Origin of the sequence: Phyllobacterium sp. CL33Tsu (assembly GCF_900113985.1) — a bacterium.
Lineage (GTDB): Bacteria > Pseudomonadota > Alphaproteobacteria > Rhizobiales > Rhizobiaceae > Phyllobacterium > Phyllobacterium pellucidum.
This window is the reverse complement of record NZ_FORJ01000001.1, coordinates 1,654,137-1,710,506: the sequence shown is the minus strand read 5'-3', so window position 1 is coordinate 1,710,506 and position 56,370 is coordinate 1,654,137. Positions and strand designations below refer to the sequence as shown.

Genomic DNA, 56,370 nt, shown 5'->3' with positions numbered 1-56,370 from the left:
GCACCAACCAAAGCACCACCGGCACCGCCGATTGCAGCACCTGCAAGGGCGCCCTTGCCACCGTTGATTGCACCACCAGCCAATGCACCCAATGCCGCACCGCCTACGCCGTAGCCGGCGACGCGCTGATCAGACGTGGTGCACCCTGCGGCCGAAAACGCCAGGAGTCCGGCGACTGCAATCGTGGACAAACTTTTCAACATGGAAGACCTCTCCCGTTGTTAGAACCAAATTTCAACAGCTTGCGTCCCCAATGCTGTCCTGCAACAATTACATCTAGCGCTTTTTTTTACAAGCCGGATGCCGGTTGCAAGGCAGCAATCAGGATTGCCTTACCTGAATCGAGCGATACCCGGAGAGTTCCGCGTACCGAATTCGAGACAGTAAGCGATGAACCGAAAGAAAGTTCCATATTTTGCAGCGGCCAGCGCGCGCCTTCGATAAAAAGGCCGTGCAATGGCGAAAATGCAACAATGCTGAAGAGCGTATCTTCGGGGAAATCGAACCTATAGGAACCTGCGACCAGCGGATGCGCTTCTTCATCACCGCTGGAGAGGATTATCTTGCGGCCCTCGGCCGCATGGGCGGTCGCCATGGTGAGATGCAGGAGCGTGTGATCTGTGCGCGAACCGCCGAACGCCCCGCACAGAATGACCTCGGTTGCGCCGAGCCGATAGGCCTGGTTGAGCGCCAGCTCGCCGTCCGTCATATCCTTTGCAGCCGGGAAAACCGAACGGGGAACATGCGCATAACGCCGGTCGAGTTCGGGCGACGTCGAATCGAAATCGCCGAGCCAAAGCTCGGGTTCGAGGCCGAGGGCTTCGGCATGTGCTATGCCGCCATCGGCCGCAAGGACGCGGGCACCGGCGACGAGGTCCCTGAGGCGATCATTGGCGTGGACGGTTCCGCCGAGAAGAATGACAAACTTGCTCATGACGCGGCCATAGCATGCGGCACCCGCGCCGCATAGCGTCGTTCAGCGTGACATGAAGCTGCCGGGCAAAGGCATGCGTGCGAATGCTAAAACCCTGTAAGCTGCACCAGCGAGATACCGTAGAATATGTAAGCCCCGATTGCCGTGGCGATGGCGATGACCACCAGCATGGCCCCATCCGTGAGTTCGAACATTTCTGCCCCCTTAGTCTTCTTATTGTTCTGAAGGGAAATCTAGCAGATTCGCGGGCGCATGGCTTCACACAAATCCGGGTTAATTAGCGCGGACTAACTGGCCCCCAAAATTGCGATCGCAACCACACGCAAGACGGGCAATCGGCTTGCGCCGACCAATGTTTTTCTTTAATCTTTGCAACGCTCTAACGGGGTGCCTGCCAGAAATGACAGGCTGAGAGGCACAAGGTGAAACACCTGCCAACCCGCGGAACCTGATCCGGTTTGTACCGGCGGAGGGATTAGACGCGGCATCACAGCCGGCGCACCAATCCTTTTGAACACCAAGCTAAGGAGGCGCCGATGCGGCCGCTAACGACATTATTGAAATTTGCACTCATAATCGGTGCGCTGGCCCTCGCTTTCCCGGCGGGTGCCAACGCCGAAGGCAAGCTCACCGTCTATACCTATGAAAGCTTCACCGCAGAGTGGGGCCCCGGCCCCAAGGTAAAGGAGGCTTTCGAAACACACTGCGGTTGCACGGTCGACTTCGTTGCCGTGACCGACGGCGTTGCCCTTCTTAACCGGTTGAAGCTCGAAGGCACTGCAACGAAGGCGGACATTGTACTCGGTCTTGATACGAACCTCACCTATGAAGCGGCAGCGACCGGCCTCTTCGCGCCGCACGGCATCGATACGAAGGCAGTAGTAATTCCGGGTGGCTACAAGGACGATACTTTCGTACCCTTCGACTATGGCTACTTTGCCGTTATTTATGACACGGAAAAGCTGACGAACCCTCCGGCGAGCCTCAAGGACCTCGTCGAAGGCGATCCGAAACAGAAGATCGTCATAGAGGACCCGCGTACTTCGACGCCGGGCCTCGGACTGCTCCTGTGGGTAAAATCGGTCTATGGCGACAAGGCGGGCGAAGCTTGGGCCAAACTCAAGAACCGCGTCTTGACCGTTACGCCCGGCTGGTCGGAAGCATACGGCCTCTTCACCAAGGGTGAAGCGCCGCTTGTCCTCTCCTATACGACATCTCCTGCCTATCACGAGATCGCCGAAAAGACCGAGCGCTACAAGGCGGCCTCGTTCGCCGAAGGCCACTATCTGCAGGTTGAAGTCGCGGGCCAGACCACGACGGGCGCGAAGAACCCGCTGGCCAAGGAATTTCTTGCCTTCATGACCTCGCCTGCCTTCCAGGACGCCATCCCGGAAAACAACTGGATGTTCCCGGCGGCAAAAACCAGCGCGCCGCTGAACCCGGCCTTCGACAGGCTGGTAAAGCCCGTAACGACCCTGATGTTCTCGCCGGAGGAAGTCGCCAAGAACCGCAAGGCCTGGATCGACGAGTGGCTTGCGTCGATGAGCCTGTAACGCATTGACGCCCACCATCTCCCTCAAACCTTTGGCCGGGGCACTCGCCCTGGCCTTTCTCGCCCTGCTTGCGGGGGGAGCCTTGCTCGGTCTCCTGAGCGAGGCATTGCGTGGCAATACCGAAGGCTTTGCTGCATTCGACAGCTATTTGTGGAGAGTTGCACGCTTCACCCTGTTGCAGGCCGTTCTTTCAATGCTGCTCTCGATCGCCTTTGCCATCCCGCTGGCCCGGGCCCTCCATGCCAATCCTGATTTTCCGGGGCGGCCGATGATCTTGCGCCTTTTCGCCCTGCCCCTAGCCCTGCCCGCGCTTGTCGCTGTGCTCGGGATCACCAGCATTTACGGACGCAACGGCCTTCTCGCTGCACTGCTTGCGCAATCCGGCTTTGAAATCATACCGAACATCTACGGCCTCACTGGCATTCTGATCGCCCACGTGTTCTTCAACCTGCCGCTGGCAACGCGGTTCATTCTCGCCAGCCTCGATTCAATTCCGGAAGATTACTGGAAGCTCTCCGCTCAGCTCGGCATGCGCGCATTGGCGCAGTTTCGCCTGATCGAATGGCCGGTAATACGGCGCAATCTTGCCGGCATTGCCGGGCTGATCTTCATGCTGTGTATTACGTCTTTCACCATCGTGCTGACGCTTGGCGGCGGGCCGCGCGCGACAACGCTGGAAGTGGCGATCTACCAGGCGCTCCACTTCGACTTCGATATCGCGCGCGCCGTATCGCTCACCCTGTTGCAGCTGACCCTGACGGTCGCGGTACTTTTGCTCCTCAGCATGGCCGGCCGTCCTACGGAGGAGGGTTTCAGCCTGCGCACGACGGCCCGCCGCTTCGATAGGCCTTCTGCCCGTGCAAGGTCGTTGGATGCTATTCTCATTTTCGTCAGCGTGCTCTTCGTCGGATTGCCAATGGCAGGCACCGTGGTTTCCGGTCTTTCTGCCGATCTTTCGCGTCTGCTGGGCGAAACGCAGGTGTGGCGGGCAATCCTAACCAGCCTCGGCCTTGGCGCTGGCGCCGGCCTTCTCGCAACGCTGATTTCGCTCGTCCTCGTTACGGCACGCGAGGACATCGCAAACCGCCGCCGTTACGGAACGCCCGGCATTTTTGAACGCGCCCTTGACCTTGGCGCCAGCCTCATCATGGTTGTGCCACCGATCGTCATCGGAGCGGGGTGGTTCATCCTGTCGCGCCATTTCGTAGACCCGTTCAGGCTTGCGCCGTTCATGGTCGTCAGCGTCAATGCGGCGATGGCAATTCCATTTGCATACCGCATTCTGCGACCGGCCTGGGATACGGCGGCGAGCCGCCATAACCGGCTCTGCGCCGAACTGGGCATCAGGGGATGGAACAGGCTCCGCCTCATCGACTGGCCGGTATTGCGGCAGCCCTTGTGGATTGCCTTTGCATTCGCAATGGCGCTTTCGCTCGGCGATCTCGGAACGATCGCGCTTTTCGGAAATGACGCTGTCCAGACGCTGCCCTACCTCCTGTTGCAGCGCATGGGCAGCTATCGCACTCAGGATGCGGCCGGTCTCGCCCTGATACTCGGCTGCCTGTGCCTGCTCCTGATGATCCTTGCTGACAGGGGCGCCAACCGCCTGAAGACACGCGAGGTGCGTAGCGATGGTTGAACACACCAGTGAAGGATCGCGGCATGGCGCGGAAATCCGCCTTGAATCGGTGGATTTCGATTATGGCGAGATGGCGATGCATTTCGACCTTGTCATCGAGCCTTCCTCCATCGTCACCATCATCGGGCCGAGCGGATCGGGGAAATCGACGCTGCTTAACCTCATCGCCGGCTTCGAGCCGGCAAAGTCTGGACGCATTTTCATCGAGGGCAAGGACGTGACCCACGCCGCGCCTGCCGAGCGGCCCGTCTCGATGGTGTTTCAGGAAAATAATCTGTTTGCTCATCTCGATGTCGCGGCCAACGTCGGACTGGGCCGTCGGCCGGATTTGCGCCTTGACGACGCCGACCGTGCCACAATCATGGAAGCAATCCGCAAGGTCGGTCTCGCCGGCAAGGAGCAAAGGAAGCCTGAAGCCTTGTCCGGCGGCGAGCGCCAACGCGTCGCCATTGCGCGGGCTCTGGTGCGAAAGCGGCCGGTACTTCTGCTCGACGAAGCTTTTGCGTCGCTGGGCCCGGCGCTGCGCCATGAAATGCTTGACCTCGTCGAAACCCTGCAGCGCGAAACCGCAATGACCGTGGTCATGGTCACGCATCATCCTGACGATGCGCTGCGCATGGGGTCAATCCTGGTCTTTCTCGACAATGGCACGGTCGCGGCCAAAGGACCCGCACAGGAACTTTTATCCGAACAGGGACCATCGCTGTTGCGGAAATACCTCGGTGCGAAAGACTCTGACCTTTGACATATTTTCGACGCCTTGGCTTACTTAAGAAAAAACCATGAAATTCTTGCTCAGGACAGTTCATCGGGATAGCAAGAAGGATGGTACGCGAGTCTGCTGCTTCGCGATGACAACGAGGATATGATTCTGGGTCCGCACGATCTGCAATTGAGCCACGGATGGTTCCCTCCCGCCACCCGCCGCAGGAATCTTGCGTCGGCAACGCTGCTGCTCGCCTTTTTGTCAGGTTGCCAGGTGCTGAGCGTGACCAAGGAGGACGCCATTGGCCCCTCCTCCAACCCCGTGACCGTGGACAATGTCAGCAAGAACGACCGGCTGGCAAAGCTCAGCGCCGAACAGCATCCGCGCATCCTTGCAACCTATGGCGGCGAGTACAAGGATGCCAAGCTTGAGCGCATGGTTGCGAAGGTCGTCGGCAACCTGACCACCGTGTCCGACAATCCGACCCATACATACCGCATCACCATTCTGAACTCGCCTAACATCAATGCTTTCGCCTTGCCCGGCGGCTATCTCTACGTGACGCGCGGCCTGCTTGCGCTTGCAAATGACAGCGCCGAGCTTGCCGCCGTCATTGCCCACGAAATGGGTCACGTCATCGCCAACCATGGCATCGAGCGGCAGCAGCGCGAACAGGAAGCGCAGATTGCCGGACGTGTCGTCTCGGAAGTCCTCCAGGACGATAGCGCCGGTCGCGAGGCCCTCATTCGCGGCAAGCTGCGCATGGCGCAATTCTCACGCAACCAAGAATTGCAGGCCGATGCGATCGGCATCAAGATGATCGGCGAGGCAGGCTATGACCCGTTTGCCGCCGCTCGCTTCCTGCAATCCATGGCCTCCTATGCGGATTTCCGCAGCGTTTCCGGGGCGACGGACGCCAGTCTCGACTTTTTGGCGAGCCACCCGTCCGCGCCACAGCGCATCGAGCTTGCCCGCGGCCACGCCCGGCGGGTTGGGGCCCCCGGCGTCGGCACCACCGATCGCGATTCATTCCTGCAAGGCATCGACGGCATCCTCTATGGCGATACGCCCGAGGAGGGTTTTGTCCGCGGCCGCAGCTTCGTTCACCCGCTGCTTGGCGTGAGCTTCACAGTGCCGGAAGGCTTCGTCATCGACAACAGCGCCGATGCGGTTATGGCAACCGGCCCCGGCGAAGTGGCCATCAGGTTCGATGGAACGCAGGTCTCCGGTAACCCTTCGATGACGGACTATATGCGCAGTGGCTGGGTCACCGGGCTCGACAATGCGAGCGTCACCGCGACGACTTTCAATGGCATGCCCGCAGCGACGGCGAAGGCACGGGCGGACCGCTGGGAGTTCGACATCTTCGTCGTCAACGCCGGCAACCGCATTTACCGGTTCCTGACCGCCGCGCCGGCCGGAAGCGCCGCGCTCAACCCTGCGTCACAGACCGTTATCCAGAGCTTCCGCCTGCTCACCACGCAGGAAAAGGCGAGCATCAAGCCGCTGCGTATCCGGGTCGTCATCGTCAAGCCCGGTGACACGCTCGTAAGCCTTTCCAATCAGATCATGGGGACGGATCGCAAGCTCGATCTCTTCCGCCTGATCAATGCACTGCCGCCAGGCGGCACCGTCTCCGTCGGCGACAAGGTCAAGATCATCAGCGAATGACAATAAAAAAGCCCGGCATTGCCGGGCTTTTTACGATCGATGAAAAAACAGCTTATGCCGCTTCTTCCTGTTCGTCTTCGACGGCGATGTCAGCATCGGCATCGGCTTCTTCAGCCTTCGCACCGCGCTTCGGGCCCTTGGCGAGGTTAACCTCGATCAGCCGGACGGCTTCTGTTTCCGACATCTTGTTGACGGCGGAAATTTCACGCGCCATGCGGTCGAGCGCAGCTTCGTAAAGCTGGCGTTCCGAATAAGACTGTTCAGGCTGATTGTCTGCGCGGAAAAGGTCGCGCACGACTTCCGAAATCGAAATAAGGTCGCCGGAATTGATCTTTGCATCATATTCCTGCGCGCGGCGCGACCACATGGTGCGCTTGATACGGGCGCGGCCCTGGACAACCTTCAATGCGCGATCGACATAATCGGTCTCGGATAGCTTGCGCATGCCGATGGCAGTCGCCTTGGCAACCGGTACCTTCAAACGCATCTTGTCTTTCTGGAAATCGATGACGAAGAGTTCGAGCTTGTGGCCTGCAACTTCCTGTTCTTCAATATTTACGATCTGGCCTACACCGTGGGCAGGATATACAATAAATTCACCCGTTTTAAATCCAATACGCTGGGCGGCTTTCTTCTGCTGAACTGCTGTCATTCGCTTAATAACTCCTTGTTGCGCCCGGCAAAACGCACCGGCTAGAACCAACCACTGGACCCGGATTACCGGTCTGTCGGCCGTCAATATGTTCACGCAAAAGCAATCCGGACGAACCAGCGGGCTGAGGCACACAAACAACCACACCCTGAACTGTTAGGTCCGAAATAAATCTAGCCGATTGGTGATTTATGCTTTAGCGCCACGAAATTGACGTCCAATGATCAACATATCAAAGGACCATAACATGAAAAGTGATTAGAATCAACTTTTTGCTGCACTTGCTCAAAAATAGTCAGAATGCAAGTCTTGAAAATTGCAGCAAATCAAGTCTTGCAAACACAGGATTCGGGAACGATTCAATCGCCTTCGCCGGGCTCGGCTGAAAAGAATTTTTCAAACTTGCCTTCGACGCCGTCCATCTCCTTCGCATCGGCAGGTGCATCGCGCTTCTGCGAGATATTAGGCCACTTGTCGGCATATTCCGCGTTAATCTGCAGCCAGCTATCGAGACCCGGCTCGGTATCCGGCTTGATCGCTTCCGCCGGACATTCAGGTTCGCACACGCCGCAATCGATGCATTCGTCAGGATGAATGACGAGCATATTTTCGCCTTCATAGAAACAATCGACCGGACAGACCTCAACGCAATCCATATATTTGCAGCGGATGCAGTTATCGGTCACAACGTAAGTCATTTGCAGGCTCCTGAAGACACCACACTCAGTGTGTCAGCGGTTGAGGTAACGATTTGGCGCCGGGCTGACAAGAGGGGAAAATCGGCTGCGGCACCAGAACGCGCCCCGTCAAAGGTCTAAGTCGCGGAAACGAACTCCATCCAACCTGGCCAAGGGCAAATCCAAGTATGCGCGCCGCCTTTCTTCGCACCGGGCAGGCCCGTCAACAAGCAACCAGCATCCTTTGCTAGCGCAGATTGCGGAATAATATTTTAGCTGTGCGGCCTTTGGTGGAGATTATTTCGACGTGGCCGTCAATACTTGCAATTGAGCCGTCAATTGTCGCGGTCGTCGTCGATGCCATCCATCAGGCGATCCACCTGCCGGCGTTCGCGCTTTGTCGGGCGCCCGCTGCCGACGTCGCGTTTCGGCAGCAAGTCGAGTTTGCTCACATCGCCTTTAGGCACTGGCGGCGGCGACATATCCTCATAGAGCGTGCGCGCTTCTTCGGCCGGGCCGCGTCTTTGTCCGCCATCGAGCACTCGATAGATGAGTATGCGCCGATCAAGCGTAATCGTCAGCACATCGCCCGCTTTGACGCCATGCGACGGCTGGTCGACTTTGTCCTTGTTGACGCGAACGCCACCGCCCGAGACAAGCTTCGCTGCGAGGGAACGGGATTTGACGACCCGCGCGAAGAATAGCCACTTGTCGATGCGCTGGCGGTCCGACATCCTATTTTTTCAGTTGCTCCTTCAAGGCAAGGAGCTTGGCAAAGGGCGAATCCATGTCGATCTTGACTGGCCGCTCCTCACGCTCGGGACGCTTGCCATGCTGCGGCTTGCCGTTGTTGGGCTTGCCGCCTTCGTTCTTGAAGCGATCATTGCCTCCGGGCTTGCCCTTGCCACGGAAATGTTCCTTGCGCTCGCTCCGCTCGGGCCGCACATTCTCGTTGTTTGCCGGGCGAGGGCCGCGTTGCTCGGCCTGGTTGTTGCCCCGGGCTTCCGCACGGGCGTTGCCGCGCTTTTCCTGATTGCCGCGATTGCCGCGGCCATCGAAACGGGCCTGCCGCCACAAAAGAATTGGCTTTGGCGCCTCTTCGGGGGCGCTCGGTGCAGCCTCTACAGTTTCCGCCGCTTCTGCGGGAGCGCTGGCGACAACCGTGGTCTCTGCCGGTGCGGCAGCGGGTTCAGCTACTGTCGACGTGGCTTCGGATGCGGCGTGCTCTGCCTCGACAGCATCGGCTGCAACCGGTTCTGCCGTTGCTTCGGCTGCGCCACCTTCCGCAGCCGGAGCCGCTTCTTGCGCGGGCACGGGGGCCGCATCGAGCTCGACGAGCTTGGCGGCGACTGCTGCGGCGTCGGTCGCTTCCGCACGGTAGCCGAGATTCTTCAGAATCTCTTCCATGTCGTCGGCAGTCGCGCCAAGAATCGACATCATTGCCGGGGTTACGACGAAGCGCGTCCCATCGTAAGCGCCATCCGGACGCGTGCCGGTTCCAGGCTTCCAGCCGAGAGCCGGGCGAATAAGATCAGCAAGCCGTTCGAGAATATCGATGCGAACCGCGCGGCGGCCAAGCAGCCGGTAACCGGCAAGGCGGTAGAATGCAGGATCAAAGCTTGCATCGGTGACGACCGAGGTGCGGCCGGCTGCGAGCACCTGTACGACGTCGCCATAACCTGGACGATCCTTGGCGTCTTCCTTGAGCGCCCAGAGCAGCGTCAACAGGCCGGCCGGAGCGGGCTTCAAGAGCAGTGGCAGGAAGACGTGGTACGCGCCGAACCGCACCCCGAGCCTGCGAAGCGCAGCGCGCGAGTCCTGATCGAGGCCGCGAACGTCGTCAGCAACATCGCGGCGCTGCAGGACACCGAAATTTTCGACGAGCTGGAAGGCAAGTCCCTTGGTGATACCGACGAGCGCATCGGCATTGGCGAGATCAACCAGCGGCTTGAGGACCGTCTCGATATGATGCGCCAGGAAACGATCGACGCGCGCGGCAACCTTATCGCGCGCCGGACCCGTCAATTGCTCATCCGCCAGAAGGACGGCGCGCGGCTTGAGCGCCTGCTCGCCCGGCACCACCGACGCGATCGGGGCGCCTATCCAGCGCAGGGTTCCATCCGACCCGAGGGCGAAGTCGCCATTGGCAGACGCGGCAAAGCGCTCTGCCCGGCTTTCGAACTCCGCGGCCAGGGCTTTTTGCGCGGCTGCCCGGAGGGCTTTGGCATCCGTTCCCTCGACCTGTGCGTCCGTTGTGAAACGGAATCCGTCCAGGCGTCCAACATGGTGCCCTTCGACAACGACGTCCCCGGCAGGGCTGATTTCGGCTTCTAGCATTGTATTCTCTCTCAGGCGCCTCATAAGCACGCTTGTCCTGCGGTCTACGAAGCGTTTCGTCAACCGTTCATGCAGTGCATCGGATAGTCTGTCCTCAATTTCACGCGTCTTTTCTTGCCAATGTGTCGGATCTGCCAGCCATCCGGGCCTGTGCGACACAAAAGTCCACGTTCTGATCTGGGCGATCCTGCGTGAAAGAGCGTCAATGTCACCGTCCGTGGAATCGGCCCGGCGCACCTCTTCGGCCATGTAATTCTCGTTTACATGACCGAATTCGACGAGATCGGTATAGACCGACGCGATGATGTCGGCATGCTGCGCCGGCGCGATCTTGCGGTAGTCGGGAAGCGCGCAGGCATCCCACAACAGCGCCACGCGCTCCGGCGTATTGGCAAGCGGGGCAACGTCGGGATCGGCCGAAAGAAACTCGAGCGCTTGCTGGTCGACGGCGGGGAGCGCACGCGTCAACCCCTCGATCGGTGCCGGTGTCTCGATCGAGCGTTTCAGCGCGGCGATGCTCGAATAGTCGAAACGGGCCGTCCGCCACTGCAATATCTTGACCGGGTCGAATGTGTGCGACTCGACGCGTTGCACCAGCTCCTCGGAAAAACCGGAAATTGCGCCCGTGACGCCAAAGGTACCGTCGCGCAGGTGCCGCCCGGCTCGTCCGGCAATCTGGCCGATCTCGGCAGACGAAAGGTTGCGGAACTGATAGCCGTCGAATTTCCGGTCCTGGGCGAAGGCGACATGGTCGACATCGAGGTTGAGACCCATGCCGATCGCGTCGGTCGCGACCAGATAGTCGACATCGCCCGACTGGTAGATTTCGACCTGCGCATTGCGCGTTCGGGGACTCAAGGCCCCCATCACCACGGCAGCGCCGCCGTTCTGGCGCCGGATGAGTTCGGCGATCGCGTAGACCTCCTCGGCCGCGAAGGCTACGACCGCGGTGCGCGGCGGCAGGCGGGTAATCTTCTTCGATCCCGCATAGGTAAGGTTGGAAAGCCGCGGCCGCGTGACGACGGAAATGCCGCGCAGGAGCTTTTCGAGAATACCGCGCATAGTGGCGGCGCCGAGCAACAATGTTTCCTGGCGCCCGCGCAAATGCAGGATGCGATCGGTGAATATGTGCCCGCGCTCGAGATCATTGGCGAGCTGCACCTCGTCGATGGCGACGAAATCCATGTCGGTCTGGCGCGGCATGGCTTCCACTGTGCAGACCGAATAGCGCGCGCCGACTGGATTGATTTTTTCCTCGCCCGTTATCAGCGCAACGTTTGCCACGCCGACGCGCTGCACCACGCGGTTATAGACCTCGCGCGCGAGCAGCCGCAGCGGCAGGCCGATCATCCCGGTCTGGTGCGATAGCATCCGTTCGATGGCGAGATGCGTCTTTCCCGTATTTGTCGGTCCGAGTACGGCCGTAACGTCACGGCCCGTCAGGACGAGAGGAAGTTCAGAGGTGGGCATAAGGTTCATCAACTACATTCCAATACCGGTACCAAGGCCCAATCAGGTGAGTGAGTAGTAGCCGGGCATGCTTTTCCGCGTAGCACTTTCAACGTCCGACAGAAAGTATGCGGGGGCGACCGGATAAACAATCATGAACCGATTCACGGAGTCTTCCATTAAGAAATAGAACGCGAGAAGAACGAATCAGCTACGAATCAGCTCTAGGATGAGATTCCTGATTTGTTCACGGCAATATGTAGATTTTTGCAATCCGAGTCCAGCTAAATGCTGAATCGGCTTTTGCCGGGATGAGCAGTCCTGTGGCATCTGCATTAACGAAATGCCAGAATGAAAGACGCCCGATTGAATAAAATACGGCTTTTAATTCAATAAGTTATTAGAAATTCGAGCAGAAAAGTACTGCGTGTGGTTTTACTCCTGCGAATCCGACTGGAAGCGCGCAACGGCCAGGTAAAGCCCTGTCGTTTCGCGCCTTGTTACGCAAGTACGACATCGCTGTTAGGAGAAGATTCAGGGCTTGCGAATGAAGAGTGTCGCGCGAGACCGCGCGACACTCTTTGGCAGGATCAGCTGAAATATTGTCCGCCATTCGCCGAGATCGTGGAGCCGGTGATGAAGCCGGCATCGTCCGATGCCAGGAACACCACGCAACGCGCGACTTCCTCCGGCTCGCCGAGACGGCCGACCGGGATTTGCGGAATGATGCGCTCGTTGAGCACCTTCTCGTCGATCGCGCGCACCATCTCCGTGCCGATATAACCCGGGCAGATGGCGTTGACGGTGATGCCGGCGCGCGCGCCCTCCTGGGCCAGCGCCTTGGTGAAACCGATATCGCCTGCCTTCGACGCTGAATAATTTGCCTGTCCTGCCTGGCCCTTCTGGCCGTTGATCGACGATATGTTGATCACCCGCCCAAATTTGCGGTCACGCATGCCGTTCCACGCCGGGTGCGTCATGTTGAAGAGGCCCGTAAGGTTCGTATTGATGACGTCATTCCACTGCGCCGGCGTCATCTTGTGGAACATTGCATCGCGCGTGATGCCGGCATTGTTGACGAGAACGGCGACCGGGCCGAGATCGGCCTCGATCTTGGCTATGCCCGCTGCGCATTCCTCGTAGTTGGAAACGTCCCATTTGTAGGCCGGTATGCCGGTTTCCTTGCTGAATTTCTGCGCCGCTTCGTCATTGCCGGCGTAGTTTGCCGCAACATTATAGCCGGCCTTCTTCAGCGCAATGCTTATGGCAGCGCCGATGCCACGTGTTCCGCCCGTTACGATTGCTGTTTTTGTCATTGTCGCCCTCCCTTAAACGTATTTATGCCAATCAAGAAAATGTTGAGAAAATCGAAAGCGCAGGGCCTACCCACCGTGCGAAATGGACCGGCCCGTCAAATGCGCGCCGGTCCTCAGCGGATTAGTCCTTGAGGCGTTCGATGCAGAGTGCAACGCCCATGCCGCCGCCGATGCAAAGGGTTGCGAGCCCCTTCGTGCCGTTACGGCGCTTGAGCTCAAAAAGCAGCGTATTGAGAATGCGCGCACCCGAAGCGCCGATCGGATGTCCGATCGCAATGGCGCCGCCATTGACGTTGACGATATCGGGATTGAAGCCGAGGTCCTTGTTGACGGCGCAGGCCTGCGCAGCAAATGCCTCGTTGGCTTCGACCAGGTCGAGATCCTCGGCTTTCCAGCCGGCTTTCTCCAGCGCCTTGCGCGAGGCAGGGATCGGCCCGGTTCCCATGATTGCCGGGTCAACGCCGGCGGTCGCCCAGGAAGCGATACGGGCAAGCGGCTTGATACCACGGCGATTGGCTTCTTCCTCCGTCATCAGTACGACGGCGGCCGCGCCATCGTTCAACCCGGAGGCGTTGCCTGCGGTCACGGTGCCTTCCTTGTCGAAGGCCGGACGCAGCTTGGTCAGCGCATCCATCGTGGCGCCATGGCGAATATATTCGTCATCGGCAACGACAACGTCGCCTTTGCGCGTCTTGATGGTGAAGGGAACGATCTCGTCCTTGAACTTCCCGGCCTTTTGCGCGGCCTCGGCCTTGTTCTGCGAGGCGAGGGCGAAACTGTCCTGTTCCTCGCGCGTCAACTGCCACTTGCGGGCAATGTTCTCTGCGGTGATGCCCATATGATAGCCATGAAACGCATCGGTGAGGCCGTCCTTGATCATCGTATCGATCATCTTGTAGTCGCCCATCTTCACACCGGCGCGAAGATGCGCGCAGTGCGGGCTCAAGGACATCGATTCCTGTCCGCCGGCGACGATGATATTGGCATCGCCTGTTGCAATCTGCTGCATACCCAGCGCCACGGCGCGCAGGCCCGAGCCGCACACCTGGTTGAGGCTCCAGGCGGTTGCCTCCTGCGGGATACCGGCAGCGATGGCTGCCTGACGCGCAGGGTTCTGGCCCTCGCCGGCCGTCAGCACCTGGCCGAGAATGACTTCATCCACATCTGCTGCCTCCACGCCGGCCCGCGCCAGGACCTCCTTGATGACGGCAGCACCAAGTTCATGCGCCGGCGTATTGGCGAATGCGCCGTTGAATGACCCGACAGCGGTGCGCGCCGCACTGGCAATGACGATCGATTGGCTCATGGGAAGTCTCCTCAAATTTGTCATGCTGGTTGGTGCAGCACACTTCCCCGACAGAATTCCCTCCCCGCAATCGTTTGACAAGGCATTTGTTTCCGAAGGCCAAATTATCCATTGCTGCAGCGCAGCATGACCTTCCTCGCATCGCGTTGGATGCGCTGCACAATTCTCTTTGAATTGCCGCGCTTTGCCCCTATCCTTCCCGCTTGATCCGTAAGCCGGCACGCAAATTCGGCGGAGGGCGCGAGGTTGGGGAGTTGAGCAATGGCAGGAAAAACTGGCGACGTCGTGATCAAGAAATATGCCAATCGGCGTCTCTACAATACCGGCACGAGTACCTATGTGACGCTTGAGGATCTGGCCGAAATGGTCAAGCGCAATGAGGACTTTACAGTACAGGATGCGAAGACGGGGGAGGACATCACGCATTCGGTTCTGACGCAGATCATCTTTGAACTGGAGAACAAGGATGGGCAGAACATGTTGCCGATCCCGTTCCTGCGCCAGTTGATTGCCTACTACGGCGATCAAATGCAGGTGGTTTTGCCGACATTCCTCGAACAGTCCATGCAGGCTTTCGCCAAGGAGCAGGAGCGTATGCGCGAGCAGTTGACCGCGGCCTTCGGCAAGACGCCAATGGACATGATGAATGTCAGCGCCCCTATCAAGCTGGTCGAAGAGCAGGTGCGGCGCAACACTGAAATGCTGCAGAACGCAATGCGCATGTTTACGCCTTTTCCGCTCGGCAAGGGCCCGGAGCCCGAAGCGGGCGAGGCAGCATCCGACAAACCCAGCAAGGATGGCGGCGGCCTCGACGAGTTGAAGGAACAGATCGCTGCAATGCAGCGTAAACTCGACTCGCTCGACAAATAGCAGGCCTGCCTCATTCTAGAACGGGCTTCGCTCCGGAGCCTGCTTTCATTCGAACTTCTATCGCAGAGAGACCATCATGGCATACATCACACTTTCGAAGGCCAATACCATCATCAAGGCCGCATTGGCCAAAGGCGCCGAGGCCGGAATGCGACCGCTTTCGGTCACCGTTCTCGACGCGGGCGGTCACCTGAAGGCCTTCCAGAAGCAGGACGGCTCGTCGATGCTCCGCTTTGAGATCGCTTTCGGCAAGGCCTATGGCGCCCTGGCTATCGGTGCCGGTTCGCGTACCGTAGAAAAATTCGCCAAGGAGCGTCCGCATTTCACGGAAGGGCTCGTCGCTTCGTCCGGCGGAAATGTGATTCCGGTTGCCGGCGGCGTACTCGTCAAGAATGCTAAGGGCGAGGTCATTGGCGCAGTCGGCATCAGCGGCGACACGTCCGATAATGACGAGACGGCAGCGATCGCCGGCGTCGAGGCCGCTGGCTTTGTCGCCGATGGCGGCCAGGGTTAGACCGCATGTCCGGATCAGCCAAGGCAACCGTCTTCATCGACAATGACCGCGTTGTGGTGACGGAGTATCGGTTTGCGCCGGGAGACAATACGGGCTGGCACCGGCATGGCCATGATTATGTCGTCGTGCCGATGATGGACGGACGGGTTAAACTCCTGACCAAGGATGGCGAGTCCTTTGCGGACATGAAAAAGGGCGTGCCTTATTTTCGCTCGGAGGGCGTCGAACACGACGTCATTAACGCCAATGACGGCGAATATTCCTTCATCGAGATTGAAATCAAATAGGCCCGGGAAAAATCTTCGGTTCATGTCAAAATGCGCTGCTGTGAGCCGTCATTGCATCGGGCGCATGTCTTTGCGCTATAACCGGGAAGGAACAGCCATGAACTACACGATTTTGGCCTATGAGACGCAAGATGCATATGCGGCGCGAACAGACCCAGCGAGACAGCAGGCCTATGTCGCCGGATGGATGGCCTATTCGCAAGTCCTGAGGGAGGCTGGCATCATGGTCACTGGCGCCGGACTTCAGGCACCTGAGACGGCGACCACGATAAAATTACGGGGTGGTCAGCCGCAGGTCCAGGACGGACCTTATGCCGACAGCAAGGAACAGCTCGGCGGTTTCTACATCATCAACGTGCCCGATCTCGATACCGCGCTCAGTTGGGCGGCACGGTCCCCGGCTGCCGTGGCGGGCGGCGTTGTCGAAGTTCGGCCAAACATTCCGATGTGAAGCCGATGAGCGATGAGGATACGCGCCGCGTCGTCGAGATGGCGGCGCGTCATTCCTACGGCCGGCTCGTTGTCTTTCTCGCGGCGCGTTCGCGTGACCTGACTGCCGCGGAGGACGCGCTTGCCGATGCTTTCGCCTCGGCCCTCGAAAACTGGCCACGCAATGGCATTCCCGCCAAGCCCGAAGCCTGGTTGCTTGCTGTAGCACGCAACCGTCTGTCGGATGCGATGCGCCGCACGCGTGTCAGGACTGCTGCGATACCGACATTGCTCGCAATTGCCGAGGAGGCGCATGACATGGCCGATGCCGCGCCGTCCTTTCCCGACGAACGATTGAAATTGCTCTTCATATGCGCGCACCCTGCCATCGATCGAGCCGCGCACACGCCGCTTATGCTGCAGACTTTGCTCGGCCTTGATGCTGCGCGTATCGGCTCGGCATTTCTGGTGCAACCCGCTGCGGTGGGCCAGCGCCTTCCCGCGCCAAGCGCAAGATCCGCGACGCCGGCATGGAGTTCGAGATACCCGCAGCAGTGGACCTGCCCCAGCGGCTCAATGCTGTCATCGAGGCCATCTACGCCGCCTACGGCAGCGGTTGGGATGACATCGCGGGCGACCATCCGCGCAGCAGGGGCCTTGGCCGTGAGGCCATGGAGCTCTGCCACTTGCTTCTGCGGTTCATGCCCGGCGAGCCGGAGGTGCGCGGCCTGCTGGCGCTCATGCTCTATTGTGAATCGCGGCACAATGCGCGGCGCGACGTCGCTGGCAATTATGTTCCGCTTATGGAACAGGACACCACGCTTTGGTCGCATCCGATGATCGAGGAAGCGGAGGAACTCCTGCGCTCGGCAGCACCATACCGCCGTGTCGGTCGCTTTCAGCTCGAAGCGGCAATCCAGTCGGTTCACGCCCAGCGCAAGCGAACCGGGAGCATTGACTGGGAGGAGATTGCACTTCTCTACGAGGGTCTTATTGCCCATGCGCCTACGATCGGAGCGATGGTGGGCAGGGCCGCAGCCATTGCTGAGGCCCGCGGTCCGGCGCTTGGCTTGAAGCTGATCGAGAGCATTCCCGGCACGGCAGTGAAAAGCTACCAACCCTATTGGGCAGTTGCAGCACACTTGCTGGCGTCGCTCGGACGCGGCGATGAAGCGCGATCCGCCTATGATCGCGCCATTGGCCTTTGCGATGTGCCGGCCATGCGCGAATTTCTGCAGCGACGGCGACATGCACTGCTGCAATGAACCTGCCCCCCAAATAAAAAGACCGGCCTGAAGCCGGTCTTTTTATTCAAGCGTATCGAAGAGGCGATCAGCCTTCCTTCGGCGTCAACACCTGGCGACCGCGATACATGCCGGTCTTCAGATCGACGTGATGCGGACGGCGCAGTTCGCCGGAATTCTTGTCCTCGACATAGGTCGGGGCAGTCAGGGCGTCAGCGGAACGGCGCATGCCGCGCTTCGACGGGGAAGTTTTTCGTTTAGGTACAGCCATTGTTCCAGCTCCAGTAATCAGTCAAAATCCGGCACTGGCCCGATTTGAGCCTGTCACAATGGACAAAATTCCGGAAAGTTCGGGTGGGGCTATACACGGCTTGAGAGCTTTTGACCAGCAGGACTCGCATATTTTTTGTCGCAAGCGCCGATGCCGGTGCGTTTGACGCCGTGCGGGGTGGCTCCAATACTACTTCACGCAGCCGATATAGGCGCCCGCACCGCGCGCCCGGCGTTCGTTGAGCCGCGCGAGTGTCTGCATGCCGCGTCCCGGCTTTGCCGGATTGCGGACGATCGGATTGGGGAGGGTTACTGCGAGATAGGCTGCCTGGCGCGGTGAAAGCTTTGCTGCACTTGTGTTGAAATGATGCTGTGCCGCTGCTTCGACGCCGTAGATGCCCGGACCCCATTCTGCGATGTTCAGGTAGATTTCCATAATCCGCTGCTTGGGCAGGATCAGATCCGTCAGCATCGCAAGCGGCACTTCCAGACCTTTGCGAATGAAGGAACGGCTGGTCCAGAGGAAAAGGTTCTTGGCAGTCTGCATGGTGATTGTCGAAGCGCCGCGGGTCTGCTCGCCATCGATCGCATCAGAGACAACGGAATTCAGCGCGTCCCAGTCAACGCCTGAATGAAAGCAGAACCGCGCATCTTCAGACATCATCACCGAATTGATCAGCACCGGTGAGATTTGCTCGATGGGCACCCAGCGCCGGTCGTAACCTGAAAACGTCACGAGGTCCTTGACCATGAGCGTCGAGACCGGATGCACGAAAGGAATACGATAGAGGCTCAGAAGAACCAGCGGCAGCATGATCAAAACAACGCCGGCAAGGACGGCGTATCGTATCAGCCGTCCGACGGGCGAACGACCGGGCCCGACCAGATAACCTCTCCCCCGCTTGTTTCTAACCAATACCCTCGTCACTCAGTCCGTCCGCGCTAAAACTCTTCTTGGACATAGAGCAAAGCGCCGCGGAAGGGAATTCATTCTGCAGTTTTATGCATTATCCACACACGGCAGCGCAGCAAATGATGGCAGTTGCAACCAGCCCCATTGACCGGCGCGCAATTTTTCGGTCATTGGCGGATGATGATAACGGATCAGGGCTTTTCATTGTTCGAGATTACCTTGCAGCAGCGGGCGGCGGCAGTCGAAGCATTGCTGGGCGAACTCCTCTCTGATCGCTCGCGCACCGGTGAAATCAGCCGGCCGCCGCGCCTGATGGCCGCGATGCGCCACGGCGTGCTCAATGGGGGCAAGCGGCTGCGCCCCTTCCTTGTAATGGAAAGTGCAGCACTTTTCGGAGCGGACAACCTCGCGGCCCTGCGCGTTGCGGCGGCGCTCGAATGCATTCACAGCTATTCACTCGTGCATGACGATCTTCCAGCCATGGACGATGACGATTTGCGTCGAGGCCAGCCGACGGTGCATCGCAAATTCGATGAAGCCGCCGCCATTCTTGCTGGCGACAGCCTTCTGACCTACGCGTTCGAACTCATTTCGGACGAGGCGACCGAGCTTGCTCCGTCCGCGCGACTGGCCCTCATCACGCAATTGGCGCGCGCTGCCGGCATAGGTGGCATGACCGGGGGGCAGGCGCTTGATCTTGAAGCGGAAACGGTCAAACCCGATGAGGAAGGCATTATTCGCCTGCAGGCAATGAAGACCGGCGCGCTCATCCGTTTCGCCTGCGAGGCCGGGGCAATTATCGGCAATGCCGGCGTGAAGGATCGCGAACGGCTGGCGGAATATGGCTCGGCTATTGGCCTTGCCTTTCAACTCGCCGACGACTTGCTGGATGTGACCGCCGATGCGAGTCGCATGGGCAAGGCGACCGGCAAGGATGCTGCCGCCGGCAAGGCAACGCTCGTTTCGCTGCATGGGATCGACTGGACCAAGCGCCAGCTTGCCGGCCTGGTCGCCCAGGCGGAAGAACTGCTTTCGCCCTACGGCGCTTCGGCCGCACTGTTAAAGGACGCTGCCCGTTTCATTGCCGAACGGCGCAGTTAGCAATCTATTCGGCGGCGTGCGATCCGGCGGACTGCTGGCCGAACCGGTTTTCGATGTAATCGGCGACCATTTTCTGGAAATCTTCGGCAATGCCGGCACCGCGCAGCGTCGCAACCTTTTTGCCATCGACAAATACAGGCGCTGACGGCGTTTCGCCGGTTCCCGGCAGGGATATGCCAATATCGGCCATCTTCGACTCGCCCGGACCGTTGACGATGCACCCCATAACGGCGACGTTAAGCGCCTCGACGCCGGGATATTTCTCGCGCCAGATCGGCATGTTCTTGCGGATGTCGCTTTGAATCGACTGCGCCAATTCCTGAAAAACGGTAGACGTGGTGCGTCCGCAGCCGGGGCAGGCAGCGACGATGGGAATAAACTGGCGAAAGCCCATGGTCTGCAGAAGTTCCTGCGCCACCTGCACCTCCTGGGTGCGGTCGCCGCCGGGCGCGGGGGTCAGCGAAATGCGGATCGTATCGCCAATCCCCTGCTGCAGGAGGATGCCGAGCGAGGCGGACGATGCGACAATACCCTTCGAACCCATGCCGGCCTCGGTCAGGCCCAAGTGAAGCGCGTGGTCCGTGCGGCGTGCCAGCTCGGCATAGACTGCAATCAGATCCTGTACCTGGCTGACCTTCGCGGAGAGAATGATCTTTGATCGGGCAAGGCCGATCTCTTCGGCAAGCTGCGCCGAAATCAACGCCGACTGGACGATCGCCTCGCGGGTAACCTGCTCGGCGGTGAGCGGCGCCCCTGCCTTGTGATTCTGATCCATGAGCGCCGTCAGGAGTTCTTGGTCGAGCGAACCCCAGTTGACGCCGATGCGCACAGGCTTGTCGTAGCGGATCGCCATCTCGATGATGGCGCCGAACTGCGCATCCTTCTTTTCCTTGAATCCGACATTCCCCGGATTGATGCGGTATTTGGCCAGCGCCTCCGCGCAAGCCGGGTGATCGGCAAGGAGCTTGTGGCCGATATAGTGAAAATCGCCAACGAGTGGCACCGGGAGACCGAGCCTGTCGAGTCGCTCGCGAATTTTTGGAACAGCGGCAGCGGATTCGTCACGGTCGACGGTGATACGAACGATTTGCGATCCGGCACGCGACAGTGCGGCGACTTGCGCCACGGTGCCATCGACGTCGGCAGTATCCGTGTTGGTCATCGACTGCACGACAATCGGCGCACCGCCACCCACCATTACGCCGCCGACATCGACACCAACAGATGGACGCCGGGGAAAGGGGTCGGAATAATAGTCAGACATCATCACGCTCCAAGTATCCCGTTCAGGTGGCGCAGCTATCGCTGTTTGTCAACACTACCGCCCCTCAACGTCGAAGAGAAAAGGTTCCAATTATGCTACCCGCTGAATGCAGAGCTTCCATGACAAAGTCTCACGGCTGCGAGCCTAGCAATTTTGCTGCAATGCAATATATTCCCCGGGCCGCGAGGCGGCGGTTGTTTGAAATCGAAGGAAGCCTTTGCCATGACCGAAAAGACCGCAGTCGTCACAGGTTCCAACTCCGGAATCGGCCTCGGTTCTGCCCATGCACTCGCAGCCGCTGGCTACAACGTCGTGATCAACTCCTTTACCGATCGCCCCGAGGATCATGCGCTCGCCAAGGAGATCACTGAAAAGCATGGGGTCGAAGTCGTCTACATCAAGGCGGACATGTCGAACGGCGGCGAGTGTCGGGCGCTGATCGAAAAGGCGGCCGATACCTTTGGCAGTGTCGACGTACTCGTCAACAATGCCGGGATCCAGTTCGTCGCGCCGGTCGATGAGTTTCCGGTCGAGAAATGGGATGCGATCATCGCGATCAACCTGACCTCGGCGTTCCACACCACTGCTGCAGCGCTACCGCATATGAAGAAATCCGGCTGGGGCCGCATCATCAATATCGCGTCGGCCCATGGCCTGCGCGCCTCGCCTTTCAAGTCGGCCTATGTCTCTGCCAAGCACGGTATTCTCGGCCTGACCAAGACCGTAGCCCTCGAAGTCGCCGAAAAACATATCACCTGCAACGCAATTTGCCCGGGCTATGTCCTTACGCCCTTGGTCGAGGCCCAGATCCCCGATCAGATGAAGGCGCACAACATGGATCGCGATACGGTGGTCCGCGAAGTGATGCTGGACAAGCAGGCGACGAAGGAGTTCGCGACGGTCGACCAGATCGGTGCGACGGTGGTGTTTCTCGCCAGCGACGCCGCAGCACAGATCACCGGGACGTCAATTTCCGTCGACGGCGGCTGGACAGCGGCATAATGGCCAAAACCAAGGCCATCAACATCGCCCTTCAGGGTGGTGGTTCGCACGGCGCCTTTACGTGGGGCGTGCTCGACCGCATTCTGGAGGACGGGCGACTGACAATCGAGGGCGTCTCAGGTACCAGCGCCGGCGCAATGAATGCCGTGGCTCTTGCCGATGGCTGGGCACACAATGGTGCCGAAGGTGCACGCGCCAAATTGCATGATTTCTGGCGCGCAGTGGGCCGAACGGGCCAGTTCAGCCCGGTGCAGCGCTCGCCCTGGGACAGGTTCTTTGGCAACTGGTCCATCGAGAATGGCTTTGGCTTCAACCTGTTTGAACAGATCTCGCGCGTTTTTTCGCCCTATGAGTTCAATCCCTTCAATCTCAATCCGTTGCGCGACGTGATCGAAAAGGAAATCGACTTCGACCGGGTGAAAGCCTGCCCCAAGCTCAAGCTCTTCATTTCCGCCACGAATGTCGAGACGGGGCGCCTGCGTGTTTTCTCGCAATCGGAACTGAACGCCGACGTCGTGATGGCCTCCGCGTGCCTTCCCTATATTTTTCAGGCGGTTGAAATTGACGGCGAACCCTATTGGGATGGCGGCTATGGCGGCAATCCTGCCCTCTACCCGTTCTTCTATTCGAGCGAGAGCGAGGATGTTCTCCTCGTCCAGATCAATCCGATCGAGCGCCGCGGCACGCCAAAGACCGCACGCGAAATCAGCGAGCGGATCGACGAAATCACATTCAATGCCGCGCTGCTGCGCGAGTTCCGCTCGATTGCCTTTGTCAACTCATTGATCGACGCCGGACGGCTTCAGCATGGCGACTACCGCCATATCCGCATGCATCGTATCGACGCCGACGAGGCTCTGGCGGGCCTGTCTTCTTCGTCGAAGATCAATGCCGAATGGGCCTTCCTCGAATATCTGCGTGACCTTGGGCGCGCCGCTGCTGAAGATTGGCTCGATGAGCACAGCGACGCCGTAGGCGAGCACGCGACTCTCGACCTGACCGGCGAACTCGCGCCGGAAATGCATATCGGCTTCAAGGCGAAAAAGCCCGGCCGTCGCGTCAGCGATTTCCTCTTGCAGCGGAAAAAACCAATGGGCGCCGCGCGCCGGGCCTAACGTACCTTTTGATCTGCGCTCCTGGCAAGGTTGGCCATGAGGGCGACGACGACGAGCAGACCGGCGAGCACCATATAGATCGGTCCGAACCCGGTCTTGCCGCCGACAAAACCGATTGCCGATGGCGCAACGAGTATCCCCGAATAACCCATGAGCGTAACCATGCTGAGGGCCACGCCTGATGACGTGCCCTGCTGGTTGCCGGCCGCAGAAAAGGCGATGGGCACCATGTTGGCAATACCGAGACCGGAAAAGGCAAAGGCGAGGATGGCGATCCACGAGGTCGGCGCAATACTGGCAGCAAGCATTCCCGACGCGCCCATCAGCGCGGAAATGCGCAGCGTATTGACGGCACCGAAACGGTCACGCACGCCATCGCCGAGAAAACGCATGATCGACATCGTTCCCGAAAACGCCGCAAATGCGAAGCCGGCCGTGGCGATATCGGCCCCGCGCTCCTGGCGCAGATAGAGCGCTGCCCAATCGAGCACCGATCCTTCCGGAACCATGGAGAAGAGCGCCATCAAGCCGATGAGGTAGATCAAGGGATTGGTGGGGAACGTCAGCTTCTGCTTCTCATGCCTGACGGGCGCATCCTCGGTGATCATGAACCGGAAGGCAATGAGGCCGATCGCGATCGCGATGATCGTCACGACGACGGCATGCGCCAGATGTCCATGCGCTTCGATCAGGATGCCCCCAAGTCCGCCGCCGGCAAAGCCACCGAGGCTCCAGAAGCCGTGCGAGGACGACATGACGGCGCGGGAGAGTTTTTTCTCGACCTCCACCGCATTCGCATTCATCGCGACATCCATCCCGCCGATGACTGCGCCGAACAGAAACAGCGCCGGTGCGGCGCTTATCACGTTGGGCGCGAGGGCAACGAGAAGGAGCGAGAAGGAGCAGAATATGGCAAACCCCTTCACCACGGCGCGCGATCCATGTTTTTCGATGAGGTAGCCGCACCAGGGCATCGAAGCCAGCGCCCCTATGCCGAACACCAGGATAAGAAGCCCAAGCGTGAACTCGCTGATGCCGAGTCGCGTCATGAACACCGGAATCTGCGGAGCCCAGCTGCCAACGAGGAAGCCATTGAAGAAAAACGCGCTGGCGACGGCCCAGCGGCCATAAACAGCTCTCCTGCGAAAGGTCGCGGCATCCATTGGGGCTTCACCGGTTGCAGATTGGGCTTGGACGGACATTGAATTCACTCACATAAAATCAGGCTTGTTTATCGGCGGTAACGATCACCTCGACACCAGCACCGCCGATGCGATCAAGGATCGAGGGGTCGGCCGTGGTATCGGTGACGAGGGTGGATATAAGGGTGATCGGCCCGATGGCGAACGGACCCCGCTTCACCAGCTTGTCGCTGGTTGCCAACAACAGGACTTCGTTGCTCGCCTCGGCAAAGGCCAGTTTCATGCGCGCATCATCATAATTTTCGGCTCGCAGCATCAGGCTTTCATCGACAGCGCAGGCGCCAAGCACGCAGTAGTCGATGCGCATCGATTGAACTTCGGCCAGCGTCGATTGGCTGATCACGCTGCGCGTCAGCCGGTTCAAGGTTCCGCCAAGCAATATAACCTCGCAAAGCGGATGATCGAGCGCCGCGACAGCGATATCCGGTGCACTCGTGATGATGCAGGCCCTGAAATCGGCAGGAAGGGCGCGCACGAATTCGAGAACCGTCGTGCTGGAATCAAGCACCATCGTTGCATCGGGCGGAATAAGCGCTGCCGCTGCCCGGGCGATCGCCTTTTTCCCGGCGGTCTCTTCGCGTGCGCGTTGCTGGAAACTTCTCGGTCCCGTTCTGCTGCGTGCTGCCCCGCCATGAAAGCGCTGAACGAGGCCCTGATCCGCGAGTTCACGCAGGTCACGACGTATGGAATCTTCCGAGACGCCGAACTCCGACGCAATCATGTTGGCGAGCACACGACCGTTCTCGTTGATCCGCCGCAGGATCATGCTTTTGCGTTCGTCCGGGGATAGATCTTTCAGCAACGATGTTCCTCCATTGCATCCTTCTATCCCATACTGCCGATATCGGCAACATCAATTGCACATTTATGCATAAACACGCACTCTGGGGCGCATCCATTTGCAACAAAGGCCCCGTTTGGGGCCCTTGAACGTTCCGCTAAAGAGAAACGGGCCTATTCGTAGACCACCAAAAGGTCCTTGGCATCGATCTGGTCGCCGGCACGGACAAGAACTTCGGCTACGGTGCCGTCGCGCTCGGCGCGCAGCGCTGTTTCCATCTTCATTGCTTCGATGGACAGCAATACGTCCCCGGCGTTGGTCTTCTGCCCCGGAGCGATGCCGACCGTCGATACGATACCCGGCATTGGCGCGCCGACATGCTTGTCATTGCCGAGTTCCGCCTTGCGGCGAAGGCCCGCTCCACCCGCGGCGCGCGTGCGATCCGGCACCTTGACCCGGCGTGGCTGGCCGTTGAGTTCGAAGAAGACCGTGCACATGCCCTTGTCGTCGGCCTCGCCCATGGCAAGGTTGCGCACGACCAATGTCTTGCCGCGTTCGATATCGAGGAACACCTCTTCCTCCTGCGCCAGCCCATAGAAATAGACATGGGTCGGCAGGACGCTCGTCGGCCCATAGGTATCGTGCGTGGTGGCAAAGTCCGTAAAGACCTTCGGATACATAAGATAGGAGGCAAACTCCTGGTCGGTGATCTTGCGTTCGAGCTTGGTTTCGATGTCGTTGCGTTCCGCCTCGAGATCCGCCGGCGCGAGCAGCGCGCCCGGTCGTTCGGTGAATGGCTTCTCGTCCTTCAAAACCTTCTTCTGGATATCCTTGGGCCAACCCTTTGGCGGCTGGCCGAGGTCGCCGCGCATCATTGAGACGACCGAATCCGGGAAGGCGATGTCCTTGCCGGGGTTTTTCACGTCCGCGACCGACAGATCCTGGCTCACCATCATCAGCGCCATGTCGCCCACCACCTTCGACGACGGCGTCACCTTGACGATGTCGCCGAACATCTGGTTGACGTCGGCATAGGCCTGCGCCACCTCGTGCCAGCGGGTTTCAAGACCGAGCGAGCGCGCTTGCTCCTTGAGGTTGGTGAACTGGCCGCCGGGCATTTCGTGCAGATAGACTTCCGAAGCCGGCCCCTTGAGGTCACTTTCAAATGCCGCGTACTGGGTGCGCACGGCCTCCCAGTAGAAGGAAATGCGGCGAATCCATTCAGGATCGAGGCCGGGATCGCGCTCGGTGCCCTTCAACGCCTCGACGATGGAGCCGAGACAAGGCTGCGAGGTATTGCCGGAGAGTGAATCCATGGCGGCGTCGACCACATCGACCCCCGCGTCGACGGCAGCAAGGACCGTCGCGGCCGCGATCCCCGATGTGTCGTGCGTATGGAAATGCAGGGGCAGATCGGTTGCTTCCCGCAGCGCCTTGAACAGAATCTTGGCTGCAGCAGGTTTCAGTAGCCCGGCCATGTCCTTGACGGCGATGATATGAGCGCCCGCTTTCTCGACCTCGCGGGCAAGATCGACATAATATTTGAGATCATATTTCGGCCGCGCCGAGTTGAGAATGTCGCCAGTGTAGCAGATCGCCGCTTCGCAGAGCTTGTTCTCCGCGATGACCGCATCCATGCTGACGCGCATGTTTTCGACCCAGTTCAGGCTGTCGAAAACACGGAACACGTCGATACCGCCGCGCGCCGCCTGGCTGACGAAATATTTGACGACATTATCCGGATAGCTCTTGTAGCCGACGCCATTGGCGCCGCGTAAAAGCATCTGCAACAGGATGTTGGGCGCGCGCTCGCGAATTTCCGCCAACCGCTCCCACGGATCCTCCGTCAGGAAGCGCATCGCAACGTCGAAGGTCGCCCCGCCCCAGCATTCGAGCGAGAACAATTGCGGGAGCGCGCGCGCGTAGGTTCCGGCGACGCGGGCGATGTCATAGGTGCGCATGCGTGTCGCCAGCAGCGACTGGTGCCCGTCCCGCATGGTCGTATCGGTGACGAGCACGCGCTCTTCATTGCGCATCCACTCAGCGAACTTCTTTGGTCCAAGCTGGTCCAGCAACTGCTTGGTGCCATCTGGAATCGACGCTTCAATGAAGGGGACGCGCGGGAGCGCCGCTTCCTTCGGCGGGGTGGCGCGACCCTTGGTTTCCGGATGCCCGTTGATCGTCACATCGGCAAGGTAGGTCAAGAGTTTGGTGGCGCGGTCCTGCCGCTTCACCTGCGCAAAGAGTTCCGGCGTCGTGTCGATGAACTTCGTCGTGTAGGAATTGTCGGTGAACTTCGGATGCGTGATGATGGCTTCAAGGAAGGTCAGGTTCGTTGCAACGCCGCGAATACGAAACTCGCGCAAGGCGCGGTGCATGCGGTGGATGGTCTCTTCGGCCGTCGGTGACCAGGCGGTGATCTTTTCGAGGAGCGGATCATAAAAGCGCGTGATGACAGCGCCCGAGTAGGCTGTGCCGCCGTCGAGTCGGATGCCGAAGCCAGTTGCGCCGCGATAGGCGGTGATGCGGCCATAATCGGGAATGAAATTCTGCTCGGGATCCTCTGTGGTGATACGGCACTGCAGGGCGTGGCCGTTGAGCCTGATGTCCTTTTGTGCCGGCACACCCGATTCGGGCGTTCCGATGGTAGTGCCTTCGAGGATGCGGATCTGTGCCTTGACGATGTCGATCCCGGTCACTTCCTCCGTCACCGTGTGTTCGACCTGGATGCGCGGATTGACCTCGATGAAATAGAATGAGCCGGTATCGGAATCCATCAGGAACTCGATCGTTCCGGCTCCGATATAACTGGTCGATTTGGCGATATTCAGGCCGTAGTCGCAGATTTCCTTGCGCTGCGCCTCGTTGAGGTAGGGCGCCGGGGCGCGTTCCACCACTTTCTGGTTGCGGCGCTGAATAGAGCAGTCGCGCTCGAAGAGGTGCACGGCATTGCCGTGCGTGTCGCCGAGGATCTGCACCTCGACATGGCGCGCGCGCTCAACGAGCTTTTCGAGATAGACTTCATCCTTGCCGAACGCCGCCTTGGCCTCGCGCTTGCCCTCGGTGACCTCCCGGGCAATATCTTCCGGCTTGAAGATGGCCCGCATGCCGCGCCCGCCGCCGCCCCATGACGCCTTGAGCATCACAGGATAGCCGATCTTGTCGGCGAGCCGTTTGACCTCTTCCATGTCGTCAGGAAGCGGATCGGTGGCCGGCACGACAGGAACGCCGATTTCGATCGCGAGGTTGCGCGCGGCGACCTTGTTGCCGAGCCGTCGCATGGTTTCAGGCTTGGGGCCGATAAAGATGATGCCCGCCTCGGCGCAGGCTTCGGCAAACTCCGGACTTTCCGAAAGCAGGCCATAGCCGGGATGAATCGCATCGGCCCCGGAAAGCTTGGCGACGCGGATGATTTCCTCGATCGAGAGATAGCTTTCGATCGGCCCCATGTCCTTGGCAAGATGCGGTCCACGCCCTACCTGGTAGGATTCGTCCGCCTTGAAGCGATGCAGCGCAAGCTTGTCCTCTTCCGCCCAAATCGCCACGGTTTTCATGCCGAGTTCATTGGCAGCGCGAAACACGCGGATCGCGATTTCCGAACGATTGGCGACGAGGATTTTCTTGATAGGCAAGACCGCAACTCCGAATATGAACTAAAGTAGTTTTGGTTTGGCGCGCTTATCTGGCGACAGATTGCTGCACTGCAAACAACGCATATTGACCATAAGAAATCGAAATGTCCAACAGCAAAATGCCCGGCGCAAGGCCGGGCATCCGCTTAGGCAATCATGCAAGAAGGCTTACTGCTGGAAGTAGCTGTACTTGCCATCTTCGCCCTTCTTCCACTCGTACATGACGTAGCCTGGAAGCTTTGGGTCACCCTTTTCGTCAAAGGCAATGTCGCCGAGAACGGTCTTGAACGGACCCTTTTCCTTCATCACCTTGGCAACGGCTTCAGGATCGTTCGATCCGGCAGCCTTCGCTGCGTCGGCGATGACCTGAGCTGCAGCGTAGGAATAGAGGGTGTAAGCTTCCGGTTCGAAGCCCTGCTTACGGAATTTCTCGACGAGTTCCTTGTTGGCAGGGTTCTTGCTCGGATCGGGACCGAACGTGTTCAGCGTGCCTGCAACTGCGTCGCCAGCGATCGAAGCGAGTTCGTTCGAAACGATACCGTCACCGGAGATGAACTGAACCTTGAGGCCCTGGTCTGCGAGCTGGCGCATGATCAGGCCGGCTTCGGTGTGAAGACCACCCCAGTAAAGAACGGTTACGCCCGATTCCTTTGCCTTGGCGATCAGCGCGGAGAAGTCCTTGTCGCCGACGTTGACGCCTTCGTACATGGCTTCCTTGACGCCCTTGGCATTCAAGGTCTTCTTGGTTTCGTCAGCAAGACCCTGGCCATATGGCGTCTTGTCGTGCACGACGGCAACCTTGGCGTCCTTGAACTTCTCGGCAATGAAGGTGCCGGCTACCACGCCCTGCTGGTCGTCGCGACCGCAAGTACGGAAGGTGTTCCAGAGGCCGCGCTCGGTGAAGACCGGATTGGTCGCGGCAGGCGTGATCTCGAGGATGCCGTTTTCAGCATAGACTTCAGATGCGGGGATCGAAACGCCCGAATTGAAGTGGCCGATAACGAACTTTACGCCGTCAGCAACGAACTTGTTGGCAACCGAAATGCCCTGCTTCGGATCGGAAACGTCGTCACCGAGCGAAAGCTTGACCTGTTCGCCGTTGATGCCGCCCGCAGCATTGATCTCGGCAATGGCAGCCTCAGCGCCCTTCTGCAGCTGAGCGCCGAATGCAGCGTTCGGGCCGGTCAACGGACCGCCGACGCCGATCAACAGATCAGCATAGGCATGACCGCTCAAAGCGAGCATTGCAGCGAGTGCAACGCCCGAGAACAGTGATTTCTTCATTTGAAAACTCCCATTTTCTAAGTATTTACTTAACCCCTCGCGATGACCCGTTTTCATCGCTTGAAGCGCACATTTGCCGATTTCCCGGCGGTTGTCACGCTGATTCATTTCGCATCAGCGAGATTGGTTAGGCTCCCGTTTTTTCCTTCCATGAAAATGGAGAAACTTTTTCGTAGAGCCAGAAATATTGACCGATCATTTGGTTGGTACGGGTGTAGCGATAGCCCAACGTCCCGAAGATGATCAGGACAATTGTATCGACCACATAATAATGCAGCGTCAGCATCGTGCCGCCGAACAGGGCGAAGTGGATGAACCTGACGGCAATGCCGAGCAGCAGCATGTAGAAGACGAGGAAGGCAATCGGACGCCAGGTCTTGGCGCAGGCGCGTCCCGCCATCCACGCCGCCCAGCCCCCCATCACACAGGTGACGAGCAGGAACAGAAAGATGGACGGTTCTTCGTAAAGTATGCCTTGCATGGCATTATTCTCCTTGGGCCTCGCCGTCGGTGGAAGCCCTACTTGTTCAGTGACGACCGCCTTCGAGATAGGCGGCACGCACTTCCGGATTGGCAAGAAGGTCGGCGCTCGAACCGCTCATCGTTACGATGCCGTTGACCATCACATAGCCACGGTCCGCGAGCTTCAAGGCGCCGAACGCATTCTGTTCGACCAGGAACACGGTCAGGCCCGTATTCTTGTTCAGTTCCTTGATGGCTTCGAAAATGTGTTTGATGATCAACGGCGCGAGACCGAGCGATGGCTCATCGAGCAGAAGCAACCGGGGACGCGCCATCAGCGCGCGGCCGATCGCCAGCATTTGCTGTTCGCCGCCGGAAAGTGTACCGCCGCGCTGGTTGATGCGCTCCTTGAGACGCGGGAACAGGTCGAAGACCATGCGCGAGTCTTCGTCGAAAAATTTGAGATTATCGAGGCTCGCGCCCATTTGCAGGTTTTCCTGCACGGTCATGCGCGGAAAGATGCGGCGTCCTTCCGGCGATTGCGCAATGCGCAGGCGCGCGATCTCATGTGTCGGCAACTGTGTTATGTCCGTGCCGTCAAAGACGATCCGGCCGGTGCGGGCACGCGGCATGCCGAAAATCGTCATCATCAGCGTTGATTTGCCTGCGCCATTGGCGCCGATCAGCGTGACAATCTCACCGGGATTGGCATGAACGGTTACACCGCTCAGCGCACGGATATTGCCGTAATAGGTCTCGACATTCTCGATGCTGAGAAGGGCCTGGTTCTGCGACATTACTTAGCCCCTCCGGTCTTCTTGGGCGCCGGTTTAGCCTGGCTTTCCTTTGCCAGTGTCTTGGCCTGACCGATCCAGTCTTCACGGGCAATCCGCCCGTCGAAAGCGAGATAGGCTTCGGCGGCAATGATATCGGCTTTCTTCCATGCGGCAATCTGATCGAAATGGAAGATGCCGTGTTCGTTGAGCTTGCGCTCGTTGACCGGGCCGATGCCCTTGATCAGGATCAACTTGTCGGCCTTACCGCCGCGCGGTTCGGCCAGTGCATTGGCTGTCGCCCCTGCCTTGATGCCAGCGGCTTTCGCCGGCGACGCCGGTTTTGGCGCCGTAGTCTTCGGCGACTCCGGTTTAGGAGCCGCAGCCTTCGGTGAGGCCGGTTTAGGCGCCGCAGTCTTCGCTGACGCCTTGCGGACGGCGGCAGCCTTTGCCGGTGCCGTCTCAAGCAGCGTGTTGGCCGGGATGAGTTCTACCGGCTGAGCATCGGGGTGGGTCTCGACGATCTCGTGCAGCGCTTCGGAGGAGAGTAAATCGACGGCGGCTGTGATGTCGTCGACGCCCGCCTCTTCCGCCTTCTCGATCAGTTCGACCACTTCCTCGTCTTCGACGCCGAGATAGGCGGCGATGACCTTCGGATCATTCTTGACGGTCTCCGGCGTGCCATCGGAAATCTTGGTACCGTATTCGAGAACGACAACATGGTCGGAAATTTCCATCACCACGGACATGTCGTGCTCGATAAGCAGGATCGACGTTCCCGTATCGGCGCGAATATCGAGGAGCAACTTGTTGAGTTCCGCCGATTCACGCGCATTCAGGCCCGCTGCTGGCTCGTCGAGGCAAAGAAGCTCCGGCCCGGTGCACATGGCACGGGCAATCTCGAGGCGGCGCTGCGCCCCGTAGGGCAGATCACCGGCAGGATCGTCCGCCCGGCTGACGAGATTGATCTTCTCCAGCCAGTAACGTGCCTTCTCGATCGCTTCCGCCGCCGCCTTTTTGTAGGTCGGAAAGCCGAGGAGGCCAAGGACAGTGAAGCCCGAGGAAAGCATCAGCGGATTGTGCTGCGCAACCAGGAGGTTTTCGAGCACCGTCAGGCCCGAGAACAGGCGGATGTTCTGGAACGTCCTGGCCACCTTTGCCCGCTTGGTGATGACATGATCGGCCATGCGTTCGAGAAGATACTCCTCGCCGTTCTGGCGCGTCAGCGTCAACATGCCTTCGGTCGGCTTGTAGAAGCCGGTGATGCAGTTGAACACCGTCGTCTTGCCGGCACCATTGGGGCCGATGAGGGCCGTGATCGCACCGCGCTTGGCTTCGAAGTTGAGATCGTTGATGGCGATAAGGCCACCGAATTTCATTGAGAGACGTTCAACACGCAGGATTGCGCTGGTATTTTTCTGCACTTCCGAAACCATCAGCCGTGCCCTTCTTTCGTAAACTCGCCCGATATCATCTTGCGTTCATGCAAGAAGGCACTTGGTTCTCGACTGCCGGCAAAGCCGCGCGGCTTCCACACCATGACGACGATCATGGCGAGGCCGAACAACAACATGCGGTAGAGTTCCGGGGTAAAGTCGGGGCCGAAGATAAGCTTGAGGAATTCAAGTTCGCGCAACAATTCTGTGCCGCCGATCATGACAGCCGCAGCGATTGCGATACCAACCAGCGATCCCATGCCGCCGAGAACGACCATCGCCAGGATGATTGCCGATTCGAGGAAGACGAAGGATTCCGGGCTGACGAAACCTTGGCGTGCCGCGAAGAACGAGCCCGCAAAACCGCCGAACATCGCGCCGGTGGCAAATGCCGTAAGCTTGGTCGTCGTGGTGTTGATGCCGAGCGAGCGGCACGCGATCTCGTCTTCGCGCAGGGCTTCCCAGGCGCGGCCAACAGGCATCCGGCGCAGGCGGATCGTCACCCAGGCGGTCAGCAACGCCAGGCATAGGATGAGATAATAGAGGAAGATCTTGTAGTAGACGCCGGAGTTTGGCAGGCCGAACATCGCAGCGAAACCTGTCGGACCCGGGGTGAACGGGATGCCGAACAATGTCGCCTTGGCGATGCCGGAGATACCGAACGTTCCCTTCGTGACAGCTGTCCAGTTGATAAGGACGAGACGGATGATCTCACCGAAGGCAAGCGTTACGATGGCAAGATAGTCGCCGCGCAGGCGCAGCACCGGGAAGCCAAGGATAATGCCCCAGGTCGCGGCGAAAATGCCGGCCATCGGCAAAAGCAGCCAGAATGACAGGCCGAAATGGGCCGAGAGCAGCGCGTAGGAATAAGCACCGACGGCGTAGAATGCGACGTAACCGAGATCGAGCAGTCCGGCGAGGCCGACCACGATATTCAGTCCCCACGCCAGCATGACGTAGATAAGGATCTGGATACCGAAATTATCGACATATTTGAGCGAGGCCTGCAGGCCTCCCATCATCGATCCCTGATAGGCACTGAGTATCAGGACCACGAGGGCGGGATAGAGGAAGAGCAGGCCAAGACCGATCTTCGGGAAAGACTTCCTGAATGCGGACGGCTCCCTCGCCTCGGCGACCTTGTGCAACTTCTTGCGCTCGGCGCGCATGGGCGCAGTGTATGTAACGAGGAACCGACCCACCGCCGCGACGAGGACAAAGATCGCCAAAAGCCCCCAGCGCTGGGTCAGGATGAGTTCGTTGCGAATGTTCTGCTCGGTGCGGAAACCGACAATCAGGCAGAATAGCCCGAGTGCGATTGCACCTGAGATAATCCCTTCCTTCAGGGCTTTCGCGAAAACGGAGTCCCGTTCTGTATTCTGGACATCGGCCATGAGCTTATACCTTCTCGACTTCGGGCCGACCCAGGATACCGGATGGCAGGAAGATCAGCACGATCGCCAGGATCGAGAAAGCCGCGACATCCTTGTAATCGATGGAGAAATAGGCGGACCAGAGCGCTTCGATGAGGCCGATGAGCAATCCACCCACCACAGCGCCGGGGAGCGATCCAATGCCGCCGAGAACGGCAGCGGTAAAGGCCTTTACGCCTGGCACGAAGCCATCGGTGAAGGAAATGACCCCGTAGAACATGAGATAGAGCGTTCCGGCGACGGCGGCGAGCATTGCGCCCATGACGAAGGTCATGGAGATCGTCTTGTCGACGTCGATGCCCAGCAGCGCCGCCATCTTGCGGTCCTGCTCGCAGGATCGCTGGGCACGCCCCAGCGTCGTCTTGTTGACAAGGTACCAGAAGGCGGCAAGCAAAATCGCCGTGACGATGATGATCACCATCTGCTTGTAGGCGATGGTGATATTGGTGCCGTAAATGGTGATACCGCCATTGACCAGCGGCGGGATCGGCTTGTTGCGCGGACCCTGCGTTACCTGCACGAAATTCGACAGCGCGATCGACATGCCGATCGCCGTAATCAACGGCGCGAGGCGGAACGATCCGCGCAGCGGCCTATAAGCCAGGCGCTCGATCGTCCAGCTCCACAACCCCGTCAGCAGCATGGCGACGAGCATCATCAGGAGCAGCGCCAGCACGACCGGCACGCCGCCAATGAAAGTGGTTAAAGCTAGAAAAACGATCATCGCCATGAAGGCGCCAAGCATGAAAATATCGCCATGGGCGAAGTTGATCATGCCGATGATCCCGTAGACCATCGTATAACCGATTGCGATCAGGCCATAGATTGAACCAAGCGTCAGACCATTGATCGATTGCTGGATGAAGTACTCCATCGCAACGATACCCCTCATTTTTTATTGGGAATTTTCTTATCCGGTTTTTTTATCCGGTTCCCGTTTACCCCAATATGCTACACCTAGCGTGTGCGCTAAAGAAAGCAACAGCTTTTTTAGCCTACGCCATATCTTTACATTTGCTGGCACAGTTTCGGCGGGATTATACACCAAAATTGGACGGTTCCTCAGGGAATGCTGCTACCAATAGTTGAAAAACCGCTGTTTCGTCCGGCACCGCCTTAATTGGCCACCTTTCCCTACACGCTCATTTGACGACAAACCCGTGGGCGAAGGGATCGCGATCGTCGATGAAGATGGTGTTGTAACCGGTCATGCGAGCCCAGCCGGCGATGGACGGAATGATGGCCGGCTGGCCGGCGACCGTCACAGCCTTTTCGACTCGGCCGTGGAACAGCGAACCGATGATCGATTCGTGCACGAAATCATCGCCGGGCTTCAACTTGCCCTTAGCAGCAAGCTGTGCCATGCGCGCCGATGTGCCCGTACCGCAAGGGGAACGGTCGATCGCCTTGTCGCCGTAAAAAACGGCGTTGCGTGCGTGCGCTTCCGTCCGCGTGGGCGCGCCTGTCCACAATATATGGCTCAGCACATTGATCTCGGGCTTTTCCGGATGCTCGAATTTGTAACGCTCATTGAGGCGCTGGCGCAGCACCGGGCTCCACCCGATGAGATCAAGCGCCCGGTAGTCGGCGAGATCGCGGAAGTTCTCCTGCGGATCGACGATGGCGTAGAAATTGCCCCCATAGGCAACGTCGACCGTGAGAACACCAAGGTCCGGACACTCGAACTCCAGGCCCTCGGCGTAGAGGAAAGCCGGTACATTGGTGAGGCGCACGCTCGTAACGTATTGCCCCTCCTGCGTGTATTCCGCAACGACGAGGCCGGCGGGCGTATCGAGGTTGAGACGCCCCGGTGTACGTGGATTGATAAGACCATGTTCGATCGCCATCGTGACGGTACCGATCGTCCCATGGCCGCACATGGGAAGACAGCCCGAGGTTTCGATGAACAGCACCGCGACGTCGCAATCTTCGCGCGTCGGCGGATAGAGGATCGAGCCCGACATCATGTCGTGGCCGCGCGGCTCGAACATCAGGCCGGTCCGGATCCAGTCGTATTCGGCGAGGAAATGCGCGCGCTTTTCCATCATCGTAGCGCCGACCAGATTGGGACCGCCGCCAGCGACAAGGCGGACCGGATTGCCGCAGGTATGACCATCGACACAGAAGAAGGAATGACGCGCCATGATGCTCCTCAAAAGCGTTGCGGATGGAATGCTTCGATCGCGATCGACGGCGTGCGACCGTCGATCAACTCGCTGATCAGGCGCCCTGTCGCCGCGGCCTGGGTCAGCCCAAGATGGCCGTGACCGAATGCGTAGAGTACATTTTTGCTCGCCCTTGCATAGCCGATAACGGGCAGCGAATCCGGCAGCGACGGACGATAGCCCATCCACTGCCTCCCGCCCGCGGTCTCAAGGCCGGGCATGAATAATTTGGCCTTGGTCAGCATCGCCTCGGAGCGAGCGTAGTTGGGCGGCAGGTCAAGGCCGCCAAGTTCGACGGCTCCGCCGATACGCAGGCCGGTTTCGAGGGGCGTGACGACGAAGCCGTGACCGGAAAATATCAACTGCCGCTTCAGCGTAAAGGCGTCTTTGGGCAAAGTCGTATTGTAGCCGCGCTCGGTTTCAAGCGGTATCGCGTCGCCGAGCTGTTTCGCGAGCCGGTGCGACCATGCCCCGCCCGCAACGACGAGCTTTCCAGTATTGATCGTCTCACCGTTGGCAAGTCCGATCGCCACACCTTCCGCGGTGCTCGTAACGGTCACTACCTCCGCCTGCCTGTAACGTGCGCCAAGGCGTTCGGCGTAAGCCCACAGCCCCTTTCCGACATGGAGCGGATCGCTGACGGTCTTCCACCCGGGAACGAACGTCCCCGCCACGAAACGCCGCGCCAGTCCGGGCTGGCATTCTGCGAGGTCGTCACCGCGCAGATGCTCGAAGGCGATCCCTGCCTTCTTGCGGGCGGTCCAACCGGGCAGAGCGCTGTTGAGCTCTTCTTCGCTCTCGTAAAGTTCGAGCGATCCGTCCTCGCGCACCATATGGCGAATGCCGGCTCGCTCCATCAACCCAAGCATTTCAGGCTCGGCAAGCCGCATCATGGCGCCTTGCGCCTCGATCGTATGGAATTGCGCTGCTGGCCGGCTGGCGCGCCAGAAGCGATAGAGCCAGGGGGCCAATTTGGGAAGGTAACCCGGCTGGATCGTGAATGGGCCGAGCGGATCTCTCAGCCAGCGCGGCACCTTGGCGAGAACGCCTTTCGATGCCATGGGCAATATGTCCGAAAAGGCGAGAGCCCCGGCATTGCCGGAGCTTGTACCCTCGCAAATGCCTTGCCTGTCGATGACGAGAACCTTGTGGCCGCCTTCCGACAATATGGCAGCGACAGCAGTGCCGACAATGCCGGCACCGATGATGACGATGTCGTCCTTGCGCCCATCCATCGTATGCCGGGAGACTTAGAGGACCGGCAAGGTTGGGCGCGATGCGATCGCGTTCCTGACGATCTGTTCCACCGCTTCACGCCGTGCACCGCGCAGCGGCTGGCGTGGGAGACGAACCCTGTCATTGGTGCCGATCTCGAGCACTTCCGCGAGCTTGATGTTCTGGACGAGATAGGTCGAGACATCGAGATCGAGAAGCGGCCGGAACCAGCGATAGATGCGCAGCGCTTCTTCATAGCGACCGGCCTGGACGAGCTTGTAGATTGCGACCGTTTCCTTCGGGAACGCGGTGACGAGACCGGCCACCCAGCCGATGGCGCCGGCGGTCAGCGCTTCGAAGGCGAGATTGTCGACGCCGGTGAAAAGATCGAAGCGGGTGCCGAACGTATTGATGATGTCGGTCGTGCGGCGGACGTCGTCGGACGATTCCTTGATGGCTACGAAGAGATCATCCGATGCCAGCTCGCCGAGGATTTCATTGGTGACATCGACGCGATAGGCGATACGGTTTGAATAGATCATTACCGGGAGTTCGCCGGCCGCGGCAACGGCCTTCAAAGTTGTGACGGTTTCTTCCGGGTCGGTGTGATAGATCGGGCTCGGCACGAGCATGAGACCATTGGCACCGGCACGTGCTGCGCGCTTTGCAAGCGCCGCGCCTTCGCGGGTCGCTGCCTCATTGATCGTCAGTAGCACAGGCTTGCCGTTTGCTACGCGTTTTGCTGTCTCAAGAACTTCGAGCTTTTCGTCATGGCTGAGCATCGGCCCCTCGCCGAGCGAGCCCGCAACGATCAGGCCATCGCATCCAGCGTCCATCAGGAGCGAGAAGCAACGTTCCATTTCCGCATGATCGAGATTATCATCCTTGGTGAATTTGCTGGTTACAGCTGGAAAAATGCCTGCCCACATATCTCTGCTCCTTCTTGATATATCAGAAATATATCTGTAACCTTCGTCGCTGTCAATTGGGTACTCCGAAAGATTCAATATATGCATCAAGCCGCAGTCCAGAGTTCAATTCCGACGGGAGAGAGCCTCGCCGAACTTGCATATCGCCAGATCGAGGAAATGATCGTTACGCTCAAGCTTGAGCCGGGGGCGATTATCAATGAGCGGGCCTTGACCGACATTACCGGGATGGGCCGCACACCCGTGCGCGAGGCGGTGCAGAAACTCGCCTGGGAAGGCTTGATGGAGATCCGGCCGCGCTCGGGGATCGCGATTGCCGCGCTCAATCCGCAGGATTTTCGCAAGGTCCTCGATACCCGGGAGGGCGTTGAGAGGGTCCTCGCCCGCGACGCCGCGCTCTATGGCGCCGACCTTCACCACCGGCGCCTGCAGCAAGCCTCCGATGCCATGAGCGCCGCTCAAGAAGGCAATAATGTCGGCAGCTTTCTTGCTGCGGACAAGACGTTCGACACTGTCCTTGGCCAGGCGGCGGAAAACCCGTTTGCGGCCCGGCTCGCGTCACCCCTTCAGACGCACAGCCGCAGGTTCTGGTTCCGGCTGCAGCGGCCGGGAAGCCTGCAGGAATCCGCCGGCGCCCACCGGGCATTGATCGAAGCAATCATAGATCGGGATGAGCAGCGCGCTGCCGATGAGGCCACAAGGTTGATAGACCATTTGCGCAGCATGGCGCCCTGATCTGCCAGCCCCATGAAAGCAGAAAGGGCCGCGGCATTGCTGCCACAGCCCCTGCTCAATTGCCTGACCCGGAGGTTACTTCATCGTCGGGATAACGAATTCCGCGCCATCCTTCACGCCGGATGGCCAGCGCGACGTGACCGTCTTGGTCTTGGTGTAGAAGCGGAATGCATCCGGGCCATGCTGATTGAGATCGCCGAAGCCCGAAGCCTTCCAGCCCCCGAACGTGTAGTAGGCGATCGGAACCGGGATCGGAACGTTGACGCCGACCATGCCCACCTGGACGCGAGAGGCAAAGTCGCGTGCCGCATCGCCGTCGCGGGTGAAAATGGCAACGCCATTCCCGTATTCGTGTTCGTTCGGCAGGCGCAGCGCATCCTCATAGGTTTCCGCGCGGACGATGCTGAGCACAGGGCCAAATATCTCTTCCTTGTAGATCCGCATGTCAGGGGTCACGTTGTCGAAGAGGCAGCCACCCATGTAGTAGCCGTTCTCATAGCCCTGCATCTTGAAGTCGCGGCCGTCGACGACGAGCTTGGCGCCTTCCTTGATGCCGAGATCGACATAACCCCTGATGCGTTCCAGCGCGTCCTTGGTGACGACCGGACCGTAATCGGCCGACATATCGGTCGAGGGGCCGACCTTCAGGCTTTCGACACGCGGGGCAAGACGTGCGACCAGACGATCAGCCGTATCCTTGCCAACCGGCACTGCGACGGAAATCGCCATGCAGCGCTCGCCAGCAGAACCGTAACCGGCGCCGATAAGGGCGTCGACGGTCTGGTCCATATCCGCATCGGGCATGATAATCATATGGTTCTTGGCGCCGCCGAAGCACTGGGCGCGCTTGCCGTTGGCCGTCGCCCGGGCATAGATATACTGGGCGATCGGGGTCGAGCCCACAAAGCCGATGGCCTTGACGTCCGGATCATCGAGCAGCGCATCGACGGCGCTCTTGTCGCCATTGATCACGTTGAAGATGCCTGCCGGAAGCCCGGCCTCCATGAAGAGTTCGGCAAGGCGCATCGGCACGCCCGGATCGCGCTCCGACGGCTTCAAGATGAAAGCATTGCCGGAGACGATGGCAGGAGCGGCCTTCCATAGCGGAATCATTGCCGGGAAGTTGAATGGCGTGATGCCTGCAACGACGCCGAGAGGCTGGCGCATCGAATAGACGTCGATGCCGGTACCCGCATTGTCGCTGAATTCGCCCTTGAGCATGTGAGCGGCGCCGAGGCAGACTTCGACGACCTCAAGGCCACGCTGGATATCGCCCTTGGCGTCGGGAATGGTCTTGCCGTGTTCGCGGGCGAGAAGTTCGGCGAGCGAGTCGTATTCCGCTTCGACCAGTTCAAGAAACTTGCGCATGACGCGGATACGGCGCTGCGGATTGGTGGCAGCCCATTTCGGCTGTGCAGCCTTGGCGTCTTCGACGGCGGCGCGCACCTCTGCCGGCGTTGCCAGAGCAACGCGGCCCTGCACGGTTCCGTCCATGGGCTGGAAAATCTCCGTCGAGCGTCCGCTCGTGCCGGGGACGTTCTTGCCACCGATAAAATGTCCGACTTCACGCATTGTGATCTGCCTCCCTGCAATTGTTGGATTTATTCGTGGTTCATCATCGCGCTTCAAAATATTTATTGCAAGCCAAGCAAAAGCGTATCCGTTGTGCGAAAATTGAAGTACGAACTGCGGCAGGAGAAAAGCCTATGAACTGGGACGACGTACGTATTTTCCTGGCGGTTGCACGTTCGGGGCAGATTCTAGGCGCCGCAAAGCGCCTCGGCGTCAACCACGCGACGGTCGCGCGGCGGTTGACGGCGTTCGAACACGACCTCAACACGAAGCTTCTTACCCGTCGCACTAGTGGCTGCGAACTGACCCACGCCGGCGAGGAATTCCTGCTTTCGGCTGAGCGCATGGAAGCCGAGATGCTGTCAATTCGCTCGTCGCTCGGCGATGCGGATGTCGCGATCTCGGGTTCCGTCCGGATTGGCGCTCCCGACGGCTTCGGCGTCACCTTCCTTGCGCCGCGCCTCGCCACTCTGACCGCACGCTATCCCGACCTCAAAATCCAGCTGGTTCCGGTTCCCCGCTCCTTTTCGCTGTCGCGGCGCGAGGCTGACATCGCCATAACCGTCGATCGACCTGACCAGGGCCGGCTTGTCGCGCGCAAGCTCGTGGATTACAGCCTCGGCCTCTATGCAAGCCGCACCTACCTCGACGCGCACCCTGCGCCGCGCTCGATCGACGAACTCGCGCACCACAGGCTTGTTGGCTATGTCGATGACCTCGTCATCAGCCAATCGCTGAATTACGCGCCTGAGATCAGCCGCGACTGGCGTCCTGCCTTCGAAATCTCGAGCGCGCTCGGCCAGGTCGAAGCTGTGCGCGCCGGCGCGGGCATCGGCATCTTGCATATGTTCATCGCGCGCGAGCACGCCGATCTCGTCCCGGTCCTGCCCGAGCGCACGATCCGCCGCTCCTATTGGCTCGCCTATCATGAATCGGTACGCACGCTGCGGCGCATAACCGCCGTTTCGAGTTTTATTTCCGATCTTGTCAGCAGCGAGAATGCACGGTTTTCCTGAACACTGCCTCTTTCGAAGCACCCGAGAAATGTGATCGCCGCCACTGGAACAAAAATTGCCGCGGGGTCTTCAATTGGTGCACATTCACGTTGTTTTGATTCGGTATTGGAGAGGCAAAATGTACCGATATATCCTTGCTTTCGCTGTCGCCTTTGGAGGCGCGCAATATTTCATTTCTACGCCCGCACTCGCGCAGAGCACGATCAAATGCGAATCGCGCAAGTTCAAATATAGGGAATGCGATGCCGGCATGCGCCGACCGCGCGTTGTCCGCCAGCTTTCAGGGACGCCCTGCGTTGCCGGCGACACGTGGGGTTTTGCCCGCGGCGTGATCTGGGTCGACAAGGGTTGTTCCGCTGTCTTCGCCGATTCCGGCGGCCGGCCGCCACAGCGCTATTATCGCAATCGCGACCCCTATCCGGACGACCGCTACCAGCAGCCGCGCCGCGGCTACGACGATCGGTCCTACGATCCCTATCGCGGCGATCCGCAGAGCGATTGGTAATCGCTATTCCGAACTGAGAGCGACTGCCGGCTGAAGCCTTGAAGCGTTTCGAGCCGGCAGAAAGCCGAACACCAGGCCTGTCAGGAACGAACAGGCGAAGGCGAGGGCCACCGGCCCGATCGTGAAACTGACTGGCGCGCCAAGAACCTTGGCAAGAATGCCCGTACCAAGGCCGGCGACCACGCCGATTGCACCGCCGATGGCAGAAACGACCACAGCCTCGATGATGAATTGCAGCAAGATATCGCGCTGGCGCGCACCTGTTGCCATACGCACGCCGATTTCGCGCGTCCGCTCGCTAACACTCACCAGCATGATGTTCATGACACCGATACCGCCGACAAGCAGGGATATGGCGGCGACGGCGCCGAGAAACAGCTTCAGCGTGTTCGACGTTTCGGTCACGGCCTCGCGGATCGAGGCCATATTGGTGATCTGAGTGTCCTGTTTCTTGTGACGGCGATCAAGGAGGGCCTGCAGCGCCTCCTGCGTGGTGTCGATGGCGGCGCTGTCCTTCACCTGGACCGTGATGGAGCGCACATTGCGTTGTCCGAAAATGCGCATGCTGCCTGTCGTCAGCGGCATGAGGATCGTATCGTCCTGGTCGTTGCCGCCTGGCCCCGCCCCCATCTCACTCATCACGCCAATGATCTGGAACGGAATCTTGCTGACCAGCACATATTTTCCGAGCGGATTTTCGCCGTCTGGAAACAAGGTCTTCTCCACCGTGCGGCCGATGACGGCGACCGGCGCATAGCTTTCCATGTCGTCCCTGTTGAGGAATTCGCCCTTGGCAACCTTCCAGGATTTCGCCTCGGTGAACTGGGGAACGGTGCCGTTCGCTGTGGTTTGATAGTCGACATTGCCGTAGCGTAACGTAACAGTGCTGGTCATTTCCGGAACGGCAAAGGCAACGTTCGGCACTTCGAGGATGGCGTCCGCATCGGCCGGAACGAGCGTTACGTTACTGCCGCCACTCGTGCCGCGAAAATTCGCCATGCTCGGCCGAACCACCAGCAAATCGGAACCCATGGCGGAGATACGGTCGAGCACGGAGTTCTGTGCGCCCGTACCGATTGCCAGCATCGCCACGACAGATCCGACACCGATAACGATGCCAAGCAGCGTCAGGATCGTACGGAACAGGTTGGCATGGAGCGCACGCAGCGCCATCTTGACGGCTTCGGTCACATCGGCAAGTGCCGCGACGCCTTCGACGGCTTTCTGCTTCAGACCGGAAGCGGCCTCGGGATTGCTGCGGCCCTTCTTGGTGCGATCGGAAACGACGCGCCCATCGCGCAATTCGATCAGCCGATCTGCCTGCTCGGCCACCTCACGCGAGTGGGTGATAACGATGATGGTGTGGCCGCTCTCATTCATGCTTCGCAGCAGCGCCATAACCTCTTCGCCGCTCTGGCTGTCCAGAGCGCCGGTAGGTTCGTCCGCAAGAATGATGCGCCCGCCGTTCATCAGCGCCCGGGCGATCGATACGCGTTGCTGCTGCCCGCCCGAAAGCTGGTTAGGCCGGTGATCGAGCCTGTCGCCGAGCTTCAGCGAATTGAGCAGCGCCTCGGCGCGGTCGCGCCGGTCTCGCGCATGCGCGCCGGCATAGACGGCAGGAACCTCGACATTCTCCTGGGCGCTCGCCGTCGGAATCAGATTGTAGCTCTGGAAGACGAAGCCGAAGGTGCGACGGCGCAGTCCGGCAAGCTCGTCGGGTTCGAACGCGGAGACCTGCTCGCCGTCCAGGAGATAGTCGCCGGTGGTTGGCCGGTCGAGGCAGCCCAGAATGTTCATCAGCGTCGATTTGCCCGAGCCCGATTGGCCGATGATCGCGACAAACTCGCCCGCCTCGATATCGAGCGAGATGCCGTGCAGGACCTCAACGGCGAGATCGCCATTGTAGTAGGTCTTGGTGATATCCTTGAGCGAGATCAGTGCGGTCATGTCTTTGCTCAGAACATCGGCGGCATGCGAACCGAACGCTGCGAGCGGTTGCCGCCACTATTCGGTTTCGTCGTTGATGGATCGCTTCCGGTTCCGACGACAACGCGCTCGCCTTCATTGAGACCGCTCTTGATCTCGGCATTGACGCGGTTGCGAATGCCGACTTCGACCGCGCGCGTTTCAGTGGCGCCAGCCGCCGTGACGACTGTCACCTCGCCCTTGTGCGATGCTTCGCCATTGCCGCCGCGCCGTGAGCCCGCAGGCATGGTGATTGCCGAACTCGGCACCACAAGCACATCGCGCGCGGCGGACTCAACGAAGAACACCTGGGCGCTCATCGAGATCATGAGATCGCCATCGGGATTGGGAACGTCGAACAGCGCGTAATATAGAACGACATTGTTTTCGATGTCCGGCGTAGGCTGGATCTGCCGCAGTTTGCCCGTATAGCGCTTCCCCGGCTGACCGAGCAGCGTGAAATAGGCATCCATGCCGATTTTGAGCTTGCTGACGTCTGCCTCGGAAACCTGCGCCTTGACCGTCATCGTCGAAAGATCGGCAATGGTGACGATCGTCGGCGCCGTCTGGCTCGCATTGAGCGTCTGGCCTTCCTTGACCGGCACGGCAGCTATCGTTCCGGCCATGGGAGCATAGATTTTGGTGTAGCCAAGATCGACTTCGTCGCCGGCAAGGGTCGCCTGTTGCTTGCGAATCTGCGCCTCGAGCGCATTGACGTCCGCTTCCGCGCCGGCGAGGTCGGCGACCGCCTGATCGAGCACCGATTGCGAGACGCTGCGCGTTGCGACGAGATTACGCTGGCGGTCGATGTTGGACTGCTTCAGGACAAGCTGCGCCTGCTTCGAGACGAGCTGTGCCTTCAAATTGGCAAGTTCCGCCTGGTCGATTTCAATCTTGTTGAGGATGGTGGCGGGATCGATCTCGCCTACAAGCTGGTTTTGCGTGACCTTATCGCCGATCTCGACGTGAAGGACTTTCAGCTGACCGGACACCTGCGCGCCGGCATCGACCGATTTTATCGAATCGAGCGTGCCGACTGCGGTAACAGCATTTTCGATATCGCCCCGCTCGACCGCCTGCGTGACGACGGCGGCCGTCGCAGTCGAGTTCTGGTAGCGATTCCACGTATAGGCGCCCGCTCCAACGGCAATGAGCACCACGGGGATCCAGAACCAGAAGCGGGCGCGCTTTTTCTTGCGGCTCGGTGGAACTGCGCCGGGAATGAAGGTCACATTGGATGTTTCGGGAGTCTTGTCCCGCTTGGCCGCTCTGGCTATTTCTTTCATCCGACCCGCTCCACTCTCATCCGCCGCCTCAACTCGTCCATATTACCAACAAATGGAGATGAGGGGTTCGCCCGAAAAGCATTGAGATCATTATATTTTGGTAATGATCCTCAAGGCGCGATTATGAACGGCGCGCATGAACGGCGGCTGAATGATCAGACGCGATGGTATGGATGTCCGGAGAGTATCGTCGTTGCCCGATACATCTGCTCGGCGACAAGAATGCGGACAATCTGATGCGGCCAGGTCATTGCGCCGAGCGCAAGCACAAGATCGGCCCTGTCGCGAAGAGCGGGATCATGCCCATCTGGTCCGCCGATCGCGAGCAGGAGCTGACGCTTGCCGTCGTCGCGGAAGCGCGCGATCTTTTCCGCGAAGGCTTCGGAAGACAAGGTCTTGCCGCGCTCATCGAGAAGGACAAGCACGCCGCCCTGATCCAGGGCTTCGAGGACTTTTGCCGATTCTTCCTGCTTGCGCAGTTCGGGTTGCTGCGCCCTGCTTTCAGTGATCTCCGTCACCGACGTAAATTCGAGCCCGAGTGGCGCGCCGGTTTTCTTCAAACGGTCGAAATAGCGGTCGGCCAGTTCGCGTTCGGGGCCAGACTTCATCCGGCCAACGGCAAAAACGGTAATGCGCACGAAAGGGTTCCTGTGCCCGCACTCGGACGGCTGCTACTCTGTTACGGGCTCGTAAACGACCGTGCCGGCCGTTAGCCGGTTCAAAATCACATCAACCGCCCAGGGCGTCATATGGGCCTGCGCCCGGACGCCCCGATCCGTCAATCAGTGAACGGTTTCTCCATCGAGCTCGGGAGCCTGCCACATCTTTTCGATGTTGTAGAACTCACGCACTTCGGGACGGAAAACATGGATGATGATATCGCCCGTGTCGATCAGCACCCAATCACCGCCGCTAAGGCCTTCGACCTTGACGCCATTGCCATGCCCGCTCTCTTTCAGAGCGCGCAAAAGCTGGTCCGCAACCGCCGTTACGTGACGATGCGAACGTCCCGACGCGATGACCATGTGATCACCGATGACGGACTTGCCTCTCAGGTCGATGGGGACAATGTTTTCGGCCTTGGAGTCTTCAAGACTAGCAAGAACCGACTGAAGGGCGAGAGATACGGAACTCAGTCCGCCCATCTCCGCCGTTGAAGGTGCCAAGGCATCCTTCTTCTGAAATGCTGTTCTCAGTGTATTTCCTTTCCCTTAAGAACAACGCGACGCAGCCGACAAAACATACTGCACGCTATTAAGATAGGCAGAGTCGCATGACACTTTCAAGACATCCGAAGGGAGCATTCGATCACGTTTTGCGCGATCCACTCTGCGTCCCATTGCGGATAGCCGTGGAAGAGAGCAGCGAACGAGGCCCATGGATGAATGTCCACGCCGGTGCCTTCGAGCGCGCCAGAATCGGCGCGTCCGCTTCATCGATGCGTGCGTAGTCGAAGGTCTTGGCCATGCGCGACGACAAAAATGCCAGCGTCGATCCCGGCCTGTCGATAACGGCGATGGGAAATGTCAGCGCGATCTTGTGCCAGCGTTGCCAGCGGTGGAAATCCGCCAGGTTGTCCGCGCCCATGATCCAGACGAAATTGACGCCGGGATTGCGCGCCTTGATCAGGGCGAGCGTATCTGCCGTGTAGCGAATATGATAGGCGGCTTCGAAGGCGGTGATCTTGATGCGAGGATCGTGCAGCAGGGCTTCGCAAAGCGCCAGTCGCTCGGCGAGCGGCGCCAGCCGCCTCGTATCCTTGAGCGGGTTGCCGGGCGTGACCATCCACCAGAGCTGATCGAGCTTGAGGCGCCGCAGGGCGATTTCCGCAACGAGCGCGTGACCGGCATGCGGCGGGTTGAAAGAACCGCCAAAAAGCCCGACCGTCATGCCTTTTTCAACAAAGGGCATGCGCAGGTGCGCTTCACTGACGCCGGGGAAGCTTGTCTGCAGCGCCTGCCCTGGTTTCACGGGCGCGTCTGGCCATTGCCGCGCACGCGGTACTTGAACGACGTCAATTGCTCGACACCGACCGGACCGCGCGCATGCATCTTGCCAGTCGCGATGCCGATCTCCGCGCCCATGCCAAACTCGCCGCCGTCGGCAAACTGCGTCGACGCGTTGTGCAGCAAGATGGCCGAATCGATCTCATTGAAGAACCGCTCGACCACTTTCGGATCTTCCGCGACGACGGCTTCAGTATGGTGCGACGAATAGCGATTGATATGATCGAGGGCGCCACCGATGCCATCGACCAGCCGGACCGAAATGATAGCGTCGAGGTATTCCGTCGTCCAATCTTCTTCCCTAGCGGGCGTTGCAACGGGATACACCGATACCACGTCCGCCTCGGCGCGAATCTCGCAACCCGCAGCGCTGAGATCCTCAAGCAAGGCAGTGAAGTCAGCCGGCGCGATCGCACGGTCGATAAGAAGCGTTTCCGCCGCCCCGCAAATCCCGGTGCGCCGCATCTTGGCATTGACTGCAATCTTGCGCGCCATGGCGAGATCGGCAGAGCCGTCGATATAGAGATGGCACAGGCCCTCGAGATGGGCGAATACGGGAACACGCGCTTCGGACTGTACCCGCGCCACCAGGCTTTTGCCGCCCCGCGGTATGATCACATCGAGATTGCCATCGAGGCCCGTCAGCATTTCCCCCACGGCGGCGCGATCGGTCGTGGGAACGCGCTGAATCGCATCGCGCGGCAAGCCTGCCGCTTCGAGCCCCTCGATCAAGGCAGCATGAATTGCCTGCGAGGAATGCGCCGAATCGGAGCCGCCGCGCAAGATGACGGCGTTGCCGGATTTAAGGCAGAGCGCGCCCGCATCAGCGGTCACATTCGGCCGGCTTTCGTAGATGACGCCGATGACGCCGAGCGGGGTGCGCACCCGCTCGATGTGAAGGCCATTGGGACGATCCCATTCGGCGATCACCGTACCAACAGGATCCGCCAGTGCAGCGATCGTGCGGATGCTTTCCGCGATGCCGGCGATACGCTTTTCGTCCAGTGTCAGGCGGTCCAGCATTGCGATGCTCATGCCGGCGGTTATTCCATTGGCGACGTCCTCGCGGTTGGCCGCGAGGATTTCTGCCTGCCGGCGCTCGATCGCCGCGGCCATGGCATTGAGCGCAGCCGTCTTCTTGCCCGGCGAGGCGATAGCAAGCGGTTGTGCGGCGACGCGAGCCTTGCGGCCGATTTCGGCCATAAGATCGGCGACTGTCGTCTTAGCCTCGACGCGTTCCAACATTTGCTACTCCTTCGCCGCAGCCACCCGCTTGGCCGCGCGCACCACAAGATCATCACGATGAATCATCGCCGAACGTGCATCATAACCGAGAATGCCGGCAATCTCATTGGTCTTCCGTCCGGCTATTTTCACCGCATCGGCAGCGTCATAGGCAATGAGGCCGCGCGCAGCCTCGCGCCCGTCGGGCCCGAACACCGCAACCGTATCACCACGCAGGAATTGCCCTGCGACTTCGCGAACACCGGCCGCAAGCAGCGACTTGCCCGATTTCAACGCTACGAGCGCTCCCTCGTCGATGACGATGCGCCCCGAAGGTTCGAGATTGCCTGAAATCCACGTCTTCCACGCGTTGACCGGCGTCAAACTCGCCTTGAACAGCGTGGAGCGCTCGCCCTGATCGATTGCCGCGAGCGGATTGAAGCGCGTGCCCGACGTTATGATCATCGCGGTACCCGCCGCATTGGCGATCTTGCCGGCGTCAAGCTTGGTCTTCATGCCGCCACGCGAATATTCCGAGGCGGCAGCTCCCGCCATCGCTTCGATATCCGGCGTGATGGCATCAACGACGGGCAGGAACTGCGCATCCGGATTCTGGTGCGGCGGAGCGGTGTAGAGCCCGTCTATATCGGAAAGCAGGATCAGGAGATCGGCGCCCATCATCGTCGCAACGCGCGCCGCCAGGCGATCATTGTCGCCGTAGCGGATTTCAGTGGTCGCAACCGTATCGTTTTCATTGATGACGGGTATGGCCTTCAGCCGCAAAAGCGTGCCTACGGTAGCACGCGCATTGAGATAGCGGCGCCGCTCCTCCGTATCGGAAAGCGTCAGCAGGATTTGCCCGGCGCGCAGAGCGTGATGACTGAGCACTTCGGCATAGGCCTTCGCAAGTTCGATCTGCCCGGCAGCCGCGGCGGCCTGGCTTTCCTCAAGGCGCAAGGGCCCCTTCGGAAGCCCGAGGACAGTACGCCCGAGTGCGATCGCGCCTGACGATACGATCATCACCTCGACACCGGCCTTGGCGAGCGCAGCGACATCGGCGCCAAGGCTTTCCAGCCAATCGCGCTTGAGACCGGCTGTACGGTCGACAAGCAGGGCCGAACCGATCTTCACCACAATGCGGCGATAGGTCGAGAGCCTGAAAGACTGATGCGGCTGGGAAATATGATTCATCTGATCAAACCAACGCTCATCGTTGAATATTCAAGAATTGAACCGGGTATCAACTTCAACCGGCCGGTCGGCCTCACGCGATTCCAGAATGATCGCCGACAGGGCACGCAGCACCTGCTCGACGCCCTCGCGCGTCACCGCCGAGAGCAGCATCGGCTCGCGCCCGGCGACCTTCTTCAGCGCCGCCACCTTTTTCTTGCGCGCCGCTGCGTCGAGCGTGTCGACCTGGCTCAGCGCCACGATCTCGAGCTTTTCCGCCAGGCCATGACCATAGGCCTCGAGTTCGGCACGTACGGTCTTATAGGCCTCGGCGACGTTTTCCTCCTGAGCGGACACCAGATGCAGAAGCACACGCGTGCGCTCGACGTGGCCGAGGAAACGGTCGCCGATACCAACGCCTTCATGCGCGCCCTCGATCAGGCCCGGAATGTCGGCAATAACGAACTCGCGCCCATCAATGCGGGCAACGCCAAGATTGGGATGCAGGGTCGTGAACGGATAATCGGCAATTTTCGGCTTGGCCGCGGTAACGCTCGCAAGGAATGTCGACTTGCCGGCATTCGGCTTACCGAGGAGACCGGCATCCGCGATCAGCTTCAGGCGCAGCCAGAGATTGCGCTCCTCACCTTCGAGACCCGGATTGGCGCGGCGCGGCGCCTGATTTGTGGAGGTCTTGAAATGCAGATTGCCGAAGCCGCCATTGCCACCCTTGGCGAGGCGATAGCGCTGGCCGACCACAGTGAAATCGCAGATCAGCGTTTCATTGTCGTCTTCGAAGATCTGCGTTCCGACGGGCACCTTGAGGATGACATCGGCACCCTTGCCGCCGGTCATGTTGCGCCCCATGCCATGCATGCCGGTCTTTGCCTTGAAGTGCTGCTGGTAGCGATAGTCGATGAGCGTATTCAAGCCATCGACCGCCTCGGCCCAGACATCGCCGCCGCGACCGCCGTCGCCGCCATCCGGCCCGCCGAACTCCAGAAACTTTTCACGGCGGAACGATACCGCGCCGGCACCACCGTCGCCGGATCGGATATAGACCTTCGCCTGATCGAGAAATTTCATGAAATTCAGTCCTTATCGTTGTGGCGAGGCATTACAGTAAAATGCCTGCAAAGAAAACTGGCCGTCCCTATCCAGGACGGCCAGTTCATTTATGATGTCCAGCTACGCAAACCGATCCAGGTGCGCCGATCGAGCATGTAGCGCTCGACAGGCACGTTGCCGGCAGCGATTGAATCCATCATGCCGGTGTTGGCATACTGGAAACCGCTCTTGTAGATTACCCGGCGCGAGGCGATGTTCGACACGCGACACGAGGCGTGCAGCTTTTCGACCTGCGTCGCGCGGAAAACGAGATCGACCAGCGCGTGGGCAGCCTCGGTGGCATAGCCTTTGCCCCAGTAGGGCTCGCCCAGCCAGTAACCGATTTCCAGCTCGTCCCGGCGCGAAGGAACGTACTCATCCTTGCTGCGCCGGTAATTGATGCCACAGCACCCGATAAACGTGCCGGATTGGCCCAGGGTAATCGCGTAGACGCATTTGCCGATCTCGCCCGCATTGGCGCGGCGCACAAAATCCACCGCATGTTCCTTCGTATAGGGATGCGGCATACGCGAAAGCATTTCCGCCACATGAAGGTTATCGGCGAGACGGGCAATTGCGTCGACATCCTCGTTACGTGGCGCCCGTAAAACCAGGCGTTCCGTAACGAGCACGGGACAGTCTATCAGGTCCAGCCGTTCTTCATCGTCTTCCAGTAAATCAGCAACCATTTTGTCGTCCTCCAGACACGAAAAGGGAGATGGGCTTTAATCCCATCTCCCTTTGATCTTTTGGCGGTTGCCATGTTTCACCGGGTCCGATGGGACGCCGGTGCTTCAAGCAGGACCGGCTATTCTGCTGCTTCGGCGATCGGGTTGACGATCGACACGTAGCTGCGGCCGTTGGCTTTGGTACGGAAGGAAACGACGCCTGCTTCAAGCGCAAACAGGGTGTGATCCTTGCCAAGACCAACATTGGTGCCAGCATGCCACTTGGTGCCGCGTTGACGCACGAGGATATTGCCGGCGAGAACCTTCTCGCCGCCAAACTTCTTCACGCCAAGGCGCTTCGATTCGGAATCACGACCGTTGCGTGACGAACCACCAGCTTTTTTGTGTGCCATCGGATTGCTCCTCTAAACTCTTCTTACTCGCCCGTAGCGGGCTTTTCAGCCTTGGTTGCAGCCTTCTTCGGCGCAGCCTTGGCCTTGGGGGCGGCTTTCGTCTCGGTTGCATCCGCGGCGACGGCAGCTTCTTCTGCCTTCGGAGCGGCTACCTTCTTGGCCGGCTTTTCAGCGGCCTTCTTGGAAGGCTTCGCACCATCCGTCAGGATTTCCGAGATGCGGATCGTCGTCAGTTCCTGGCGATGACCACGCGTGCGCTTGGAATTCTGGCGGCGACGCTTCTTGAATGCAATGACCTTGCGGGCACGGCCCTGCTCGACGACTTCCGCCGTGACGAGCGCACCGTTGACGACGGGAGCACCGATCGTTGCGTCGGCTCCGACGCCTACCATCAGAACTTCTGCGAACTCAACGATGTCGCCGGCTTCGCCAGCAACTTTCTCGACCTTCACGAGGTCGTTGGCGGCAACGCGATACTGCTTACCACCGGTCTTGATGACTGCGAACATTTTTTCCCTTTCGGCGTTCGGTTCGGTTTTTTGCGGCACGCCGCAATAACCGTCTTTTTGTCAGTCGTGACAGATTGATAGAAGGGCGCTTCGATCGAAGAATTTAGGCGCCCGGATTCAAAAACAAACGGCGCGGAGAATCCCCCACGCCAGTCGTTGCGCGCTTATAAGATCCGCTTTGTTGGAGAGTCAAGAATTTTAACGCAAAATTGCTCTTGTATCTCGAAGCTTTGCCCGCTATCTACCACGCCGCACGCTCAAGCCAAGCCCTATAGGGCATCGCGGCACCGGCAGGGTTGAATTTCCTGACCATTTTCTTTCGAGACCGAGTCGATCGGTTTCTGGCGCGGAGAGGTGGCTGAGTGGTTGAAAGCACCGCACTCGAAATGCGGCATGGGGGCAACTCCATCGGGGGTTCAAATCCCTCCCTCTCCGCCATCTATTCTGCCTGATCACCAGCACCCTTTTATTTTTGTGCAGTGCAGCAACTTTCCTTTCGCACTTGCGTTATAAGCAATTGGCGCCATTGTGGTCGCTGACGGGAAAGGATGCCTTCATGCGCAACATAGCCGACACGATCAGACGCCTGAACGTAAATCGCATGCCGGCAGGCATCATTGACGCTGGCGGAAGTACGCGCCTCAAAGCACTTGAGGATTTTGGCCAGAACCCCGGCCAATTGCGGGCATGGCACTATATTCCGGCAAGCTCCAAGCCAGGCTCGCCTCTGGTCGTGGTTCTCCACGGCTGCACGCAAACCGCAGCCGGCTATGATCGCGGCTCGGGATGGTCCGAATTGGCTGACACGCACGGGTTTGCGCTGCTATTTCCGGAACAGCAGCGTGGCAACAACGCGAACCTCTGCTTCAACTGGTTCAACCCCGGCGACGTAGGCCGGGGACAGGGCGAAGTGGAGTCGATCCGTCAGATGCTCGTGGCGATGTCGGCGCGCTATCCGATCGATCGATCGCGGACATATATAACCGGTCTTTCGGCGGGTGGCGCCATGGCCGCCGCAATGCTGGCAACCTATCCGGAACTGTTCAAGGCAGGCGCGATCATCGCCGGCCTGCCGTTCGGTACTGCATCCACCATCCCTGAGGCGTTTGACCGCATGCGCGGCCATGGCTTGCCGGAAAGTCGGGCATTGGCGGAGAAAGTCCGCAAAGCCTCCGGTCACGCGGGTTCCTGGCCGGCGATATCCGTCTGGCATGGAAGCGCGGATACGACCGTCGATCCTGTCAATATGGAAGCGATCATTGGCCAGTGGTGGCACTTGAGCGATCTCGACGATGCGCCGACCATCACTTCGCTGACCCAAAAACACCAGTGCAGGACATGGCGGGATGCGAAGGGTGTCGCATGCATAGAAGCCCATACGATCAAGGGCATGGCCCATGGAACGCCTATCAAGACCGGCGGCATTGACGGGTATGGAGCGGCAGGTCCTTTCATGCTCGATGTGGGCGTTTCCTCGACCTGGCACATCGCCGATACCTGGAACCTGATCACTGAAACAGAGCGGCAGAAAGTCGAAGCAATCAAGCCTGCGCTTGAAGGAACCGGCCTCAACGACGCTCGCGGCGGCGATCAGGCTGTCGGCAGCGTCATTGAAAACGCGCTTCGCGCTGCGGGTCTGATGCGATAGGGCCCTATCCGACTTTTCGGTCCATCGCCGGGAGAATGCCATTCCCGGCTGGATCGGCCGCGGTCGACAATAAAGTCGCTCGGGAACAAATAGGGACGTTACAGCTTCTAGTGATACGGCTGGCACATCATGGCCAGCCAAAAGCAAGCTTGACACCTTAAGGAGGTTTCTATGGGACGCGGTATTCTTCTTTGGCTGCTCGGAGTTCCGATCCCGATCATCCTGCTTCTCTTCCTGTTCATGCGATAGGAGCGAAGCATGTCATTTACCGATATAAATTCAGGTACGGACACGACTGTCGAGTCGAGTTCGAGTGCCGTGAGCTGGGGGCCGATCATCGCGGGCTCAGTCACGGCGGCAGCGGCGTCGGTTTTGTTGACGTTGCTCGGATCAGGTCTGGGGCTGACCATCGTGTCGCCCTGGGCTTCGCAGAGTGCTTCGCTGACGACCTTCGCGGTATCCACGGCGATATGGCTGATCCTTATTCAGTGGTTGTCGTCGGGACTGGGTGGCTATCTGACCGGCCGCCTCAGGACCAAGTGGACGGGCGTTCACACCAACGAGGTATATTTTCGTGATACTGCCCACGGCTTCATTGCATGGGCCCTGGCGACACTGTTCGTCGCGGCCTTGCTGGGCAGCGCCGTCACGTCGACCATTAGTACCGGCGTAAAGGCGGCGTCCAGCGTTGTCTCGGGCACCGCGAATGCTACCGCTTCCGCGGCCGGCGCTGCGGACAACGATACATCGGTATCGTACTTTGTCGACAGTCTGCTGCGGCCTGCCACGCCGGCAACCGCGACTTCCCCGGACAGCGCTAGTCAGGCGGCCGGAGAAGTCTCGCGAATACTGCTGAACGCCGCGACAACAGGCACGCTTCCGCCGGATGACCGCAATTATCTGGATCAGGTTGTGGCCTCGCGTACCGGACTGAGTGAAGCCGATGCCAAAGCAAGGGTTGATGCTGTTCTGGCACGCGCCGACGAAGCGAAGAAGGCGGCCGCAGAAGCCGCTGACAAGGCCCGCAAGGCGGGTGCCACCGCAGCCTTCATGGCGGCGTTCTCGCTGTTGATTGGCGCATTCATTGCGAGTGTCGCAGCGGCTCTCGGTGGCCATCATCGCGATACAGATGAGGAAACCAACCTCGCCGCGACGAACAAGGCCTATAAGTAAAGCCTCAAAGCCTGGCGCGCCCAACCGCGCCAGGCAATTCAATCGGGTTTTGTCAGCATGCTGCAGGAATCGGATTGAATCTCGACGCCAAAGCGACGATTCTTGATGCAGGCTGAAACTTGAGAGTGCCTGCCATGACAACCCACCAATACTATATCTTCGATACGCCTGCTGGCTTTTGCGGCGTCGCCTGGAATGATGTCGGCATTACCCGTTTTCAACTGCCGTCACGCACCGCCGAGGCAACTGAGCGTAACCTGTTGCGCCGCATTCCGGATGGGGCGCCAGCGAAACCTCCGGCTGAAATAACCGCTGCAGTCGCTGCGGTGAAGCGCTATTTTTCCGGCGAAGAAATCGATTTTACGAGTTTGACACTCGATCTTGGCGAACAGGATCCGTTTTTCAAAGAGGTTTACGCTGCGGCACGGCGCGTTGGTTGGGGTGATACCACCACCTATGGTGCATTGGCAAAGCAACTTGGCGCCGGCCCGGAAGCTGCGCGCGACGTCGGCGTCGCCATGGCGAAAAACCCGGTCGCGCTGATTATTCCCTGTCATCGCGTCCTTGCCGCGGGTGGCAAGATAGGTGGCTTTTCGGCGCCAGGCGGGTCCACTGCAAAAATGCGCATGCTTGAGCTTGAAGGCGTTCAAGTTGGCCCGGCACCAGCCGCACAGCAGTCGTTTGGCTTCTAGGAACCGGCGCGGCGCGCTTCGGCGCTCAACGTACGAGGGAGCATTGCATGAACATGGTAATCCTGTCGGGCACCGGGTCGAAGGGCTCGCACTCTTCAAAGCCGAGACCGCGATAAAGGG

The 56,370-nt window shown here is 59.5% G+C and carries 54 protein-coding genes, 1 tRNA gene, 1 pseudogene and 1 riboswitch (2 of these 57 running past the window's edge); of the genes and pseudogenes, 20 read left to right on the top strand and 36 right to left on the bottom strand.

Annotated elements, in window-relative coordinates; all coding sequences use genetic code 11:
* Positions 1 to 203 carry the 5' portion of a hypothetical protein gene (locus BM074_RS08310; RefSeq protein WP_027231165.1) on the bottom strand. 79 nt of this gene lie to the left of the window's left edge, so 203 of the gene's 282 nt are visible here — the first part of the coding sequence; its start codon is at positions 201 to 203; its stop codon lies off the left edge, out of view.
* An 86-nt stretch (positions 204 to 289) separates the two neighbouring features.
* Positions 290 to 934, bottom strand: a complete 645-nt coding sequence (locus BM074_RS08305; protein ID WP_091921021.1) for a thiamine diphosphokinase — start codon at positions 932 to 934, stop codon at positions 290 to 292.
* Between the two features lie 373 nt (positions 935 to 1,307).
* A riboswitch (TPP riboswitch) is annotated at positions 1,308 to 1,426 on the top strand.
* Between the two features lie 44 nt (positions 1,427 to 1,470).
* On the opposite strand from BM074_RS08305, the gene thiB reads away from it, so the two are divergent.
* The 4 genes from thiB to BM074_RS08285 all read left to right on the top strand — a co-directional run bounded on the left by thiB (position 1,471) and on the right by BM074_RS08285 (position 6,503).
* Positions 1,471 to 2,487: a thiamine ABC transporter substrate binding subunit gene (gene thiB / locus BM074_RS08300; RefSeq protein ID WP_091921019.1), complete on the top strand. Its 1,017-nt coding sequence runs from the start codon at positions 1,471 to 1,473 to the stop codon at positions 2,485 to 2,487.
* A 4-nt stretch (positions 2,488 to 2,491) separates the two neighbouring features.
* On the top strand, positions 2,492 to 4,126 hold the full coding sequence (gene thiP, locus BM074_RS08295; RefSeq protein ID WP_091921017.1) for a thiamine/thiamine pyrophosphate ABC transporter permease: 1,635 nt from the start codon (positions 2,492 to 2,494) through the stop codon (positions 4,124 to 4,126).
* The gene (thiQ, locus tag BM074_RS08290; protein WP_091921015.1) at positions 4,119 to 4,871 is read left to right on the top strand and encodes a thiamine ABC transporter ATP-binding protein; all 753 of its coding nucleotides are present in this window, start codon (positions 4,119 to 4,121) and stop codon (positions 4,869 to 4,871) included. Before thiP ends, thiQ begins: the two co-directional genes overlap by 8 nt.
* 204 nt (positions 4,872 to 5,075) lie before the next feature.
* Complete coding sequence (locus tag BM074_RS08285; protein ID WP_027231160.1) at positions 5,076 to 6,503, top strand: M48 family metalloprotease; 1,428 nt, start codon at positions 5,076 to 5,078, stop codon at positions 6,501 to 6,503.
* A 52-nt stretch (positions 6,504 to 6,555) separates the two neighbouring features.
* Here the strand turns inward: BM074_RS08285 and BM074_RS08280 are convergent, their stop codons facing one another.
* From BM074_RS08280 to BM074_RS08255, 6 genes are all read right to left on the bottom strand, one after another.
* Entirely contained in the window at positions 6,556 to 7,155 is a 600-nt protein-coding gene (locus tag BM074_RS08280) for a CarD family transcriptional regulator (RefSeq protein WP_027231159.1), read from the bottom strand.
* A gap of 359 nt (positions 7,156 to 7,514) precedes the next feature.
* Complete coding sequence (gene fdxA, locus BM074_RS08275; RefSeq protein ID WP_027231158.1) at positions 7,515 to 7,853, bottom strand: ferredoxin FdxA; 339 nt, start codon at positions 7,851 to 7,853, stop codon at positions 7,515 to 7,517.
* A 314-nt stretch (positions 7,854 to 8,167) separates the two neighbouring features.
* The gene (locus BM074_RS08270; protein WP_091921013.1) at positions 8,168 to 8,566 is read right to left on the bottom strand and encodes an RNA-binding S4 domain-containing protein; all 399 of its coding nucleotides are present in this window, start codon (positions 8,564 to 8,566) and stop codon (positions 8,168 to 8,170) included.
* 1 nt (position 8,567) lies between these two features.
* The gene (locus BM074_RS08265; RefSeq protein ID WP_091921011.1) at positions 8,568 to 11,648 is read right to left on the bottom strand and encodes a helicase-related protein; all 3,081 of its coding nucleotides are present in this window, start codon (positions 11,646 to 11,648) and stop codon (positions 8,568 to 8,570) included.
* Between the two features lie 560 nt (positions 11,649 to 12,208).
* Positions 12,209 to 12,934: a beta-ketoacyl-ACP reductase gene (locus BM074_RS08260; RefSeq protein WP_027231155.1), complete on the bottom strand. Its 726-nt coding sequence runs from the start codon at positions 12,932 to 12,934 to the stop codon at positions 12,209 to 12,211.
* Between the two features lie 121 nt (positions 12,935 to 13,055).
* A complete protein-coding gene (locus BM074_RS08255) occupies positions 13,056 to 14,240 on the bottom strand; it encodes an acetyl-CoA C-acetyltransferase (protein WP_027231154.1) in 1,185 nt (394 codons plus the stop codon).
* Between the two features lie 261 nt (positions 14,241 to 14,501).
* On the opposite strand from BM074_RS08255, the gene phaR reads away from it, so the two are divergent.
* The 6 genes and pseudogenes from phaR (at position 14,502) to BM074_RS23465 (ending at position 17,605) form a co-directional block, all read left to right on the top strand.
* A complete protein-coding gene (gene phaR / locus BM074_RS08250; RefSeq protein ID WP_091921009.1) occupies positions 14,502 to 15,110 on the top strand; it encodes a polyhydroxyalkanoate synthesis repressor PhaR in 609 nt (202 codons plus the stop codon).
* A 76-nt stretch (positions 15,111 to 15,186) separates the two neighbouring features.
* Entirely contained in the window at positions 15,187 to 15,624 is a 438-nt protein-coding gene (locus BM074_RS08245) for a GlcG/HbpS family heme-binding protein (RefSeq protein ID WP_091921007.1), read from the top strand.
* Positions 15,625 to 15,629: 5 nt separating this feature from the next.
* A complete protein-coding gene (locus BM074_RS08240) occupies positions 15,630 to 15,911 on the top strand; it encodes a cupin domain-containing protein (RefSeq protein WP_027231151.1) in 282 nt (93 codons plus the stop codon).
* 97 nt (positions 15,912 to 16,008) lie between these two features.
* Positions 16,009 to 16,362: a YciI family protein gene (locus BM074_RS08235; RefSeq protein WP_091921005.1), complete on the top strand. Its 354-nt coding sequence runs from the start codon at positions 16,009 to 16,011 to the stop codon at positions 16,360 to 16,362.
* Positions 16,363 to 16,367: 5 nt separating this feature from the next.
* Positions 16,368 to 16,544: pseudogene (locus BM074_RS23470) on the top strand (RNA polymerase subunit sigma-70); the annotation flags it as partial.
* Between the two features lie 326 nt (positions 16,545 to 16,870).
* On the top strand, positions 16,871 to 17,605 hold the full coding sequence (locus BM074_RS23465) for an RNA polymerase sigma factor (protein ID WP_348271655.1): 735 nt from the start codon (positions 16,871 to 16,873) through the stop codon (positions 17,603 to 17,605).
* A gap of 67 nt (positions 17,606 to 17,672) precedes the next feature.
* On the opposite strand, the gene rpmF is transcribed toward BM074_RS23465, so the two are convergent.
* Both rpmF and mtgA read right to left on the bottom strand, forming a co-directional pair.
* Positions 17,673 to 17,855 carry a 50S ribosomal protein L32 gene (gene rpmF, locus BM074_RS08225; RefSeq protein ID WP_027231148.1) on the bottom strand — a complete coding sequence of 61 codons (183 nt, stop codon included), beginning with the start codon at positions 17,853 to 17,855 and terminating at the stop codon, positions 17,673 to 17,675.
* 189 nt (positions 17,856 to 18,044) lie between these two features.
* Entirely contained in the window at positions 18,045 to 18,740 is a 696-nt protein-coding gene (gene mtgA, locus BM074_RS08220; protein ID WP_027231147.1) for a monofunctional biosynthetic peptidoglycan transglycosylase, read from the bottom strand.
* A gap of 207 nt (positions 18,741 to 18,947) precedes the next feature.
* Between mtgA and BM074_RS08215 the strand changes: the two genes are divergently transcribed.
* Positions 18,948 to 19,868 (top strand): polyprenyl synthetase family protein, encoded by a 921-nt coding sequence (locus BM074_RS08215; RefSeq protein WP_091921565.1) that lies wholly within the window; start codon positions 18,948 to 18,950, stop codon positions 19,866 to 19,868.
* A gap of 4 nt (positions 19,869 to 19,872) precedes the next feature.
* On the opposite strand, the gene ispG is transcribed toward BM074_RS08215, so the two are convergent.
* Complete coding sequence (gene ispG, locus BM074_RS08210; protein WP_091921004.1) at positions 19,873 to 21,135, bottom strand: flavodoxin-dependent (E)-4-hydroxy-3-methylbut-2-enyl-diphosphate synthase; 1,263 nt, start codon at positions 21,133 to 21,135, stop codon at positions 19,873 to 19,875.
* Between the two features lie 219 nt (positions 21,136 to 21,354).
* Between ispG and BM074_RS08205 the strand changes: the two genes are divergently transcribed.
* Together BM074_RS08205 and BM074_RS08200 are read left to right on the top strand one after the other, a co-directional pair.
* Positions 21,355 to 22,134, top strand: a complete 780-nt coding sequence (locus BM074_RS08205; RefSeq protein ID WP_027231144.1) for a 3-hydroxybutyrate dehydrogenase — start codon at positions 21,355 to 21,357, stop codon at positions 22,132 to 22,134.
* Entirely contained in the window at positions 22,134 to 23,249 is a 1,116-nt protein-coding gene (locus tag BM074_RS08200; RefSeq protein ID WP_027231143.1) for a patatin-like phospholipase family protein, read from the top strand. Before BM074_RS08205 ends, BM074_RS08200 begins: the two co-directional genes overlap by 1 nt.
* Here BM074_RS08200 and BM074_RS08195 read toward each other — a convergent pair.
* The 12 genes from BM074_RS08195 to BM074_RS08140 all read right to left on the bottom strand — a co-directional run bounded on the left by BM074_RS08195 (position 23,246) and on the right by BM074_RS08140 (position 38,561).
* Positions 23,246 to 24,412: an MFS transporter gene (locus BM074_RS08195; RefSeq protein ID WP_091921002.1), complete on the bottom strand. Its 1,167-nt coding sequence runs from the start codon at positions 24,410 to 24,412 to the stop codon at positions 23,246 to 23,248. The two genes, BM074_RS08200 and BM074_RS08195, sit on opposite strands and share 4 nt — an antisense overlap.
* Positions 24,413 to 24,470: 58 nt before the next feature.
* Positions 24,471 to 25,253, bottom strand: a complete 783-nt coding sequence (locus tag BM074_RS08190; protein ID WP_244532750.1) for a DeoR/GlpR family DNA-binding transcription regulator — start codon at positions 25,251 to 25,253, stop codon at positions 24,471 to 24,473.
* Positions 25,254 to 25,405: 152 nt separating this feature from the next.
* A complete protein-coding gene (pyc, locus tag BM074_RS08185; protein WP_091921000.1) occupies positions 25,406 to 28,864 on the bottom strand; it encodes a pyruvate carboxylase in 3,459 nt (1,152 codons plus the stop codon).
* 168 nt (positions 28,865 to 29,032) lie between these two features.
* Entirely contained in the window at positions 29,033 to 30,148 is a 1,116-nt protein-coding gene (locus BM074_RS08180) for a branched-chain amino acid ABC transporter substrate-binding protein (protein ID WP_027231140.1), read from the bottom strand.
* A gap of 127 nt (positions 30,149 to 30,275) precedes the next feature.
* Positions 30,276 to 30,629, bottom strand: a complete 354-nt coding sequence (locus tag BM074_RS08175) for a DUF6867 family protein (protein ID WP_027231139.1) — start codon at positions 30,627 to 30,629, stop codon at positions 30,276 to 30,278.
* A gap of 46 nt (positions 30,630 to 30,675) precedes the next feature.
* The gene (locus BM074_RS08170; RefSeq protein WP_027231138.1) at positions 30,676 to 31,407 is read right to left on the bottom strand and encodes an ABC transporter ATP-binding protein; all 732 of its coding nucleotides are present in this window, start codon (positions 31,405 to 31,407) and stop codon (positions 30,676 to 30,678) included.
* Complete coding sequence (locus BM074_RS08165) at positions 31,407 to 32,819, bottom strand: ATP-binding cassette domain-containing protein (RefSeq protein ID WP_091920998.1); 1,413 nt, start codon at positions 32,817 to 32,819, stop codon at positions 31,407 to 31,409. Before BM074_RS08165 ends, BM074_RS08170 begins: the two co-directional genes overlap by 1 nt.
* Complete coding sequence (livM, locus tag BM074_RS08160) at positions 32,819 to 34,213, bottom strand: high-affinity branched-chain amino acid ABC transporter permease LivM (protein ID WP_091920996.1); 1,395 nt, start codon at positions 34,211 to 34,213, stop codon at positions 32,819 to 32,821. The genes BM074_RS08165 and livM overlap by 1 nt, the downstream gene beginning before the upstream one ends.
* A 4-nt stretch (positions 34,214 to 34,217) precedes the next feature.
* The gene (locus tag BM074_RS08155; protein ID WP_027231135.1) at positions 34,218 to 35,126 is read right to left on the bottom strand and encodes a branched-chain amino acid ABC transporter permease; all 909 of its coding nucleotides are present in this window, start codon (positions 35,124 to 35,126) and stop codon (positions 34,218 to 34,220) included.
* Positions 35,127 to 35,394: 268 nt separating this feature from the next.
* Positions 35,395 to 36,396, bottom strand: coding sequence for a 4-hydroxyproline epimerase (locus tag BM074_RS08150; RefSeq protein WP_091920994.1), 1,002 nt, complete (start codon positions 36,394 to 36,396; stop codon positions 35,395 to 35,397).
* A gap of 8 nt (positions 36,397 to 36,404) precedes the next feature.
* Positions 36,405 to 37,652, bottom strand: coding sequence for an NAD(P)/FAD-dependent oxidoreductase (locus tag BM074_RS08145; protein WP_091920992.1), 1,248 nt, complete (start codon positions 37,650 to 37,652; stop codon positions 36,405 to 36,407).
* Between the two features lie 15 nt (positions 37,653 to 37,667).
* Positions 37,668 to 38,561 (bottom strand): dihydrodipicolinate synthase family protein, encoded by an 894-nt coding sequence (locus BM074_RS08140; RefSeq protein ID WP_091920990.1) that lies wholly within the window; start codon positions 38,559 to 38,561, stop codon positions 37,668 to 37,670.
* Between the two features lie 81 nt (positions 38,562 to 38,642).
* Between BM074_RS08140 and BM074_RS08135 the strand changes: the two genes are divergently transcribed.
* Positions 38,643 to 39,296 carry a GntR family transcriptional regulator gene (locus BM074_RS08135; protein WP_027231131.1) on the top strand — a complete coding sequence of 218 codons (654 nt, stop codon included), beginning with the start codon at positions 38,643 to 38,645 and terminating at the stop codon, positions 39,294 to 39,296.
* A gap of 75 nt (positions 39,297 to 39,371) precedes the next feature.
* Here BM074_RS08135 and BM074_RS08130 read toward each other — a convergent pair whose 3' ends face one another.
* Positions 39,372 to 40,868 carry a CoA-acylating methylmalonate-semialdehyde dehydrogenase gene (locus tag BM074_RS08130; RefSeq protein ID WP_027231130.1) on the bottom strand — a complete coding sequence of 499 codons (1,497 nt, stop codon included), beginning with the start codon at positions 40,866 to 40,868 and terminating at the stop codon, positions 39,372 to 39,374.
* A 134-nt stretch (positions 40,869 to 41,002) separates the two neighbouring features.
* Between BM074_RS08130 and BM074_RS08125 the strand changes: the two genes are divergently transcribed.
* Complete coding sequence (locus BM074_RS08125) at positions 41,003 to 41,884, top strand: LysR family transcriptional regulator (RefSeq protein WP_091920988.1); 882 nt, start codon at positions 41,003 to 41,005, stop codon at positions 41,882 to 41,884.
* Positions 41,885 to 42,002: 118 nt separating this feature from the next.
* Positions 42,003 to 42,389 (top strand): DUF3011 domain-containing protein, encoded by a 387-nt coding sequence (locus tag BM074_RS08120; RefSeq protein ID WP_091920986.1) that lies wholly within the window; start codon positions 42,003 to 42,005, stop codon positions 42,387 to 42,389.
* A gap of 3 nt (positions 42,390 to 42,392) precedes the next feature.
* On the opposite strand, the gene BM074_RS08115 is transcribed toward BM074_RS08120, so the two are convergent.
* From BM074_RS08115 to rplU, 11 genes are all read right to left on the bottom strand, one after another.
* Complete coding sequence (locus BM074_RS08115) at positions 42,393 to 44,336, bottom strand: MacB family efflux pump subunit (protein ID WP_027231128.1); 1,944 nt, start codon at positions 44,334 to 44,336, stop codon at positions 42,393 to 42,395.
* Positions 44,337 to 44,344: 8 nt separating this feature from the next.
* Positions 44,345 to 45,640, bottom strand: coding sequence for a macrolide transporter subunit MacA (gene macA / locus BM074_RS08110; RefSeq protein WP_027231127.1), 1,296 nt, complete (start codon positions 45,638 to 45,640; stop codon positions 44,345 to 44,347).
* Between the two features lie 155 nt (positions 45,641 to 45,795).
* Positions 45,796 to 46,278, bottom strand: a complete 483-nt coding sequence (rlmH, locus tag BM074_RS08105; protein ID WP_027231126.1) for a 23S rRNA (pseudouridine(1915)-N(3))-methyltransferase RlmH — start codon at positions 46,276 to 46,278, stop codon at positions 45,796 to 45,798.
* A 144-nt stretch (positions 46,279 to 46,422) separates the two neighbouring features.
* Positions 46,423 to 46,785 (bottom strand): ribosome silencing factor, encoded by a 363-nt coding sequence (gene rsfS / locus BM074_RS08100; protein WP_036813635.1) that lies wholly within the window; start codon positions 46,783 to 46,785, stop codon positions 46,423 to 46,425.
* Between the two features lie 163 nt (positions 46,786 to 46,948).
* Positions 46,949 to 47,551, bottom strand: coding sequence for a nicotinate-nucleotide adenylyltransferase (locus tag BM074_RS08095; RefSeq protein ID WP_027231124.1), 603 nt, complete (start codon positions 47,549 to 47,551; stop codon positions 46,949 to 46,951).
* Between the two features lie 56 nt (positions 47,552 to 47,607).
* Entirely contained in the window at positions 47,608 to 48,891 is a 1,284-nt protein-coding gene (locus tag BM074_RS08090) for a glutamate-5-semialdehyde dehydrogenase (protein ID WP_091920984.1), read from the bottom strand.
* A gap of 3 nt (positions 48,892 to 48,894) precedes the next feature.
* Positions 48,895 to 50,061 (bottom strand): glutamate 5-kinase, encoded by a 1,167-nt coding sequence (gene proB, locus BM074_RS08085; RefSeq protein ID WP_091920982.1) that lies wholly within the window; start codon positions 50,059 to 50,061, stop codon positions 48,895 to 48,897.
* Positions 50,062 to 50,091: 30 nt separating this feature from the next.
* Entirely contained in the window at positions 50,092 to 51,126 is a 1,035-nt protein-coding gene (gene obgE / locus BM074_RS08080) for a GTPase ObgE (RefSeq protein WP_027231121.1), read from the bottom strand.
* Between the two features lie 89 nt (positions 51,127 to 51,215).
* Entirely contained in the window at positions 51,216 to 51,836 is a 621-nt protein-coding gene (locus tag BM074_RS08075) for a GNAT family N-acetyltransferase (RefSeq protein WP_027231120.1), read from the bottom strand.
* 119 nt (positions 51,837 to 51,955) lie between these two features.
* On the bottom strand, positions 51,956 to 52,228 hold the full coding sequence (rpmA, locus tag BM074_RS08070; protein WP_091920980.1) for a 50S ribosomal protein L27: 273 nt from the start codon (positions 52,226 to 52,228) through the stop codon (positions 51,956 to 51,958).
* Between the two features lie 23 nt (positions 52,229 to 52,251).
* Positions 52,252 to 52,737: a 50S ribosomal protein L21 gene (gene rplU / locus BM074_RS08065; RefSeq protein ID WP_027231118.1), complete on the bottom strand. Its 486-nt coding sequence runs from the start codon at positions 52,735 to 52,737 to the stop codon at positions 52,252 to 52,254.
* Between the two features lie 348 nt (positions 52,738 to 53,085).
* Between rplU and BM074_RS08060 the strand changes: the two genes are divergently transcribed.
* The 4 genes from BM074_RS08060 to BM074_RS08045 all read left to right on the top strand — a co-directional run bounded on the left by BM074_RS08060 (position 53,086) and on the right by BM074_RS08045 (position 56,250).
* Positions 53,086 to 53,175 (top strand) — tRNA-Ser (locus BM074_RS08060).
* Positions 53,176 to 53,293: 118 nt separating this feature from the next.
* Positions 53,294 to 54,385 (top strand): extracellular catalytic domain type 1 short-chain-length polyhydroxyalkanoate depolymerase, encoded by a 1,092-nt coding sequence (locus tag BM074_RS08055; protein WP_091920978.1) that lies wholly within the window; start codon positions 53,294 to 53,296, stop codon positions 54,383 to 54,385.
* Positions 54,386 to 54,643: 258 nt separating this feature from the next.
* Complete coding sequence (locus tag BM074_RS08050) at positions 54,644 to 55,558, top strand: hypothetical protein (protein ID WP_091920976.1); 915 nt, start codon at positions 54,644 to 54,646, stop codon at positions 55,556 to 55,558.
* Between the two features lie 134 nt (positions 55,559 to 55,692).
* Positions 55,693 to 56,250: a methylated-DNA--[protein]-cysteine S-methyltransferase gene (locus BM074_RS08045; protein ID WP_091920974.1), complete on the top strand. Its 558-nt coding sequence runs from the start codon at positions 55,693 to 55,695 to the stop codon at positions 56,248 to 56,250.
* Positions 56,251 to 56,275: 25 nt separating this feature from the next.
* Here BM074_RS08045 and BM074_RS08040 read toward each other — a convergent pair whose 3' ends face one another.
* Positions 56,276 to 56,370: the end of a GNAT family N-acetyltransferase gene (locus tag BM074_RS08040; protein ID WP_091947836.1), read on the bottom strand. Its footprint extends 415 nt past the window's final position; 95 of the gene's 510 nt are visible here — the last part of the coding sequence; its start codon lies beyond the right edge, outside the window; the stop codon is at positions 56,276 to 56,278.

Excerpts from the sequence above, each read along its gene's own strand:
- BM074_RS08305 (WP_091921021.1), bottom strand. The coding sequence starts at position 934 with ATGAGCAAGTTTGTCATTCTTCTCGGCGGAACCGTCCACGCCAATGAT.
- thiB (WP_091921019.1), top strand. The coding sequence starts at position 1,471 with ATGCGGCCGCTAACGACATTATTGAAATTTGCACTCATAATCGGTGCG.
- thiQ (WP_091921015.1), top strand. The coding sequence starts at position 4,119 with ATGGTTGAACACACCAGTGAAGGATCGCGGCATGGCGCGGAAATCCGC.
- BM074_RS08280 (WP_027231159.1), bottom strand. The coding sequence starts at position 7,155 with ATGACAGCAGTTCAGCAGAAGAAAGCCGCCCAGCGTATTGGATTTAAA.
- fdxA (WP_027231158.1), bottom strand. The coding sequence starts at position 7,853 with ATGACTTACGTTGTGACCGATAACTGCATCCGCTGCAAATATATGGAT.
- BM074_RS08270 (WP_091921013.1), bottom strand. The coding sequence starts at position 8,566 with ATGTCGGACCGCCAGCGCATCGACAAGTGGCTATTCTTCGCGCGGGTC.
- BM074_RS08265 (WP_091921011.1), bottom strand. The coding sequence starts at position 11,648 with ATGAACCTTATGCCCACCTCTGAACTTCCTCTCGTCCTGACGGGCCGT.
- BM074_RS08260 (WP_027231155.1), bottom strand. The coding sequence starts at position 12,934 with ATGACAAAAACAGCAATCGTAACGGGCGGAACACGTGGCATCGGCGCT.
- BM074_RS08255 (WP_027231154.1), bottom strand. The coding sequence starts at position 14,240 with ATGAGCCAATCGATCGTCATTGCCAGTGCGGCGCGCACCGCTGTCGGG.
- phaR (WP_091921009.1), top strand. The coding sequence starts at position 14,502 with ATGGCAGGAAAAACTGGCGACGTCGTGATCAAGAAATATGCCAATCGG.
- BM074_RS08245 (WP_091921007.1), top strand. The coding sequence starts at position 15,187 with ATGGCATACATCACACTTTCGAAGGCCAATACCATCATCAAGGCCGCA.
- BM074_RS08240 (WP_027231151.1), top strand. The coding sequence starts at position 15,630 with ATGTCCGGATCAGCCAAGGCAACCGTCTTCATCGACAATGACCGCGTT.
- BM074_RS08235 (WP_091921005.1), top strand. The coding sequence starts at position 16,009 with ATGAACTACACGATTTTGGCCTATGAGACGCAAGATGCATATGCGGCG.
- BM074_RS23465 (WP_348271655.1), top strand. The coding sequence starts at position 16,871 with ATGGAGTTCGAGATACCCGCAGCAGTGGACCTGCCCCAGCGGCTCAAT.
- rpmF (WP_027231148.1), bottom strand. The coding sequence starts at position 17,855 with ATGGCTGTACCTAAACGAAAAACTTCCCCGTCGAAGCGCGGCATGCGC.
- BM074_RS08215 (WP_091921565.1), top strand. The coding sequence starts at position 18,948 with ATGATAACGGATCAGGGCTTTTCATTGTTCGAGATTACCTTGCAGCAG.
- ispG (WP_091921004.1), bottom strand. The coding sequence starts at position 21,135 with ATGATGTCTGACTATTATTCCGACCCCTTTCCCCGGCGTCCATCTGTT.
- BM074_RS08205 (WP_027231144.1), top strand. The coding sequence starts at position 21,355 with ATGACCGAAAAGACCGCAGTCGTCACAGGTTCCAACTCCGGAATCGGC.
- BM074_RS08200 (WP_027231143.1), top strand. The coding sequence starts at position 22,134 with ATGGCCAAAACCAAGGCCATCAACATCGCCCTTCAGGGTGGTGGTTCG.
- BM074_RS08195 (WP_091921002.1), bottom strand. The coding sequence starts at position 24,412 with ATGGATGCCGCGACCTTTCGCAGGAGAGCTGTTTATGGCCGCTGGGCC.
- BM074_RS08180 (WP_027231140.1), bottom strand. The coding sequence starts at position 30,148 with ATGAAGAAATCACTGTTCTCGGGCGTTGCACTCGCTGCAATGCTCGCT.
- BM074_RS08175 (WP_027231139.1), bottom strand. The coding sequence starts at position 30,629 with ATGCAAGGCATACTTTACGAAGAACCGTCCATCTTTCTGTTCCTGCTC.
- BM074_RS08170 (WP_027231138.1), bottom strand. The coding sequence starts at position 31,407 with ATGTCGCAGAACCAGGCCCTTCTCAGCATCGAGAATGTCGAGACCTAT.
- BM074_RS08165 (WP_091920998.1), bottom strand. The coding sequence starts at position 32,819 with ATGGTTTCGGAAGTGCAGAAAAATACCAGCGCAATCCTGCGTGTTGAA.
- livM (WP_091920996.1), bottom strand. The coding sequence starts at position 34,213 with ATGGCCGATGTCCAGAATACAGAACGGGACTCCGTTTTCGCGAAAGCC.
- BM074_RS08155 (WP_027231135.1), bottom strand. The coding sequence starts at position 35,126 with ATGGAGTACTTCATCCAGCAATCGATCAATGGTCTGACGCTTGGTTCA.
- BM074_RS08150 (WP_091920994.1), bottom strand. The coding sequence starts at position 36,396 with ATGGCGCGTCATTCCTTCTTCTGTGTCGATGGTCATACCTGCGGCAAT.
- BM074_RS08145 (WP_091920992.1), bottom strand. The coding sequence starts at position 37,652 with ATGGATGGGCGCAAGGACGACATCGTCATCATCGGTGCCGGCATTGTC.
- BM074_RS08140 (WP_091920990.1), bottom strand. The coding sequence starts at position 38,561 with ATGTGGGCAGGCATTTTTCCAGCTGTAACCAGCAAATTCACCAAGGAT.
- BM074_RS08135 (WP_027231131.1), top strand. The coding sequence starts at position 38,643 with ATGCATCAAGCCGCAGTCCAGAGTTCAATTCCGACGGGAGAGAGCCTC.
- BM074_RS08130 (WP_027231130.1), bottom strand. The coding sequence starts at position 40,868 with ATGCGTGAAGTCGGACATTTTATCGGTGGCAAGAACGTCCCCGGCACG.
- BM074_RS08125 (WP_091920988.1), top strand. The coding sequence starts at position 41,003 with ATGAACTGGGACGACGTACGTATTTTCCTGGCGGTTGCACGTTCGGGG.
- BM074_RS08120 (WP_091920986.1), top strand. The coding sequence starts at position 42,003 with ATGTACCGATATATCCTTGCTTTCGCTGTCGCCTTTGGAGGCGCGCAA.
- BM074_RS08115 (WP_027231128.1), bottom strand. The coding sequence starts at position 44,336 with ATGACCGCACTGATCTCGCTCAAGGATATCACCAAGACCTACTACAAT.
- macA (WP_027231127.1), bottom strand. The coding sequence starts at position 45,640 with ATGAAAGAAATAGCCAGAGCGGCCAAGCGGGACAAGACTCCCGAAACA.
- rsfS (WP_036813635.1), bottom strand. The coding sequence starts at position 46,785 with ATGGGCGGACTGAGTTCCGTATCTCTCGCCCTTCAGTCGGTTCTTGCT.
- BM074_RS08095 (WP_027231124.1), bottom strand. The coding sequence starts at position 47,551 with ATGCCCTTTGTTGAAAAAGGCATGACGGTCGGGCTTTTTGGCGGTTCT.
- BM074_RS08090 (WP_091920984.1), bottom strand. The coding sequence starts at position 48,891 with ATGTTGGAACGCGTCGAGGCTAAGACGACAGTCGCCGATCTTATGGCC.
- proB (WP_091920982.1), bottom strand. The coding sequence starts at position 50,061 with ATGAATCATATTTCCCAGCCGCATCAGTCTTTCAGGCTCTCGACCTAT.
- obgE (WP_027231121.1), bottom strand. The coding sequence starts at position 51,126 with ATGAAATTTCTCGATCAGGCGAAGGTCTATATCCGATCCGGCGACGGT.
- BM074_RS08075 (WP_027231120.1), bottom strand. The coding sequence starts at position 51,836 with ATGGTTGCTGATTTACTGGAAGACGATGAAGAACGGCTGGACCTGATA.
- rpmA (WP_091920980.1), bottom strand. The coding sequence starts at position 52,228 with ATGGCACACAAAAAAGCTGGTGGTTCGTCACGCAACGGTCGTGATTCC.
- rplU (WP_027231118.1), bottom strand. The coding sequence starts at position 52,737 with ATGTTCGCAGTCATCAAGACCGGTGGTAAGCAGTATCGCGTTGCCGCC.
- BM074_RS08055 (WP_091920978.1), top strand. The coding sequence starts at position 53,294 with ATGCGCAACATAGCCGACACGATCAGACGCCTGAACGTAAATCGCATG.
- BM074_RS08050 (WP_091920976.1), top strand. The coding sequence starts at position 54,644 with ATGTCATTTACCGATATAAATTCAGGTACGGACACGACTGTCGAGTCG.
- BM074_RS08045 (WP_091920974.1), top strand. The coding sequence starts at position 55,693 with ATGACAACCCACCAATACTATATCTTCGATACGCCTGCTGGCTTTTGC.